This is a genomic window from Diaphorobacter sp. LR2014-1 (assembly GCF_002916785.1).
GTDB lineage: Bacteria > Pseudomonadota > Gammaproteobacteria > Burkholderiales > Burkholderiaceae_C > Diaphorobacter > Diaphorobacter nitroreducens.
The window spans coordinates 1-40,946 of record NZ_MTBE01000034.1; the positions used below are offsets into that span (position 1 = coordinate 1).

The 40,946-nt window shown below is 67.1% G+C and carries 42 protein-coding genes, 1 tRNA gene and 1 pseudogene; 22 read left to right on the forward strand and 22 right to left on the reverse strand.

Annotated elements, in window-relative coordinates; genetic code table 11:
• Nucleotides 1-59 precede the first annotated feature (59 nt).
• The 3 genes from BV908_RS18000 to purM all read right to left on the reverse strand — a co-directional run bounded on the left by BV908_RS18000 (nucleotide 60) and on the right by purM (nucleotide 2,823).
• Nucleotides 60-452 carry a universal stress protein gene (locus BV908_RS18000; RefSeq protein ID WP_011806137.1) on the reverse strand — a complete coding sequence of 131 codons (393 nt, stop codon included), beginning with the start codon at nucleotides 450-452 and terminating at the stop codon, nucleotides 60-62.
• 223 nt (nucleotides 453-675) lie between these two features.
• A complete protein-coding gene (locus tag BV908_RS18005) occupies nucleotides 676-1,755 on the reverse strand; it encodes an AI-2E family transporter (RefSeq protein WP_103738813.1) in 1,080 nt (359 codons plus the stop codon).
• 18 nt (nucleotides 1,756-1,773) lie between these two features.
• The gene (gene purM / locus BV908_RS18010; RefSeq protein WP_103738814.1) at nucleotides 1,774-2,823 is read right to left on the reverse strand and encodes a phosphoribosylformylglycinamidine cyclo-ligase; all 1,050 of its coding nucleotides are present in this window, start codon (nucleotides 2,821-2,823) and stop codon (nucleotides 1,774-1,776) included.
• A 336-nt stretch (nucleotides 2,824-3,159) separates the two neighbouring features.
• Between purM and hda the strand changes: the two genes are divergently transcribed.
• The 4 genes from hda to folK are packed head-to-tail and all read left to right on the forward strand — an operon-like array spanning nucleotide 3,160 to nucleotide 6,711.
• The gene (gene hda, locus BV908_RS18015; protein WP_011806134.1) at nucleotides 3,160-3,852 is read left to right on the forward strand and encodes a DnaA regulatory inactivator Hda; all 693 of its coding nucleotides are present in this window, start codon (nucleotides 3,160-3,162) and stop codon (nucleotides 3,850-3,852) included.
• Nucleotides 3,853-3,902: 50 nt separating this feature from the next.
• Complete coding sequence (locus tag BV908_RS18020; RefSeq protein WP_011806133.1) at nucleotides 3,903-4,604, forward strand: HAD family phosphatase; 702 nt, start codon at nucleotides 3,903-3,905, stop codon at nucleotides 4,602-4,604.
• Nucleotides 4,601-6,196 carry a polynucleotide adenylyltransferase PcnB gene (pcnB, locus tag BV908_RS18025; protein WP_103738815.1) on the forward strand — a complete coding sequence of 532 codons (1,596 nt, stop codon included), beginning with the start codon at nucleotides 4,601-4,603 and terminating at the stop codon, nucleotides 6,194-6,196. Before BV908_RS18020 ends, pcnB begins: the two co-directional genes overlap by 4 nt.
• Nucleotides 6,193-6,711: a 2-amino-4-hydroxy-6-hydroxymethyldihydropteridine diphosphokinase gene (gene folK, locus BV908_RS18030; RefSeq protein WP_103738816.1), complete on the forward strand. Its 519-nt coding sequence runs from the start codon at nucleotides 6,193-6,195 to the stop codon at nucleotides 6,709-6,711. The genes pcnB and folK overlap by 4 nt, the downstream gene beginning before the upstream one ends.
• Before the next feature lie 265 nt (nucleotides 6,712-6,976).
• Here the strand turns inward: folK and BV908_RS18035 are convergent, their stop codons facing one another.
• A complete protein-coding gene (locus BV908_RS18035) occupies nucleotides 6,977-7,948 on the reverse strand; it encodes a tripartite tricarboxylate transporter substrate binding protein (protein ID WP_103738817.1) in 972 nt (323 codons plus the stop codon).
• 132 nt (nucleotides 7,949-8,080) lie between these two features.
• On the opposite strand from BV908_RS18035, the gene BV908_RS18040 reads away from it, so the two are divergent.
• Entirely contained in the window at nucleotides 8,081-8,431 is a 351-nt protein-coding gene (locus BV908_RS18040; RefSeq protein WP_103738818.1) for a four-helix bundle copper-binding protein, read from the forward strand.
• A 187-nt stretch (nucleotides 8,432-8,618) separates the two neighbouring features.
• Here BV908_RS18040 and BV908_RS18045 read toward each other — a convergent pair whose 3' ends face one another.
• Entirely contained in the window at nucleotides 8,619-9,671 is a 1,053-nt protein-coding gene (locus tag BV908_RS18045) for a CDP-6-deoxy-delta-3,4-glucoseen reductase (protein ID WP_103738819.1), read from the reverse strand.
• Between the two features lie 45 nt (nucleotides 9,672-9,716).
• Here BV908_RS18045 and BV908_RS18050 point away from each other — a divergent pair, with 45 nt between their 5' ends.
• Nucleotides 9,717-10,673 (forward strand): SDR family oxidoreductase, encoded by a 957-nt coding sequence (locus tag BV908_RS18050; RefSeq protein ID WP_103738820.1) that lies wholly within the window; start codon nucleotides 9,717-9,719, stop codon nucleotides 10,671-10,673.
• On the opposite strand, the gene BV908_RS18055 is transcribed toward BV908_RS18050, so the two are convergent.
• From BV908_RS18055 to BV908_RS18080, 6 genes and pseudogenes are all read right to left on the reverse strand, one after another.
• The gene (locus tag BV908_RS18055; protein ID WP_011806126.1) at nucleotides 10,670-11,317 is read right to left on the reverse strand and encodes a DUF4124 domain-containing protein; all 648 of its coding nucleotides are present in this window, start codon (nucleotides 11,315-11,317) and stop codon (nucleotides 10,670-10,672) included. The genes BV908_RS18050 and BV908_RS18055 overlap by 4 nt on opposite strands.
• Before the next feature lie 9 nt (nucleotides 11,318-11,326).
• Nucleotides 11,327-11,926: a hypothetical protein gene (locus BV908_RS18060; protein ID WP_103738821.1), complete on the reverse strand. Its 600-nt coding sequence runs from the start codon at nucleotides 11,924-11,926 to the stop codon at nucleotides 11,327-11,329.
• 247 nt (nucleotides 11,927-12,173) lie between these two features.
• A pseudogene (locus tag BV908_RS22495) lies at nucleotides 12,174-12,938 on the reverse strand (methyl-accepting chemotaxis protein); the annotation flags it as partial.
• A gap of 152 nt (nucleotides 12,939-13,090) precedes the next feature.
• Entirely contained in the window at nucleotides 13,091-14,059 is a 969-nt protein-coding gene (locus BV908_RS18070; protein WP_015913802.1) for a tripartite tricarboxylate transporter substrate binding protein BugE, read from the reverse strand.
• Between the two features lie 90 nt (nucleotides 14,060-14,149).
• Nucleotides 14,150-15,406, reverse strand: coding sequence for a CaiB/BaiF CoA-transferase family protein (locus BV908_RS18075; protein ID WP_015913801.1), 1,257 nt, complete (start codon nucleotides 15,404-15,406; stop codon nucleotides 14,150-14,152).
• Nucleotides 15,407-15,558: 152 nt separating this feature from the next.
• The gene (locus BV908_RS18080; RefSeq protein ID WP_103738822.1) at nucleotides 15,559-16,755 is read right to left on the reverse strand and encodes an acyl-CoA dehydrogenase; all 1,197 of its coding nucleotides are present in this window, start codon (nucleotides 16,753-16,755) and stop codon (nucleotides 15,559-15,561) included.
• A gap of 164 nt (nucleotides 16,756-16,919) precedes the next feature.
• Between BV908_RS18080 and BV908_RS18085 the strand changes: the two genes are divergently transcribed.
• Nucleotides 16,920-17,873: a LysR substrate-binding domain-containing protein gene (locus tag BV908_RS18085; RefSeq protein ID WP_103738823.1), complete on the forward strand. Its 954-nt coding sequence runs from the start codon at nucleotides 16,920-16,922 to the stop codon at nucleotides 17,871-17,873.
• Nucleotides 17,874-17,894: 21 nt separating this feature from the next.
• Here BV908_RS18085 and BV908_RS18090 read toward each other — a convergent pair whose 3' ends face one another.
• Together BV908_RS18090 and BV908_RS18095 are read right to left on the reverse strand one after the other, a co-directional pair.
• A complete protein-coding gene (locus BV908_RS18090; RefSeq protein WP_047350722.1) occupies nucleotides 17,895-18,620 on the reverse strand; it encodes an LrgB family protein in 726 nt (241 codons plus the stop codon).
• Nucleotides 18,617-18,991, reverse strand: a complete 375-nt coding sequence (locus BV908_RS18095) for a CidA/LrgA family protein (RefSeq protein ID WP_103738824.1) — start codon at nucleotides 18,989-18,991, stop codon at nucleotides 18,617-18,619. Before BV908_RS18095 ends, BV908_RS18090 begins: the two co-directional genes overlap by 4 nt.
• A gap of 225 nt (nucleotides 18,992-19,216) precedes the next feature.
• On the opposite strand from BV908_RS18095, the gene BV908_RS18100 reads away from it, so the two are divergent.
• Nucleotides 19,217-19,444 (forward strand): hypothetical protein, encoded by a 228-nt coding sequence (locus tag BV908_RS18100; protein WP_047350721.1) that lies wholly within the window; start codon nucleotides 19,217-19,219, stop codon nucleotides 19,442-19,444.
• Nucleotides 19,445-20,057: 613 nt separating this feature from the next.
• Nucleotides 20,058-20,192: a hypothetical protein gene (locus tag BV908_RS22920; protein ID WP_255580449.1), complete on the forward strand. Its 135-nt coding sequence runs from the start codon at nucleotides 20,058-20,060 to the stop codon at nucleotides 20,190-20,192.
• A gap of 583 nt (nucleotides 20,193-20,775) precedes the next feature.
• Here BV908_RS22920 and BV908_RS18110 read toward each other — a convergent pair.
• Together BV908_RS18110 and BV908_RS18115 are read right to left on the reverse strand one after the other, a co-directional pair.
• Nucleotides 20,776-21,384, reverse strand: a complete 609-nt coding sequence (locus BV908_RS18110; RefSeq protein WP_103738826.1) for a lipocalin family protein — start codon at nucleotides 21,382-21,384, stop codon at nucleotides 20,776-20,778.
• Nucleotides 21,385-21,409: 25 nt separating this feature from the next.
• On the reverse strand, nucleotides 21,410-22,360 hold the full coding sequence (locus BV908_RS18115; protein WP_103738827.1) for a MerR family transcriptional regulator: 951 nt from the start codon (nucleotides 22,358-22,360) through the stop codon (nucleotides 21,410-21,412).
• Between the two features lie 169 nt (nucleotides 22,361-22,529).
• Between BV908_RS18115 and BV908_RS18120 the strand changes: the two genes are divergently transcribed.
• The 9 genes from BV908_RS18120 to BV908_RS18160 all read left to right on the forward strand — a co-directional run bounded on the left by BV908_RS18120 (nucleotide 22,530) and on the right by BV908_RS18160 (nucleotide 31,382).
• Entirely contained in the window at nucleotides 22,530-23,834 is a 1,305-nt protein-coding gene (locus BV908_RS18120; RefSeq protein ID WP_103738828.1) for an FAD-dependent oxidoreductase, read from the forward strand.
• Nucleotides 23,831-24,649: a DUF1365 domain-containing protein gene (locus BV908_RS18125; RefSeq protein WP_015913790.1), complete on the forward strand. Its 819-nt coding sequence runs from the start codon at nucleotides 23,831-23,833 to the stop codon at nucleotides 24,647-24,649. Before BV908_RS18120 ends, BV908_RS18125 begins: the two co-directional genes overlap by 4 nt.
• A 2-nt stretch (nucleotides 24,650-24,651) precedes the next feature.
• Entirely contained in the window at nucleotides 24,652-25,872 is a 1,221-nt protein-coding gene (locus BV908_RS18130) for a cyclopropane-fatty-acyl-phospholipid synthase family protein (protein ID WP_103738829.1), read from the forward strand.
• Nucleotides 25,873-25,946: 74 nt separating this feature from the next.
• Nucleotides 25,947-27,623 (forward strand): methyl-accepting chemotaxis protein, encoded by a 1,677-nt coding sequence (locus BV908_RS18135; protein ID WP_103738830.1) that lies wholly within the window; start codon nucleotides 25,947-25,949, stop codon nucleotides 27,621-27,623.
• Nucleotides 27,624-27,650: 27 nt separating this feature from the next.
• Nucleotides 27,651-28,247: a chalcone isomerase family protein gene (locus tag BV908_RS18140; RefSeq protein WP_103738831.1), complete on the forward strand. Its 597-nt coding sequence runs from the start codon at nucleotides 27,651-27,653 to the stop codon at nucleotides 28,245-28,247.
• A complete protein-coding gene (locus BV908_RS18145; RefSeq protein WP_103738832.1) occupies nucleotides 28,244-29,563 on the forward strand; it encodes an MFS transporter in 1,320 nt (439 codons plus the stop codon). Before BV908_RS18140 ends, BV908_RS18145 begins: the two co-directional genes overlap by 4 nt.
• A complete protein-coding gene (locus tag BV908_RS18150; RefSeq protein ID WP_011806108.1) occupies nucleotides 29,560-30,096 on the forward strand; it encodes a DUF3833 domain-containing protein in 537 nt (178 codons plus the stop codon). Before BV908_RS18145 ends, BV908_RS18150 begins: the two co-directional genes overlap by 4 nt.
• A gap of 11 nt (nucleotides 30,097-30,107) precedes the next feature.
• On the forward strand, nucleotides 30,108-30,890 hold the full coding sequence (locus tag BV908_RS18155) for an SDR family NAD(P)-dependent oxidoreductase (RefSeq protein WP_103738833.1): 783 nt from the start codon (nucleotides 30,108-30,110) through the stop codon (nucleotides 30,888-30,890).
• A gap of 3 nt (nucleotides 30,891-30,893) precedes the next feature.
• Nucleotides 30,894-31,382 carry a nuclear transport factor 2 family protein gene (locus BV908_RS18160; protein WP_103738834.1) on the forward strand — a complete coding sequence of 163 codons (489 nt, stop codon included), beginning with the start codon at nucleotides 30,894-30,896 and terminating at the stop codon, nucleotides 31,380-31,382.
• 246 nt (nucleotides 31,383-31,628) lie between these two features.
• Here the strand turns inward: BV908_RS18160 and BV908_RS18165 are convergent, their stop codons facing one another.
• The 4 genes from BV908_RS18165 to BV908_RS18180 form a co-directional block, all read right to left on the reverse strand.
• Nucleotides 31,629-31,937 carry an RNA-binding protein gene (locus tag BV908_RS18165; protein WP_011806105.1) on the reverse strand — a complete coding sequence of 103 codons (309 nt, stop codon included), beginning with the start codon at nucleotides 31,935-31,937 and terminating at the stop codon, nucleotides 31,629-31,631.
• 76 nt (nucleotides 31,938-32,013) lie between these two features.
• A complete protein-coding gene (gene infA / locus BV908_RS18170) occupies nucleotides 32,014-32,274 on the reverse strand; it encodes a translation initiation factor IF-1 (protein WP_011806104.1) in 261 nt (86 codons plus the stop codon).
• Nucleotides 32,275-32,297: 23 nt separating this feature from the next.
• A complete protein-coding gene (locus tag BV908_RS18175; protein WP_047350547.1) occupies nucleotides 32,298-32,513 on the reverse strand; it encodes a hypothetical protein in 216 nt (71 codons plus the stop codon).
• Between the two features lie 430 nt (nucleotides 32,514-32,943).
• Nucleotides 32,944-33,028: transfer RNA gene (locus BV908_RS18180), tRNA-Leu, on the reverse strand.
• Nucleotides 33,029-33,071: 43 nt separating this feature from the next.
• On the opposite strand from BV908_RS18180, the gene cysM reads away from it, so the two are divergent.
• The 3 genes from cysM (at nucleotide 33,072) to BV908_RS18195 (ending at nucleotide 34,889) form a co-directional block, all read left to right on the forward strand.
• A complete protein-coding gene (gene cysM, locus BV908_RS18185) occupies nucleotides 33,072-33,977 on the forward strand; it encodes a cysteine synthase CysM (RefSeq protein ID WP_011806052.1) in 906 nt (301 codons plus the stop codon).
• Nucleotides 33,978-34,092: 115 nt separating this feature from the next.
• Nucleotides 34,093-34,656, forward strand: a complete 564-nt coding sequence (locus tag BV908_RS18190) for an NUDIX hydrolase (protein WP_015913780.1) — start codon at nucleotides 34,093-34,095, stop codon at nucleotides 34,654-34,656.
• A gap of 5 nt (nucleotides 34,657-34,661) precedes the next feature.
• Nucleotides 34,662-34,889: a sulfurtransferase TusA family protein gene (locus BV908_RS18195; protein WP_011806050.1), complete on the forward strand. Its 228-nt coding sequence runs from the start codon at nucleotides 34,662-34,664 to the stop codon at nucleotides 34,887-34,889.
• A 103-nt stretch (nucleotides 34,890-34,992) separates the two neighbouring features.
• Here the strand turns inward: BV908_RS18195 and galU are convergent, their stop codons facing one another.
• The 3 genes from galU to BV908_RS18210 form a co-directional block, all read right to left on the reverse strand.
• Nucleotides 34,993-35,880 (reverse strand): UTP--glucose-1-phosphate uridylyltransferase GalU, encoded by an 888-nt coding sequence (galU, locus tag BV908_RS18200; protein ID WP_011806049.1) that lies wholly within the window; start codon nucleotides 35,878-35,880, stop codon nucleotides 34,993-34,995.
• Nucleotides 35,881-35,958: 78 nt separating this feature from the next.
• Entirely contained in the window at nucleotides 35,959-38,826 is a 2,868-nt protein-coding gene (locus BV908_RS18205; protein WP_103738835.1) for a valine--tRNA ligase, read from the reverse strand.
• A 134-nt stretch (nucleotides 38,827-38,960) separates the two neighbouring features.
• Nucleotides 38,961-39,581 carry a VOC family protein gene (locus BV908_RS18210; RefSeq protein ID WP_011806047.1) on the reverse strand — a complete coding sequence of 207 codons (621 nt, stop codon included), beginning with the start codon at nucleotides 39,579-39,581 and terminating at the stop codon, nucleotides 38,961-38,963.
• A 379-nt stretch (nucleotides 39,582-39,960) separates the two neighbouring features.
• Here BV908_RS18210 and BV908_RS18220 point away from each other — a divergent pair, with 379 nt between their 5' ends.
• Nucleotides 39,961-40,926 carry an IS110 family transposase gene (locus BV908_RS18220; protein WP_078465000.1) on the forward strand — a complete coding sequence of 322 codons (966 nt, stop codon included), beginning with the start codon at nucleotides 39,961-39,963 and terminating at the stop codon, nucleotides 40,924-40,926.
• The last annotated feature ends 20 nt before the right edge of the window (nucleotides 40,927-40,946 follow it).

Here is a 40,946-nt window from a genome sequence, read left to right on the forward strand (position 1 = left end):
GATGGCTTCAGATCGTAGCGGCCAACGCGGGCGTCGGCGGGGGATTTTTCAACGGCCTGTTAAGCGGCCTTGACGGCCAATACCGGGCAATCGACGTTGAGCAAAATCTCCTGAGCCATGCTGCCCAGCAGCAGCTTGCCGACGGGCGAGCGTTTGCGCAGGCCGATCACCAGCACGGATACCTGCAGCGCCGCGACCATTTCCTCGATCTCCTCGATGGTGCTCTTGCCGCGCACGAACTGCTTGAACTCGGCCTCGATCGGCAGCGTGGCCAGGCGCTCCTCCACACGTTCGGCCTCGTAGCCGTTGACGATGCTGGGGTCTTCCTGGCGCCCGCCGGGGCCGGCGTTGACGACGACCAGGCGTTCATTGCGGCGGGTGGCGATTTCGATGCCCTTGTCCAGCGCGGCCCGGCCTTCGGGGCGTGGAACGTAGGCGACGAGAATGGTCATGCAAAGTCTCCCTTATAGCTGTGATGACGATGTGTCTGGCGCACTGCGCGCCAGCCGCCAGAATAGCCCAACATCGCAGGCGTTGGCGAGTGTCATCCCGGGTGCGGGGCGCGCGATGAGGGCCAGGCGCCGCGGTGGACGCGGGAAGAGGTTTTGGGGATGAAAAAGCCCTGCAGCGCTTTCTGGACAAGCGCTAGCAGCTATGGTTTTTGCGAAACGACGGCTATACCAGCCGCGCGGCTTCCAGTTCTTTCTTCAGGTAGGCGTAGAACAGCGGTGCCGCCACCAGCCCCGCGGGGCCGAAGACGGCTTCGGCCACGAACATCACCGACAGCAGCTCCCACACGCCCATGTGGGTGCGCCGCCCCACGACCTTGGCGTTGATCACGTACTCGGCCTTATGGATCAGGATCAGGAAGGCCAGGCAGGCCACGGCCGCAACGGGCGATACCGACAGTCCCACCAGCGTGATGACCGCGTTGCACAGCAGGTTGCCCACGATGGGCACCAGGCCGGCCACGAAGGTCAGGGTGATCAGCGCGGGGGTGTAGGGCAGGTCCAAGTCCCACAGGGGCAGCACCAGCAACAGGAACAGTGCGGTGAGCAGCGTGTTGAAGGCGGCAATCCAGAACTGCGCCGCGACGATCTGGCGGAAGGCCTCTCCCATACGCGCGATGCGCAGCACCAGCTCTTGTGCCAAGGGGCCGCGTGAAGCGCCCACGCTGCGCACGGCGGCCAGTGCCCCGATCAGCAGGCCCACATAGGCATACAGCAGGCCCGTGAGCCAGGCGCGCCCCGCCATGGCCAGGGCGCCGGCCTTGGCGGCCAGATAGGCGGCGATGGTGCGCTGGATTTCGGCGGCGCCTTCGGGCAACTGGGCCGCGATGTCGGTGGGCAGCTTCAGCCGCAGTTCCAACACGGTGCGGGCGAGGAAGTCCAGCAGTTCGCGGTATTGCTGGGGGGCGTCGACGATATAGGTGCGCGAATGCGACAGCGCCAGCGCCAGCAGCACCAAGGGAGACAGCATGACCAGCGTGGCGGCTGCCGTCTGGCCGCGGGTTGCCATGCTGTTCGCCGTGCGCGACGGGAACCACGCCAGGCGTGGCGCCAGCCAACGCGTGAGCAGAAAACCCAGGCACACGCACAGCAGCCCGGGCAGCAGCCCGCGCAGCATCACCAGCAGCAGCGCGGCGCCCATCAGCACATAGCTGGCGATCACCACGCCCCGCGTGGCGGGCGCGAATGGCGGCCTCAGGGCGTCAGGCGTGGCGGCGGAGCCTTGCGGCGGCTGACCCGAAGGCATCGTGCCAATCGCGATGGATCAGCCCACGACGACGGCGGCGCCGTCGCCACGCTCGGCAATGGCGCCGATGGCGTACACCGCCTCGCCCAGCGCGCGCAGCGTGGCGGCCGTGGCATCGGCGGCCTCCGCCGGCACGACCACCACCATGCCGATGCCGTTGTTGAACGTGCGGTTCATCTCGATGTCGTCGATGCCGGCGGTCTTTTGCAGCCAGGCGAACAGCTCCGTCTGCGGCCAGCTGCCGGCCTTCAGGTGGGCGGCCGTGCCTTCGGGCAGTACCCGCGGAATGTTCTCCAGCAGGCCACCACCGGTGATGTGGGCCAGGGCCTTGATCGGATGCTGTGCCAGCGCGGCCAGCACGTTCTTCACATACAGGCGCGTGGGCTCCATGACGGCGGCCTTGAAGGGCTTGCCGTCCAGCGTGTCGGGCAGCGTGCCGGCGGCCGCGGCGCGCTCGATGCACTTGCGCACCAGCGAAAAACCGTTGGAATGCACGCCGCTGGAGGCCAGGCCCAGCACCACGTCGCCGGGTTTCACCGTCTGGCCGGTGAGGATCTTCGACTTCTCGACCGCGCCCACGGCAAAGCCGGCCAGGTCGTATTCACCGTCGGGGTACATGCCGGGCATCTCGGCCGTCTCGCCGCCGATCAGTGCGCAGCCGCTCAGCTCACAGCCACGGGCGATGCCCCCCACCACTGCGGCGGCGGTGTCCACGTCCAGCTTGCCGCAGGCGAAGTAGTCCAGGAAGAACAGAGGCTCGGCGCCCTGTACCAGCACGTCGTTGACGCTCATGGCCACCAGGTCGATGCCCACGGTGTCGTGCATGTTCCACTCGAACGCCAGCTTGAGCTTGGTGCCCACGCCGTCGGTGCCCGAGACCAGCACCGGCTCCTGGTAGCGCTTGGGCACCTCGAACAGCGCGCCAAAGCCGCCGATGCCCGCCATCACCCCCTCGCGCAGGGTCTTCTTGGCCAGCGGCTTGATGCGCTCGACCAGCGCGTCGCCCGCGTCGATGTCAACGCCGGCGTCTTTGTAGGAGATGGGAGTGGAGGGGGCAGAGGAACTCATGGGATGTGCGTCAGTGCTGAGGGCCGCGGTCGGCGGGCCGGAAAGCGGGGATTTTAAGGGTCCGCCCGGGCGGGCCGCGAATGCCCCCGCGCGGCGGGCTGCGCCGCACGCGGCCCGGGCTCGGGTCGTCTGGGCCATCGACGCACTAAAATCGCGGGTTGCACGCCCTGCGTGCCACCCGCTTCCCGGGTGCCTCCGTGGTTTCGCGGCGGTGAACCGCGGCGCGTCCCCTACCTTGCCTCCCATGCCATCCACTCCATCCCGTTACGGCCCGGCCACGCTCCGCATTGCGCGCGGAGGCCGGGGCGCGCCGCATTTGCGCGGGTGGCGCTCGCCATGAAGCAGCTGGCCCTGGACATTGGCCTGGTGACCGGCCCCACGCTCGACAACTTCCATGCCGGCCCCAACGCGCAGGCACTGCAGCACCTGCGGCTGGCGGTGGCCGGTGGCGCCGCGCCGCGCTCGCCCGTGCCCACCTACCTGTGGGGCGAAACGGGCACCGGCAAGTCGCACCTGCTGCGGGCCACGTACGAGGCGCTGCGCGGGCAGGGCGCCAGCGTGGGCTGGCTCGACGCCTCCGTCGCGCTGCCCTCGGCCTTCGACGAGCGCTGGAGCGCGGTGCTGCTCGACGAAGTGCACCTGTACACCACGGCGCAGCAGGCGGCGGCTTTCAACTGGTTCGTCAACGCCATCAACCCCACCGAAGGAGCGCCCCGTTGGGTACTGGCCGCGGGCGACCTGCCGCCGGCCGACCTGCCGCTGCGCGACGACCTGCGCACACGGCTGGGCTGGGGCCACGTGTTCCAGCTCCAGCTGCTGGACGAGCAGGAGCGTCGCGCCGTGCTGCGCCAGCAGGCCGATGCGCGCGGCATCTTCCTGGCCGATGAGGTCATGAACTACATGCTGGGCCGCTTTTCGCGCGACCTGGGCAGCCTCATGCAGCTGCTGGACCGGCTCGACAGCTTTGCGCTGCGCACGCAGCGCGCCGTCACCGTCCCGCTGCTCAAGACCATGCTGGAGACCGAGTAGCGCGCGGCCATCGGTGCAGGGCGCTTTCATCCACCCATTGCAATCAACGCATGACCTTTGACACGCAGGTACAACGCCGCCGACTGGCCCTGTTCGACCTGGACCACACCCTGCTGCCCCTGGATTCCGACTACGAGTGGGGCGAATTCACCATCCGCATCGGCTGGGCCGACCGCGAAGAGTTCGGCCGGCGCAACAAGGCGTTCTACGACGACTACGTCGCCGGGCGGCTGGACGTGCACGACTACGTGCGCTTCGCCACCGACGCCATTCGCCAGCGCGGCGCCGAGGCGGCGGCCCTGGCGCACGCGCAGTTCATGCGCGAGGTGATCCAGCCCGCGCTGCGCGAGGAAGCGCGCGCGCTGGTGCAGCGCCACCGCGACGCGGGCGACGAGGTGCTCATCATCACCGCCACCAACGAGTTCGTCACCCGCCCCATCGCTCTGGCGTTGGGCGTGGATCAGCTGGTCGCCGTGGAGCTGGAGCGCGGCGACGACGGCTGGATCACCGGTGGCATTCGCGGCGTGCCCTCCATGCGCGAGGGCAAGGTGCAGCGCATGGAGCAATGGCTGGCCGAGCGCGGCCTGCGCTGGACGGACGTGGACAGCACGTTCTACAGTGACTCCATGAACGACGTGCCGCTGCTGGAAAAGGTGGATCATCCCGTCGCCACCAACCCCGATCCACGCCTGCGCGCACTGGCTTCCCAGCGCGGCTGGCGCATTCTGGACCTGTTTCCCCCACACCCATGATCAAGACCTTCATCGACAAACTGCTGGGCAAGGGCGCCGCAGGCGCGGGCCGTGGCACACGCGGCCGCTTTGGCAAGCGTGCGGAAGTGCCCGCCGCGGTGCACGGCATCAACCCCGAACTGGTGGACCGCCGCGCCAGCGACGTGGTGCGCACACTCAAGCAGGCGGGCTACGAGGCCTACATCGTCGGCGGCGCGGTGCGCGACCTGCTGCTGGGCCTCAAGCCCAAGGACTTCGACGTGGCCACCAACGCCACGCCCGAGCAGGTCAAGGGCCTGTTCCGGCGCGCCTTCATCATCGGCAAGCGCTTTCGCATCGTGCACGTGGTGCACGGCCGCGGGCGCGAGCATGAGGTGATCGAGGTCTCCACTTTCCGCGCCTACATGGACAACGCGGCAGCCGAGCAGGTGGGGGGCAACGAAAAGACCAGCAAGGCCCAGCTGGCCGGCATGCACCATGCCGTGGACGCCAGCGGCCGCGTGCTGCGCGACAACGTCTGGGGACCGCAGGACGAGGACGCCACGCGGCGCGACTTCACCGTCAACGCCATGTACTACGACCCTGAGACCGAGGTCGTGGTGGACTTCCACAAGGGCATCGAGGACGCCAAGAAGCGCGTGCTGCGCATGATCGGCGACCCGGCCACGCGCTACCGCGAGGACCCCGTGCGCATCATCCGCGCCGTGCGCTTTGCGGCCAAGCTCAGCCCGCTGGGCTTTGCCCTGGAGCCCAAGACCGCCAAGCCCCTGGTGGAGTGCGAGCCGCTGCTGCGGGAGGTGCCGCAAAGCCGCCTGTTCGACGAGATGCTGAAGCTGCTGCAGACCGGCCACGCGCTGGCCTCGATCGCGCAGCTCAAGTCCCTGGGGCTGGCCACGGGCATCTACCCGCTGCTGGACGTGGTGGTGGACCGTTCCAGCCACCCGTTCGTGCAGGCCGCGCTGGCCGACACCGACCGCCGCGTGGGCGAGGGCAAACCCGTTGCGCCCAGCTTCCTGCTGGCCTGTGTGCTGTGGCAGGACGTGAAGGCCGGCTGGGAGCAGCGCCTGGGGCGCCAGCAGCCCTTTCCGGCGCTGCAGGATGCGATCGACGATGTGTTCGACAAGCGCATCGGCGATGTCTCCGGCCGCGGCAAGCTGGCGGCGGACATGCGCGAGATCTGGGTCATGCAGCCGCGCTTCGAGAAACGCTCGGGTAGCACGCCCTTCGGCATGGTGGCGCACCTGCGTTTTCGCGCGGGCTTCGACTTCCTGCGCCTGCGCGCGGACGTGGGCGAGGTGGAGGAGGCGCTGGCCGAGTGGTGGCAGGAGTTCTCGCTGGCCGACGATGCGCGCCGTGAGGACATGATCGAGCAGGCGCGCGAGGAGCAGCGCGCGCGCCAGCGCAAGGCCCAGCCCACGGTACGGCGCGTGCCCAAGGCCGCGCCAGTCGCCACGGACGACGCCGAGCCCCCGCGCAGGGCCAGCGATGCCGGTGATTCCCTGGCCGAGCCAGCGGCAGAGGACGCTGCTGCGCCCAAGAAGCGCCGCCGCCGTCGCCGCAAGCCCACGGGCAGCGGTGCATCCGAGGGTGGCGCGCCCGCGGGCGAGGCGTGACCCCGCCTTCCGTGGCGGCCAGCGCCTGGGTGGGCCTGGGCGCCAATCTGGGGGATGCGCGCGGCGCGCTGCGCGACGCGGTGCGGGCGATGGGCGCGTTGCCCGGCACCCAGGTGCGGCAGGTCTCGTCGCTGTACCGCAGCGCGCCGGTGGATGCCGGCGGGCCCGACTATCTCAATGCCGTGGCGCAGTTGCAGACCACCTTGGCGCCACTGGCGCTGCTGCATGCCCTGCAGGCCATCGAGCAGGCCGCGGGGCGCGAGCGCCCCTACCGCAACGCGCCACGCACGCTGGACCTGGATCTGCTGTTGTACGGGGAGGAGCGCCTGGACGGCGCCGAACTCACGCTGCCCCACCCGCGCATGGGCGAGAGGGCCTTCGTGCTCCGCCCCCTGGCGGAGCTGGCGCCCGGCCTGGCCCAGACGTGTGGCACAGCCGCCCAGCGCGCCCTGGCCAGCGGCCAGCGCATCGAGCGCCTGGCCGAAGCCACCGAATGGCTGGGCGCAAACTCCTGAATTAATAGCTGCTTGCGCTGGTCGTGCGGACGTTTGAAGGTGAAACCACCTGCAAACCGCCATATGGAAAGCGTGAGGCGCTCTTATTTTTGATGTAAGCGCGCCGCCGGTTGCGAGGCGTCCCCGCCGTGGCGGCGGGTGCGGCAGCGCAACAGGGGGCGCCGTTGGGGCGGCTTGGCCCCAGGCTGACGACGACACGCCCGGACAGTCGCGCCGTGTGCGCCGCCCGCGGCACTCCGGTGGCACCCGCAATGCCGCGTTCCGGTCAGTCCACCTTGGCGCCGGAGGCCTTCACCACCTGCTGGTACTTGGCGCGCTCGGCGGCCATGAAGGCGTCGAACTGCTCTGGCGTGGTGGCCACGGGCTCGGCCATCAGCGCGGAAAAGCGCGTCTTGGTTTCCGGTGCCTTGAGTGCCTCTGTGAAGGCCTTGTTGAGCTTGGCGATCACGGGCTTGGGCGTGCCGGCCGGTGCCACCAGACCCCACCAGGTGTCGATGGCAAAGCCCTTGAAGGTCTGCGATAGCGGGGGCACGCCGGGCAGCATGGGGCTGGCTTCCAGCGAGGTGACGGCCAGGGCCTTGAGCTTGCCCGACTTGATGTTGGGCGCGGCGGCGGCCAGGTTGTCGATGTTGAAGTCCACCTCGCCGGCCAGCAGGGCCAGCTGCGCGGGGCTGGCGCCGCGGTAAGGGATGTGCAGCGCGAAGATGCCGGCCTTCTGCTTGAACATCTCACCCGCCAGGTGGCCGGCGCTGCCGTTGCCGCCGCTGCCGTAGTTGAGCTTGGCGGGGTTGGCCTTGGCGTAGGCGATCAGGTCCTGCAGGGTGTTGATCTTGAGCTGCTCGGCTCGCGCGGCGTTGACCACCAGCACGTTGGGCACGCGCACCATCTGCGTGATGCCGGCGAAATCCTTGGCCGCGTCGTAGGGCATGCGGTTGTACAGCCAGGGGTTCACGGCGTGCGTGGCCGTGGCGGCGATGCCGATGGTGTGTCCGTCGGGCGCGGACTTGGCGATCAGATCGGCGCCGATGTTGCCGCCCGCACCCGCCTTGTTGTCGACGACCACCACGCCGAGCGTGTCGCGCACGCGCTCGGCCAGCGCACGCGCCGTCACGTCCAGCGGGCCGCCGGGCGCGTAGGGCACGACCAGGCGGATCGGCGCGTCCTGCGCGTGGCTCAGGGGGGCTGCGAGTGCCGCGCCAATGGCAGCGGCCGAAAGAAGAAGGTGTCTGCGGTTCATAGGCCTCCATTGTGCAAAAAATGGAAGGCGCTTCCGTGGCGCCGCAATGCTGCCCTGTCCTACGACAAGGCGCAGCGCATCTTTCTACGATGGGCCCGGGCCTTGCCTGCCCCCGCCCATGAAAGGACTGACATGCTGGACGCCCCCACCATCCTGGACGAATCACGCTACTCCCACTGCATCGCGGCCTGCAACGCATGCGCTGCCACCTGCGATTTCTGCGCCGCGGCGTGCCTGCGCGAGCCCGACCCGCGCCACATGGCCAAGTGCATCGCGCTGGACATGGACTGCGCCGACATCTGCCGCCTGGCTGCCGCCACCATGGCCCGCGAGAGCCCCCACGTGAACTATGTCTGCGAGCTGTGCGCGCGCATCTGCGAAAGCTGCGCACAGGAATGCATGAGCCACGCGGCGGACCATTGCCAGGACTGCGCGGAAGCCTGCAAGCGCTGCGCCAGCCTGTGCCGCGACATGATCGCTTGAGTGAATTACGCTCCCTGAGCGGCGGCGCTTACCGCGGCCTTGTTGCAGCACTTCGCGGTGCCGTGCGACGCGGATCGCGCACGGTGCCCGCGGTCTGGCAGATCCCGTCAGACGACACCTGCTGGCTGGGCACAACGTCCGTTGCGTGGCGCAGGGTCGTGCGCGGTGCGCCGCGGGGAAGCGCCCGTCAGCCGCCGTGCTTGTCGGCCTCGGACGTGAACGCGTCGGCGTAGAACTCGTCGGGCGGCAGGCCTCGCTCCGCGCTGTAGGCGGCGCGGGCCGAGTCCACCACGATGGGCGCGCCGCAGGCATAGACCTGGTAGCCCGAGAGGTCGGCAATGTCCTCCATGACCGCCTGGTGCACGAAGCCCGTGCGGCCAGCCCAGCCGTCCTCGGGCAGGGCGTCGGAGACCACGGGTACGTAGCGCAGGTTTGGCAGCGCGGCCAGGCGCTCGCGGATCCAGCCGTCCATGTACAGGTCCGCCGGGCGGCGCCCGCCCCAGTAGAGCGTGGCCGGGCGCGTGATGCCCTTGTGCTGCATGTGTTCGATCAGCGCCTTGATGGGCGCAAAGCCCGTGCCCGAAGCCAGAAACACCATGGGCTTGTCGGAATCCTCGCGCAGGAAGAAGCTGCCGAAAGGGCCCTCCACGCGCAGGATTTCCTTCTCCTTCATGGCGTTGAACACATGGTCGGTGAAGCGCCCGCCGGGCATGTGGCGGATGTGCAGCTCCACGCCTGGCGCGCCTTCCTGCGTGTGGGGTGCGTTGGCCATGGAGTACGCGCGGCGCGCGCCGTCACGCAGGATGAATTCGATGTACTGGCCCGCGTGGTAGCGGAAGGTGTCGGCCGCGGGCAGTTGCAGGCGCACCTGCATCACATCGTGCGATGCGCGCGTGAGCGCCGCCACGCGCACCGGCAGCTTCTTGATGGGATAGGCGCTCTCGTCGGTCACCTGGCGCGATTCCAGCACCACGTCGGTCAGCGGCTGGGCACAGCAGGTGAGCACGAAGCCGGCTTCTTCCTCATCGGTGCTCAGCGCCTTCTGTTGGTGCTCGCCGTGCACCACCGAGCCGCTGAGCTTCTTGCACTTGCACGAGCCGCAGGCACCGTCCTTGCAACCGTAGGGCATGCCCACGCCGCCGCGGATGGCCGCGGACAGGATGGTTTCGCCAGCCTGCGCCTCGAAGGCACGACCACTGGGCTGCACGGTGATCTGGAATGCGGTCTCTGCGCTGGTCATGACAGTGGGTATCCTTGGAGTTGTCTTCAAGCAAACCGACCGATTTTGCCCTCAATCCAAAACCCTCTCGGCGCCCTGCCGGCGCGCTTTCGCCGCCAGCGCGTGCTCATCATTGGCTGCGGCGACGTGGGGCTGCGCGTGGTGCGCAGCCTGAACGGACCCCAGGGCGGGAGTGGCCGCCCGCGCGTGCTTGCGCTCACGTCCTCGCCCACGCGCGTGCCGCAGCTGCGTGGGGCGGGCGTTACGCCGCTGCTGGGCAATCTGGACGATGCGGCCACGCTGGCGCGCCTGGCGGGCGTGGCCACGCGGGTGCTGCATCTGGCGCCGCCACCTGGCGAGCGCGAGGTTGGTCCGCGCTGGTGGCTGGACCCCCGCAGCACGGCGCTGGCGCGTGCGCTGCGCCGGCGCACGCTGCCGCAATCCCTGGTGTATGCCTCCACCAGTGGCGTGTATGGCGACTGCGCGGGGGACTGGGTGCCCGAGTCGCGGCCCGTGGCGCCCGCCACGCCGCGCGCGCAGCGCCGCGTGAATGCCGAGCGCGCCATGCGTCACCTGGGCCGTGCGGGCGTGCCCGTGAGCATTCTGCGCGTGCCCGGCATCTACGCCCCTGACCGTGAGGGCGGCACGCCCGAAGCGCGCCTGCGCCGCGGCACGCCCGTGCTGGCCGAGCCTGACGACGTCTATACCAACCACATCCATGCGGATGACCTGGCGCGGGCCTGCATGCTGGCGCTGTGGCGCGCTCGTGCGCAACGTATCTACAACGTGGCAGACGACAGCCAGCTCAAGATGGGAGACTACTTCGACTTCGCGGCCGACCTCTATGGCTTGCCGCGTCCGCCGCGCGTGCAGCGCAGTACCGCGCAGGAGCAGCTACCGCTGTCGCTGCTGAGTTTCATGGGCGAATCGCGGCGGTTGACCACTACGCGCATGGCGCGCGAACTGCGCCTGCGTTTGCGCTATCCGACCGTGCGCGAAGGGCTGCAGGCACCGCACCCTTAGCGGGGGTAGGTGTTGCCCTGCTTGTCGTAGCAGCGAAACACGTTGCAGTGCGTGATTTCGCGCCGCGGCGGCGGCGCGGGCCGTGGTGGCACCACCACCACCGGCGGGGCGTAGTAGGGCGAGGGATAGACGGTGCGGCTGGAGCGCGCGCTCTCCGCGCGTGCATAGTCCGCCGGACTCAGGCAGGCGAGGTCGGCCTGGCGCTGCGCCGCATCCAGCCGCGCCTGCTCGTCGTACATGCCGCGGCCCATGGTGGAGAGCACCTCCTGCAGGTTGCGCCTTGCGCGCTGGCAGTCTACGGATTGCGATGGATCGGCCGGGGTGGCGCGAGGGCGCGCTGCGCGCGTCGCGGGCTCGGCGTCGCGCTGTTGCTGGCGCTCCCATTGCTGTCGCTCCTGCTTGCGCTCCAGGGCTTCGGCGGCTTGCTCGCGCTCCTGCTGGATTTCCTGGGGGGTCTTGCGGGCTTCGACTTCGCGTGCGGACTGGCCGCGGCCGCAGTCGCCATCGGTGTAAGTCACCTTGCCCGTGGCCGGGTCGGTGCAGCGCACCACCTGGGCCATTGACGGCAGGGGCAGACAGGTAACCAGCGTCAGCGCCAGCGCGGCACTGACGGTGCCAAGGGAGCCAGGCAGGGCTCGGGTCATGGGCGGCCTTCAGCGCCAGTCGGGGCGCGGGTTGGGGCGGTCGCCGGGCTGGGGCTGGAATGCCTGGTTGCGTCGCTCCCGCTCGGCTTCGCGCTCCGCGCGGCGGTCACGTTCGAACTGCAGCTGCCGTTCGCGTGCCACGTCGGGGTTGGGGTGGCGCAGCAGTTGGTCTTCCTTACGGCGCTGGTCCCAGTCGCGGCGGCGTTCGGCCTCCCAGCGTTCGGCGTCGCGGCGGCGTTCCGCTTCGCGCCGGTCGGCTTCACGGCGGTCCGCATCGCGGCGGCGGTCGGCTTCGCGACGACGGTCCGCCTCACGGCGTTCGCGCTCCTGGGCCTCGCGCCATTGGCGCTCACGCGCTTCCCGCCACTGGCGCTCGCGCCACGCGTCTTCACGCCAGCCGGAAGGCGGCGGGGGGTAGTCGCGCCAGCCCAACGGCGGGGCGGTATAGATCACGCCGGGCTGCTCGTACACCGTCATGGACGATGGCGCGGGATAGTAGCCGCCCCCATCGTAGTAGGGGTCACCCGGCACAGCCGCGCAGCCGACAGCCAGCGAGGCGAACACGCCGGCGGTGAGGATGCGCACAGAAGTCCAACGCAAAAGAGGCATGGAGAGGTCTCCCGGGTAAGCACGCCGGGCGGTCCGGGCCGGCGCTGTGGTGGTAAAGGCGGTGGTCTCGCTGCCACCTCTTGTGTGTCAGACGCGCGTCGGGCCATTTTGGTTGACCCTACCGGACCGGCTTTGTCAGGCTTTGCCGCCTCTTCACCATTGTGACGGGGTGTTTCGCCGCCAGCGCAGGGCCTGGCGGCCGCGCGGCGCGCGCTGATTCCGCCTGGCGCAAGGGCGCCGACGCTGCCTACCCGTGCTGTTGCGCTGCGGGCACGGAGCCGTCGGCGCGCAGGCGGAACAGGGCCACGGACTGCACCAGTTGCTCGGCCTGCAGCTTCAGGCTGTCGGCGGCGGCTGCGCTTTCCTCCACCAGTGCGGCGTTCTGCTGCGTGGCCTGGTCCATCTGCGCCACGGCATCGCTCACCTGGTGCACCCCGGCGCTTTGCTCCTGGCTGGCGGTGCTGATCTCGGCCACGATGCCGCTCACCCGCTGGATGGCCGTCACCACCTCCGTCATGGTGGCGCCGGCTTGGCCGACCAGTGCGGACCCTTGCTCCGCCCGCTCCACGCTGGTGTGGATCAGTTGCTTGATCTCCTTGGCCGCGGCGGCCGAGCGCTGGGCCAGCGCGCGCACCTCGCCGGCCACCACGGCGAATCCGCGGCCCTGCTCGCCGGCGCGTGCGGCTTCCACCGCGGCGTTCAGCGCCAGGATGTTGGTCTGGAAGGCGATGCCGTCGATGACGCCGATGATGTCCGCGATGCGGTGGCTGCTTTCGTTGATGCCCTGCATGGTGGTGACGACCTGGGTCACCACTTCGCCGCCCTGGCTGGCGACCTGCGAGGCGTTGGCGGCCAGCTGGTTGGCCTGGCGCGCGTTGTCGGCGTTCTGGCGCACGGTGGAACTCAGCTCCTCCATGGAGGCGGACGTTTCCTCCAGCGCGCCGGCCTGCTGCTCGGTGCGGGCCGACAGGTCGTTGTTGCCCTGGGCGATCTCGGTGCTGGCCAGTGCCACCTGGCGCGCGTTGACTCTTTCTTGTATTTTGTTTCAATAGGTAATTGCCCTGTAATGCTTGGGCATGTCAGGAAGGCCTGCCGTTGCACTCATGGCGCAAACGAAAAAGCCCCGCGGGTGGCGGGGCTGGTGAGGGTGGAGGCGGTGCGCGCTCAGTCCATGGTGAGCTTCTGCTTGTCCACCACGTTTTTGTAAGCCGTGTATTCGGCCTTGATTTCCTGGGCGAACTTCGCCGGCGTGTCGGCCACGATCAGCGAGCCCGTGTCCTCGATGCGCTTGCGCACCGCAGGGTCCTTCAGCACCTTGTGCACGGCGGCGTTGACCTTGTCCACGATGTCCTTGGGCAGGCCCTTGGGTCCGATGATGCCGTAATAGGCCATACGGTTCACGTTGGGCAGGCCCACTTCGGCCAGTGTGGGCACGTCGGGCAGCACGGCCAGGCGCTGCGGGGCGGCCACCACCAGGGCGGTCAGGCGCTTGTCCTTGATGAAGGGCAGGGCCGACGGCAGGTTGTCGAAGATCAGCGGGATCTGGCCGGCGACGGCGTCGTTCAGTGCCGGGCCCGAGCCGCGGTAGGGCACGTGCACCAGCTGGGTGCCGGTCTCCAGCATGAACATTTCCATCATCAGGTGGCCGATGCTGCCGGTGCCGGGCGAGCCGAACGAGTACTTGCCTGGAGTCTTCTTGACTTCGGCCAGGAAGCTCTTGTATTCCTTGCCGACGAACTGCGGGTTGGCCGCAATCACGTTGGGCGTGGCGGCGATGTTCACGACCGGGGTGAAGTCGGTGAACACGTTGTAGGGGATCTTGGGGTTGATGGCCGGGTTGGTGGCCGTGGTGGACACGGTGGCCACGCCCAGGTTGTAGCCGTCCGGCGTGGCGCGCGCGGTTTCGGCCGCACCGATGGCGCCGCCGCCGCCGCCCTTGTTCTCCACCACCACGGGCTGGCCCAGCTCGCGGCCCAGGGGCTCGGCCACCACGCGGGCGATCAGGTCGGTGGTGCCGCCCGCGGCGAAGGGCACCAGCAGGCGGATGGGCTTGTTGGGGTAGCCGGACTGGGCCTGGGCGGCCGTGCCGAGCAGGGCCAGCAGGCCCAGGGTGAGTGCGCTGCGACGAATCATGCTCTTATCTCCTGTTATCGATGTGGTGAAGCAATGGCGTGCCAGTGATGGCGGGAAGGAAGCACCGGCGGGGCCGGTGCGGGAAAAGGGTCAGATGGCACCCCCCGCTTTGAGCGCTGCGATGGCCGAAGCATCCAGGCCCAGCTCGCGCAGCACCTCGTCGGTGTGCTGGCCGAGCGCGGGTGGCGCGCGATGGTAGCTGACGGGCGTGCCCGACAGCCGCATGGGGTTGGCTACCGTGGCCACGTGGGCGATGCCGTCGCCGGCGTCGCGGGGCAGCTCCCTGCGGATGCCGCGCGCGCGCACCTGTGGGTCGTCGAAGGCCTGGGCGATGGTGTTGATGGGGCCGCAGGGCACGGCCTTGTCCTCCAGCAGGGCGATCCACTCGGCGGTGCTGCGGGTCTGCAGGACGGGCTCCATCAGCGCCAGCAGCGCAGCGCGGTGCTGCACGCGTGCGGTATTGGTGGCAAAGCGTGCGTCCTGTGCCCATTCGGGGTGGCCGCACGCCTGGCAAAAGCGCGCGAACTGTCCGTCGTTGCCGATCGCCAGCAGCACGTTGCCGTCGCGGCTGCGAAAGTCCTGGTAGGGCGCCAGGCTGGGGTGGATGTTGCCGGCGCGTCCGGGCGCCTGCCCGGTGGCCAGGTAGCCCGCCGCCTGGTTGGCCAGCACGGCCATGCCCACGTCAAGCAAAGCCATGTCGATGTGCTGCCCTTCGCCGGTGCCGTTGCGGGCGTTGTCGCGCGCGTTCAGCGCGGCCAGGATGGCGTTGCTGGCGTACAGGCCGGTGAACACGTCCACCACGGCCACGCCGACCTTTAGAGGCCCGCCGCCGGGCTGCCCGTCGGCATGGCCGGTGATGCTCATCAGGCCGCACATGGCCTGCACCATCAGGTCATAGCCGGCGCGTTCGGCATACGGCCCGTCCTGGCCGAAGCCGGTGATGGAGCAGTAGACCAGGCGCGGGTTCAGCGCTTTCAGGCTGGCGTAGTCCAGCCCGTATTGCGCCAGACCGCCGACCTTGAAATTCTCGACCACCACGTCGGCCTCGGCGGCCATGCGGCGCAGCAGCGCCTGGCCCTCGGGGTGGGCCATGTCCACGGTGATGCTGCGCTTGTTGCGGTTGCAGGCGGTGAAGTAGCTGGCCTCGCGCGTGTCGCGGCCAGCGTCGTCCTTCAGGAAGGGCGGGCCCCAGTGGCGCGTGTCGTCACCGGCCTGGGGGCGCTCGACCTTGACCACGTCGGCGCCCAGATCGGCCAGCATCTGGGTGCACCAGGGACCGGCAAGCACGCGCGAAAGATCCAGTACCTTGATACCGTCCAAGGCGCCGCGGGGGGTGGAAGCACTCATGAAATCGCTATTGAAAACGTAGCTGCTCGCGCTTGTTGTGCCGCAAATTCAAGGATAAAAACCATTGAACTGATTGCAGGGTAAGCGCGAGAAGCTCCTATTTTGAGAGCGCGCGTGACGGGCCTTTGATGCGGCCCGCGCGCCGCGCCGGGTCAGTTGGCGAACGCGGCGATGCCCGTCTGCGCGCGGCCCAGGATGAGCGCGTGCACGTCGTGCGTGCCCTCGTAGGTGTTGACCACCTCCAGGTTCACCAGGTGGCGTGCCACGCCAAACTCGTCGCTGATGCCGTTGCCGCCCATCATGTCGCGCGCCAGGCGGGCGATGTCCAGCGCCTTGCCGCAGTTGTTGCGCTTGATCAGCGAGGTGATCTCGACCACGTTCTGGTGCTCGTCCTTCATGCGGCCCACGCGCAGCGCGGCCTGCAGGCCCAGGGTGATCTCGGTCTGCATGTCGGCCAGCTTTTTCTGCACGAGCTGGTTGGCGGCCAGCGGGCGGCCGAACTGCTTGCGGTCCAGCGTGTACTGGCGCGCGGTGTGCCAGCAGAACTCGGCCGCGCCCATGGCGCCCCAGGCGATGCCGAAGCGTGCGCTGTTCAGGCAGGTGAACGGGCCCTTCAACCCGCGCACTTCGGGGAAGGCGTTCTCCTCGGGCACGAACACGTCGTCCATGACGATCTCGCCGGTGATGGAGGCGCGCAGGCCCACCTTGCCGTGGATGGCGGGGGCGGACAGGCCCTTCATGCCCTTGTCCAGGATGAAGCCGCGGATCTGGCCCACGGTGCCGGATGCCTCCACTTCCTTGGCCCAGACCACGAACACGTCGGCCACAGGGCTGTTGGTGATCCACATCTTGTTGCCCTTGAGGCGGTAGCCGCCGTCCACCTTGTAGGCGCGCGTGGCCATGCTGCCGGGATCGGAGCCGTGGTCGGGCTCGGTCAGGCCGAAGCAGCCGATGAACTCGCCGGAAGCCAGCTTGGGCAGGTACTTCTGCTTCTGCGCCTCGGAGCCGAACTCGTTGATCGGCACCATCACCAGCGACGACTGCACCGACGCCATGGAGCGATAGCCCGAGTCCACGCGCTCGATCTCGCGCGCCACCAAGCCGTAGCTCACGTAGTTCAGGCCGGCGCCGCCGTATTCGGTGGGGATGGTGGGGCCCAGCAGGCCCAGCTCGCCCATCTCGCGGAAGATGGTCACGTCGGTCTTCTCGTGGCGGAACATGTCCAGCACGCGGGGCGCCAGCTTGTCCTGGCAGTAGGCGCGCGCGGCGTCACGGACGGCGCGCTCGTCCTCGGTGAGCTGCTGGTCGAGTTGGAAGGGGTCGTCCCATTGGAAGGCGGTGCGGGGCATGGTGTCTCCAGTGCTGGAATGCGGGGTGGGTGGTAGGACCCAAGCATGCACAAGGTGCATTGCTTGGTTAACGAAGGTGATCGTATGGCGTCTGAGTAAGTGACGGCAAGCGAGTTATTTGCATCCAGATATTTGATTTAAGAATATCTGGCTAAGATGCTGCGATGCGACGACACCTGCCATCCACCCAGGCGCTGGCCTGCTTCGAAGCCGCTGCGCGGCACGAGAGCTATACCCGCGCCGCGCAGGAGCTGGCGCTGACGCAAAGCGCGGTGTCGCGCCAAATCCTGGCGCTGGAGGAGCAACTGGGCGTGCAACTCTTTCGCCGCACGCGCCACGGGGTGGTGCTCACCCCCGCAGGGCGGCATTACGGGCAGCAGGTGGCGCGCTGGCTGCAGGGGCTGGAGCGCGACACGCTCGACGTCATGGCCCACCAGGGGCATGGCGGCGCCATTTCGCTCGCGGCCGTGGCCACCTTTGCCACGCGCTGGCTGATCCCGCGCCTGCCGCTGCTGGCCGCGCGCCACCCCGAGATCGTGGTGCACATCGAGACGCAGACCCGGCCCTTCCTGTTCACCGATACGGCCTTCGACGCGGCGCTGTACGCGGGCACGCCCGAGCAGGTCGCCAACTGGCCCGGCGTGCAGGCGCAGCTGCTGATGCAGGAGGACGTGGTGCCCGTGTCCAGCCCGCGCCTGCTGGAGACGGCGGCGCAGCAACTGGGCATGCCGCGCGGCACGGGCCGTGCACACCAGGGCCTGCCGCCACAGGCGCTGGCGCGGCTGCCGCTACTGCAGCAAAGCACCCGGCCCTATGGCTGGCGACAGTGGTTCGATGCCATGGGCGTGTTGGATGCGCCGCGCGCGCTGGAAGGGCCGCGCTATGAACTGTTCTCCATGACGGCCGCCGCGGCGGCCCACGGCCTGGGGATTGCGCTGATGCCGCCCATGCTGATCGAGGCCGAGATCGCCCGGGGCGAGCTGGTGGTGGCCTGCCCGCGTCCGTTGCGTGGCGAGCGGGGTTACTACCTCGTGAGCCCCGCGCAGCCCCAGCCGCCGGTGCTGGCCGCGTTCGCTGGCTGGCTGCAGGACATGGCGGTGGCCGGGCCGCTGGCGTAGCCGCTCTTCAGCATCTGTCGATCAGCGTCCACCCATCAACGCGACGCATACCGGCACCAGCACGGCAGTGGCCACACCGTTCAGGCCCATCGCCAGCGCGGCGAAGGCACCGGCCGTGGGATGCACCTGCAGTTCGCGCGCCGTGCCGATGGCATGGGCCGTGAGTCCGATGGCAAAGCCGCGCACGGCCGGGTCGTGCACGCGCAGCAGGCGCAGCAGCGGCCCCGCCAGCACCGCCCCCGCAATGCCCGTGATGGCCACGGCCACCGCTGCCAGCGATGGCGCGCCGCCGATACGCTCCGCCACGGGCAGCGCGATCGGCATGGTGGCGGATTTGGGTGCGAGCGCCATCAGCGTCTCATACGATGCGCCCAGCGCCCAGGCCAGCAGCAGGGCGGAGACGATCGCCACCGTGCAGCCCACGAGCAGCGCCACGCTGATCGGGCGCCAGAGCTGGCGAATGCGCTCGCGCTGCGCGAACAGCGGCACGGCCAACGCCACCGTGGCGGGGCCGATGAGAAAGCTCAGCAGTTGCGTGCCCTCGCGGTAGGTGGCGTAGGGCGTGCCCGTGAGCAGCAGCACCGCCACGACGAGCGCCGTCGCCGTCAGTGGTGGGATCAGCAGCGGGTGTGCGCCGCTGCGCCGATACAGCGTCAGCGTCAGCGTGTAGGCCGCCAGCGTCAGCGCCAGCCAGGGCAGGGGCGACGCCGTGAGCCATGCGGCCAGCCCGGGGAGAGACGCGCTCACGGGGCCTGCTCCTGCTCGCGCGGGCGGGCGTCGGCGCTGTCGCGCAGCAGCCAGCGCAGCGTCCAGGCCGTCACCCCCAGCGTGATGGCCGCCCCCACGATGCCGGCCACGAGGAACGGCAGCCATTCGCGCGCGATGCGGTCAAAGTGCAGCATGACCCCGGCGATCGCCGGTATGAACAGCAGCATCATGTTCTGCAGCAGGCTGCCCGCGGTGCTCTCCAGCGCCTGCGGGACGCGCCCGTATGCCAGCAGCGCCGCCAACAGCAGCAACATGCCTGCGAGAGCGCCAGGCAGGGGCAGGCCCAGGAGCTGGACCAGAAGTTCTCCCAGCAACTGGAGGATGAAGAGGGCGGTCAGGGCGTAGAGCATTGAAGGCGGGCAGGGCGGCGCGCAGGCGCAAAAACCATGATCATCCCTGATACCCACCGCCCCGCGCTGGCGCTCGGGTGATGCCGCCTCTTTGCGGGAGGTCGGGGGCTCCGCCGGTTGCGCGCAACGGCCATCCGCAATACCCTGGTGTGCAGCGGTCGTCCGGCGAAGCACTCTCCGGTGCAACGCAACGGTCGCCGCACCACTGCACCAGGAGGACTTGCCATGGCTACCGCCCAGCCCCTGTACCACGCGCCCGCGTTTGAACCTACCGTGGATGAGATCGCCACGCTGAAGCAGCTCGAAATGGGCCAGGCCATCAGCGTGCCCGACGCGCTCAAGCACCACCTGTCCGGGCGCTTGCTGGAATGGGCCTACATCGGCAAGACGGCCACGGGCGAGTTCCACATCACCGACCTGGGCCGCCAGCTCATCAAGCGCCAAAACAACTGAGCCGGGTCACCGCTGCGGGGCGGATTCGCCTCCGTCCTACACGGCGTCCCGTGCGTGCGAAGGTACCTTACGGCCACCGCGGCAAACACCCGACGGGTGCGCATCGCAGCTTCGCTGCCATGCCCAGGCGGCGCGGGCCGGGCTTCTCGGCTCCCATTGCGGGAGCCCTGGTGCCAGGTCTGGGCCGAACGCTGTGGCTGCATGCGTGGCAAGGGTGGCGTTCTCTTATCGCCGCCCGGCGGCATGTGGCTAACACCCGTAAGCTTTGCCCTTTGGCAGCGTCCCGTGCTGGCCAGTCCTCACGGGGCCCCGCGTACTCGATTGCCGAGGCGCGGGCGGCAGGCACATCGTCCTGCCGCTGCCTCTGGCGCGGTATGCCACCGACCCGGAGATGGCTGACATGATTCACCGCACCGCTCTCGCCCACCGCCAACCGGCCGATCCCCCCGTGGAGCCGGATGTGCCCGCACCACCCCCGGAGCCCGCTGACACGCCTCCGCGCATGGACTGAATGGCGGTACGTACGGGCGGCACGCGCACTTGCGCGGGTGGCTGTCTTACAAGGCAGGCCCCGCCAGGCGCTTATGGTGGACCGCAACTATCGGAGCGTGACATGCCACCTACCAAACCCGCCTCAGGCGAAGTACCCCATTCTTCAGGCCGCAACCGCGTGGCCACCTCCAGGACTGTGACACTGCTGCTCATCGCCGTGGCGGTGATGCTGCTGTTCCTGTGGGCGCCGTGGTAGCGCCGGGAGAGGCCGATGGTCTTTTTGCGCTGTTGAACGGGACGTTCGAACGGGGCATTCGTCTGACAGTGGCCTTGCCCCTGCGTTCCTAACGTGGTGCTTCATGTAACACAGGAGCTTCACCATGAACCGCACCCCCAACCGTCCGGGCGCTGCACCATCCCCGGCCACCACCCCACCGAGCCAGCGCGACGACAAGCGCGCCATTCGCATCGCTCTTGTCACCGCCCTTATCGCGCTGGTAGCCGTTGTCGTATTCAACTTGCGCGCTCCAAAGGATCGCCTGAGCGCGCCCGGCGAAGGGGCTCCCGCAGCCACCCAAAGTTCTCCCGGAATGGCCGGGCCGTCGGTGGATGCCCTCCAGCCCTCAGCGCCCCAGCGCGGCGACACGCCTACCACCCCGGGTCGCGAAGGCATGGGCGCACCTGCCGGGGGCGCGCCCGCGGCGCAGTAGACGATGCGGGCACGCGCATTGCCGCACGACTGACCGGCTACGACCGTGGGTCAAAGAAGGCCGCACGCCACTGAGCGCGTTTTCGATCCCACGTAGGCTTCTTTTCCCGCTGCTCGCTGGTACATGCAGTCAATGGGGCGGGTGCGCAGGATCCTGGCGCTTGTGCGTGACCCAGATCAGGGCGTGCGTATCCACCCCCAGCGCCTGGGCGCGAGCCACGATGGCATCGCGCTGCGCGGCGTCCAGTTGTTTGTCGCGCGCCAGAATCCAGCAGTAGCTGGTATCAGGCCCCAACACCAGCGCCCAGCGGTAGTCAGGGTCAAGCGCCGCGACGTGGTAGCCGCCGTAGAACGGGCCGAAGAAGGACACCTTGAGCGATCCGGTGGTGGGGGCACCCGTGAACAGCGCCTTGCCAACGGCTTCGCGCCATTGGCCCGATGCGGCGGCAAAGCCGCGGTTGACCACGCGCACGCTGCCGTCCGCCTGGGGGGTGTAGGTGGCGGACACATCCGTCATGCCGCGCTCGAATGAGTGGTCGAGCCGGGCCAGCTCATACCAGCGCCCTTGATAGCGCTGTAGATCGAATGGCGTGACCGCTTCTACGCCCGGCGGGGGGCTGGTGTTTGCACAGCCGGCCATTGCGGCGACGCCCGCCATCCACAGGGCCCACAGGCCTGCGCGGCAGGACGGGATGAGTGCGCGCCGCACAGAAAATAGAAAAGCCGAGAGCAGGTACATGTGATGTCCTTGACCAAGTGGTGGATCAGTGTGTGTGGCGCCATTGCGCCACCAAGGGTTGAAGCCCCGTCAGGTGCTGGACGGGAGTGATCCCTTCCAGAGGCTTTTGGTACAGAGCCGTGCACGAGCCGCCGACCCACAACGCGGTGGTGGGAGACAACTGGGCCCGCAACTCACGCAGGCTGGCGTGAACGACTGTCCCGTTATGCACATTGCTGAAGCTCAAAGCCACCACATCCGCCCGATGGGCCACGGCGGCTTGGGCCACGTCGCCCACGGGTGTTTGCGTACCCAACGAAACGCAGGTAGAGCCTTCCAGTGCCAGCAGTGCTTCAACCATGAGCAACCCCAAGCTGTGCAATTCCTGGGGCAGCGTGGTGAGCAGGACCTTGGGACCTTGCGGTATGGGCAGCGGTGCCAGGGAAGCAATGGCGTTGCGCAAAACCCCGGTGATGACCTCGGTGAAGAGGTGTTCCTCGAAGACCTCGAAGCGCCCTTGCACCCAGCCCTCGCCCACGGCCGTGGTCAGGGGAGCCACCAGGTCGGTGACGAACGGAGCGAGCCCCATGCGCAGCTGCGCGTGACTCAGGGCATGCCGCAGGGCTTGCGGATCGTGCGCTCCGATGGCGTCAAGAAGCGGAGTCAGGGTCGCAGGTGAGGAGAACGCCTGAAAGTTTGTCTTGGACAAGACTGAGCTGGGGGATGAAGGTCTCTGGTTCAGCAAGGACAGCAGTTCTGCACTGTCCAAGCCCACCACCTTGCCGGGCCTGGCCCCTGTGTCGAGCAGGCGGCGAATCAGTTTCAGCCGTTGCACCTGCTCGCTCGGATACAGGCGGTCCCCCGCCCCGTCGCGCAAGGGTTGCGGGAAGCCATAGCGTTTTTCCCATACGCGCAAGGTGTCCTTGGCTACGCCGGTTTCGCGCTCCACGGCGGCGATGGGCAAACCTGCGCTATCGGGATGGTCTGGCGTGCTCATGCGCCAACCTTTATGCGGCGTACAGGCCTCAGGAGGGTATCGAAAGTCATGGACAAACTGTGGGGATTGGTGAAATTGTCTAGGACAAAATTTGTTTTGTCCACTACATTACGCCCATTGTCTGCGCACAGCGCTACCTCTGGGTATTTCGCCGAGGGTTGGAGTGATCATGAAAATCGCCATCATTGGTTCGGGAATTTCAGGTTTGGCCGCAGCCCACCGCCTGCGGGCGCAGGCGCGTGTCACGGTGTTCGAGGCGGGGCATTACTTCGGCGGCCACACCCACACGGTGGACGTGTGCCTGCCGGACGCGGCGGGGGAATTGGTAACGCATGGCGTCGACACCGGCTTTCTGGTCTTCAACGAACGAACCTATCCCGGGCTGATTGCTTTATTTGACGAGCTGCGGGTACCCACCGCGCGCTCGGACATGTCGTTCTCGGTGCAGGTGCCTGGCGCCGGCGCACTGGGCACCGGGACGCTGGAGTGGAGCGGTGCCAACCTGGCAACCGTGTTTGCCCAGCGCCGCAACCTGCTGCGCCCGCGTTTCTGGGGCATGCTGCGCGAGCTGCTGCGTTTCAATCAGCTGTGCACCACCCTGGCGGAGTCGGGCGAAGAGGCCGCGCTGGCCCAGCCCCTGAGCGAGTTTCTGGCGCGGCATGGCTTTGGCACAGCGTTCCGCGACTGGTATTTCCTGCCCATGCTGGGCTGCATCTGGAGTTGCCCCACCGACCAGATGCTGCGCTTTCCCGTGGCCACCATGATCCGTTTCTGCCACAACCACGGGCTGATTCAGGTGAGCCACCGCCCGCAGTGGTTCACGGTGGCGGGTGGCGCACGCCAGTACGTGCACCAACTGCTGCGGGGGCTTGATGCGCGACTGGCCACGCCCGTGGACCGCATCGTGCGCGATGCCGCTGGCGTGCAGGTGCATGCAGCGGGGCAAAGCGAGCGCTTCGACGCCGTGGTGCTGGCGGTGCACAGCGACCAGGCCCTGCGCCTGCTGGCGCAGCCGACAGAGCAGGAAACCCAGGTGCTGGGTGCCATCCGCTACCAGCCCAATCGCGCGGTGCTGCATACCGACGCGCATGTGATGCCGCAGCGGCGCAGCGCCTGGGCCGCCTGGAATTACGAGCGCGCAGCCAGCAAGGAACGTGAATCGGCGCGCGTGTGCCTGCATTACTGGCTGAATCGCTTGCAGCCTTTGCCTTTTGCCGACCCCGTGCTGGTCTCTCTCAATCCGACGCGTTCGATTGCGGCGGAGAAGGTGTTGGCCGAATTCGACTACGACCACCCCGTATTCGATCTGGCCGCCATTGCCGCCCAGGACCAGGTTCCGCAATTGCAGGGCGTGCAGCGCACGTGGTACTGCGGTGCTTGGACGGGGTATGGCTTTCATGAAGACGGCCTGCAGTCGGGCTACCGCGCCGCCGATCTGCTGCTGGAGCAGTTGCGCCAGCGGGAGGCCGCATGAACCCTCCAGTCACCGCGGTCACCGGCAACCGGCCGCACATCGGCTTCGGTCATGTGTGGCACACCCGGCTGCGCCCGCGCCGTCACCGTTTCATCGTCCCGACCTTCTTCCTGCTGCTGCCCATGCGCACGCTGCGCGCGCAGCCACAGGCCGCGGGCGTGTTGGCGCTGAACCGGCCGGGTGCTCTGGCGTTTCGCGATGCCGACCACGGCGATGGCCGCAGCCCGCAAGCCGGGGGGGCATTGGCCTGGCTGGAAGAGCTGCTACGCGGCGAAGGCATTACCGATGCGCAGGGTGAGATCTGGCTGCACTGCTATCCGCGCATCCTGGGCTACAGCTTCAAGCCGGTGAGTTTCTGGTACTGCCACCGCCGTGACGGCAGCCTGCGCGCCATCGTGGCCGAAGTGAACAACACTTTCGGCGAGCGCCATGCCTACCTGCTCGACACACCAAGGTACGGCGAGGAATTACGCGCGCGCAAGGTTTTCCATGTGTCGCCGTTTTGCCCGGTGGAAGGCGGCTACCGCTTTGAATTCAAGCGCAGTGGCACACAGGGGCTTGAGTCCACGCGCGTGCGCATCGACTTTGACGATGCCCAGGGCCCGCTGGTGCTCACCGGCGTGGCAGGGCGCCTGCAACCCTTGGACGCCAGCAGCCGCCGCCGGGCGCTGTGGCACTACCCGTTTCTGACGTGGGGCGTCATTGCGCGCATCCACTGGCATGCACTGCTGCTGTGGATCAAGCGTGCGCCCTTGCATTCCAAACCCACGCCGCCTGCACGGCCCGTGACCCGATCTTCCTCGCCGAGCACCTGACCATGAACACCACCACTGTCTCGCCGTCCGCGCTCCCCTTGCCTGACATGCCTACCGCGGCACGCCATGGACTGCGCCTGTTGCAGCGCCTGCAGCGTGGCACGCTCCATCTGGAGCTGCCCGACGGCAACGTCGTGCAATTGGGTAGCGGCCAACACCCGCATGCCAGCATGCGCCTGCACAACTGGAAGGTGTTTGGAGCCGTCCTGCGCTCGGGTGATATTGGCCTGGCGGAGAGCTACATCACCCAGGATTGGAGTACGTCCCACCTGGCCGACTTGTTGCGGCTGCTGATGGACAACCGCGATGCGCTGGAGTCTCTGGTCTATGGCGGCTGGTGGGGGCGGCTTGCGTACCGTCTGCGTCACCTGCTCAATCGCAACACCCGTGCCGGGAGCCGGCGCAACATCCACGCGCACTACGACCTGGGCAACGCCTTCTACACGCTGTGGCTGGACCCGAGCATGAACTACTCCAGTGCATGGTTCGAGGGCAACCTGGGGGGAGACCTGACCCAGGCGCAGCACGCCAAAGTACGCCGCGCCCTGCACAGCGCGGGCGTGCAGCCCGGGCACCGGGTGCTGGAAATCGGTTGTGGCTGGGGTGCCCTGGCAGAGATGGCCGCTGGCGAGTTCCGGGCGCAGGTGACAGGGGTGACGCTGTCCACCGAGCAACTGGCCTGGGGCCAGGCACGCATGCAGGCCGCGGGCCTGGCCGCCCAGGTGGATTTACGGCTGCAGGACTACCGTGATATCCAGGAAGGCCCGTTCGATGCCATCTGTTCCATCGAAATGGTCGAGGCTGTGGGGCAGGCTTATTGGCCTAGTTACTTTGGTGCCATGGCGCGCCTGCTCAAGTCGGGCGGGCGCGCCTGCGTGCAGAGCATCGTGATCGACGACGCGCTGTTCGACCGCTATGTGCGGGGTACCGATTTCATCCAGCAGTACATCTTCCCAGGGGGGTGTCTTCCCAGTCCATCGCGTTTTCGCGCCGCCGCACAGGGCGCGGGGCTGCGGGTGGTGGAGGAGTTTGCCTTCGGCCGCGACTACGCGGAAACCCTGCGCCGCTGGCACCAACGCTTCGTCCAGCAGCGAGCCCAGGTACAGGCCCAGGGATTTGATGCGTCTTTCCAGCGCACCTGGGAGTTCTATCTGGCGTACTGCGAGGCCGCATTCGACGCACGCAGCATCGACGTCGTGCAGTACACGCTGGTGAAGGACTGAAGCGCCCCTCACGGGCAACGATCCCCGCTTTTCATGGCCCCGTACGGCCCCCTTTTTTCAACAAGAAAATCATCATGTTCTTATCTCGAATGACGGTCGCCGCCCGCTTGTACGCGGGGTTCGGATTGATCCTGGTCCTTTTGGTGGTGCTGACGGGTATCGCCCTGGTGAAGGTGAACCGCATTGACCAGGCGCTGCGAGCCAACAACGACATCCACGTGCAGGTGCAGCGCTACGCCATCAACTTCCGTGGTTCGGCCCATGACCGCTCCATCGCCGTGCGCGACGTGGTGCTGAGTCCGTCCCCCGCCGAGCGCGACCGGGAGATCGCCACCATCGCTGCGCTGGCGGACTTTTACGCCCAGTCGGCTGCGCCGCTGGAAAAGCTCATCACCCGCAAAGGCGCAGCCCCTGAACTGGGGCAGTTGTATGCCGATATTCGCAGCGCCGAATCCAAGGCCGTGGCCACCACACAGGCCATCATTGCCCAGGTGCAGGCGGGCGACACCGCTGCGGCACAGACCCTGTGGACGCAGGCCAAGCCGCAATACGTGCAGTGGCTGGCAACGATCAACAAGCTCATCGACTTCAAGGAAGCGCGCATCCAGTCGACCAACCAGGGCGCCATGGACGAGGCGGGTGGCTTCCTCGGCGTCATGTTCTCGGCGCTGCTGCTGGCGTTGGTGCTCAGCGTGGCGGTGGCCTGGAGCGTGGCGCGCAGCATCGTGCGCCAGCTCGGGGCCGAACCCGCAGCGCTGGCCGATGTGGCCAGCCTCGTGGCGCAGGGCAACCTGCAGCCGGTGACCGGCGCCGCCCAGGCGCAGCCGGGGAGTGTGCTGGCATCGCTGGGGGCGATGCAGGCCAGCCTGGCGCGCGTGGTAGGTCAGGTGCGCCAAGCGTCAAACGCGGTCACCGTCGGTTCCCAAGAGATTGCCGGCGGCAATGCCGGGCTGCTGCAGCGCACCGAAGAGCAGGCCGCGAACCTGCAGCAGGCCGCCGCGTCAATGGAGCAGATGACCGCCTCGGTGAGGAACAACGCCGACTCGGCCCGCCAGGCCACGCAGGTCGCAGCCTCGGCCAGTCAGGCGGCTCACAAGGGCGGCGCGGTAGTGGCCCAAGTGGTCAGCACCATGGAGGAGATCACGGCCAGCAGCCACAAGATGGCCGACATCATCGGCGTGATCGATTCGATTGCGTTCCAGACCAACATTCTGGCGCTCAACGCCGCTGTGGAGGCTGCGCGCGCCGGTGAGCAGGGCCGCGGCTTTGCCGTGGTGGCCGGCGAAGTGCGGGCGCTGGCGCAGCGCAGCGCCGACGCTGCCAAGGAGATCAAAGGACTGATCGACGGCAGTGTGGCCAAGGTGGAGGAGGGCGCGCGCCTGGTGGGCGATGCAGGAGCCACCATGACCGACATCGTGGAACAGGCCCAGCGCGTGGCGGGCCTGATTGCGGAAATCAGCACCGCCACCGCCGAGCAGACCGACGGTATCGCCCAGGTGGGCAACGCCGTGACCCATCTCGACCAGGCCACCCAGCAAAACGCGGCCATGGTGGAGCAAAGCGCCGCGGCTGCACAAACCCTGAAGCAGCAGGCTGCGCAACTGGCCGAGGCCGTCAGTGTGTTCCGCTTGGCGCAGGACGCAGGCGGTGGTGCACCGATGTCGGTGGTGCGCCGCACTTCCCCCATGGTGACTGCTGCACCCTCTGCCTTGCGGCTCCGGGGCGACGTCGCAGCTTCTGTTGCATATTAAAACGATAGCGGCTAGCGCTTGACCCATATGCCCTGGAGCCGAATTTCATCCTTGAAGCGCTGGGCTCTTGCAGGCGGTGCGGCCTTGGCGTTGGCGGTGGCTTCGGCCAATCCCACGACCGGACAGGACGGTGGCGCTGCCCCGGCCTGGGTGCGGCAATCCCTCATGGGGGCCACCCTGGCGGGGGAAGGGCAGATGCGGTTTTTGGGCTTGCGCATCTACGACGCACGGCTGTGGGTCACGCCTGGTTTTGACGCCAGCCGCTTTGGTGCGCACCCGCTGGCGCTGGAGTTGACCTACCACCGTGGCTTCACCGGTGCGGCCATTGCCCGGCGCTCGGTAGAGGAAATGCAGCGCCAGGCCAGCGTGCCTTCTGAACAGGCCGAGCGCTGGCAGCAGCGCCTGGCGGCCGTGATTCCCGACGTGCAGCCAGGCGAGCGGCTCACCGGCCTGTACCAGCCGGGCCAAGGCATGCGTCTGTGGCGTGGCAGCCAGGAGTTGGCCGCGATTGACGATGCGGAGCTGGCGCGCCTGTTCTTTGGCATCTGGTTGTCACCGCAGACCTCGGAGCCGGGTCTGCGCAGTGCCTTGCTGGCCCGCACCCCCGGCGGAGCGGCCCCATGACTCCGCTGGCTACCCCTGCGCGTGCGGTTCCGCTGCCCCGTTGGTGGTCCGGGCCGGCCTATGGCCTGCTCGGTCTGCCGCTGGCCTTTGTGGCCTTGCCGCTGTATGTGGTGTTACCGCATTACTACGCCACGGAATTGGCTTTGCCGTTGGCCAGTGTGGGTGCTTTGCTGATGCTGGTGCGTCTGCTGGATGCGGCCGCCGAGCCCCTGCTGGGGCGCTTGAGCGACCGCCTGTACCAAGGCCCGCTGCGTGCGGTCCTGTGGGTAGCGGGGGGCTCGGCCTTGGTGCAGGTCCTGGGGTTGTCGGGGCTGTTCTTTCCCGCGATGCAAGGACCGCAGGCGTTGGCGGCGTGGATGGTGGCGGGGTTGTTGGTGACCTGCCTGGCGCACAGCCAGTTGGTGATTGCGCACCAGGCATGGGGCGTGCGTCTGGGCGGCGACGCGCTGCAGCGCAGCCGTGTCGTGGCCTGGCGCGAAGGTCCGGGGCTGATCGGCGTGGTCACGGCCAGTGCGTTGTCGGTGGCCTGGGGTGCCGGGCCCATGCTGGTGGTGTTCGCGCTGAGCTTGCTGGCCGGGTGGCTGGCCCTGTGGTGGGCGCCCCGCCCTGCAGCGCCTGCGCAGCAGGACTTGCCTGCTGCCTTTGCCTGGGCCACGGTCTGGCAACCCTTGCGCCAGCCGGCCTTTCGTCGCCTGCTGGCGGTGTTTTTGTGCAACGGCATTGCCAGCGCAGTTCCAGCGGCGTTGATGCTGTTTTTTGCCCAGGACCGGCTGCAGGCCACACAGGCGCAGATTGCCTTGTTTCTGGTGCTGTACTTTGTCAGCGGGGCGCTGTCCATGCCAGGGTGGTTGCGCGCGGTGCGCCGCTGGGGGCTGGAGCGCGCCTGGCTGGGCGGCATGCTGCTGGCGGTGGCCTGTTTTGGCTGGACGACGCTCCTGGGCAGCGGGCAGATTGTGGCCTTTGCGTGGATCTGTGCGTTGTCCGGTATCGCCTTGGGGGCGGATCTGGCCTTGCCCGGGGCTTTGCTGGCGCGCTTGGTGGAACGCCAGGGGGCTCAGGGGCGCAGCGAAGGGGCGTACCTGGGATGGTGGAACCTGGCCACCAAACTGAATCTGGCCCTGGCCGCGGGGGCGGCGCTGCCGTTGCTGCAGTGGCTCGGTTACAGCCCCGGCATCCAGGATGCCCACGCGCTGCAGCGCCTCTCTTGGGCTTACGCGCTGCTGCCTTGCGCCCTCAAGCTTCTGGCGGCAGGTTTGCTGTACCACCTGCTGATTCGTCCATCCCCGCCGTTGCATGAACAAGGAGTTTCCCCATGAACACCCGCCGCCACGCCTTGCTGGCCTTTCTCGCGGGCACTGCCGTGTTGACCGGCTGTGCCAGCCCCCAGGTGACCGACTATGCCCAGGAGCGTCCACAGCTGGAGCTGGACCGCTACTTCAACGGCCGCATCCTGGCCCACGGTATTTTTCAGCAGCGAGGCGGCGAGGTGGTGCGCCGCTTCACCGTGGTGATGGATTGCCACTGGGAGGGCCATCAAGGCGTGCTGGACGAGGCTTTCACCTATTCGGACGGCAGCACCCAGCGCCGTATCTGGCGCCTGACCAAGCATGCCGATGGGCGCTACACCGGGACCGCTGACGATGTCGTGGGTGAGGCCCAGGGCCAGACCGCGGGCAATGCCTTCCGCTGGAACTACACGCTGCGCCTGCCGGTGGACGGCAAGGAATATGAAGTGCAGTTCGACGACTGGATGTTCCTGGTCGATGACCGGGTGATGCTCAATCGGGCCACGATGCGCAAGTTCGGCGTCACCCTGGGCGAGGTACTGCTGTCGTTCACCAAGACATAAGGAGCCGCACTGTGCCTTTGAACCCCGCGATCACCGACTGGCGCGGCAAGCGCGTGTGGCTGGTGGGCGCCTCCAGCGGTATTGGCCGGGCCGTCGCAGCGCAATTGCACGCCCAGGGCGCGCAGGTGATCGTGTCGGCACGCCAGCAGGCGCTGCTGGCGGCGTTTGCGCACGAACACCCTGGCAGCCAAGCAGTGGTGCTGGATGTGACCGACGCCCAGGCGGTCCTGGACGTTGCCGCGCGCCTGCAGGCCGAGTCACCACTGGACCTGGTGTGCTACTGCGCCGGCCACTACACCCCCATGCGAGCCGACGCGCTGGCGCTGCCCGAGCTGCTGCGCCACCAGCAGGTCAACCTGACGGGCGCGCTGCATGTGCTCGCCGCCGTGGTGCCAGGCCTGTTGGCTTCGGCCCAGGCCGGCCGTGCGCCCCACCTGAGCCTGGTCGCCAGCGTAGCCGGCTGGCGCGGTCTGCCGCAGAGCCTGGCCTACGGACCGACCAAGGCGGCCCTCATCAACCTGGCCGAGACGCTGTTCCTTGATCTGCGCCCGCAGGGCGTGGGCGTGAGCGTGGTGAACCCCGGCTTTGTCGATACGCCCCTGACGCGCCAGAACGACTTCACCATGCCCGCGCTGCTCACGCCGGAGCAGGCGGCCCAGGCCATGTTGCGTGGCTGGGGGAGGGGCGCGTTTGAACTGCATTTTCCACGCCGCTTCACGCTGTGGCTCAAGCTGCTGCGCGTGCTGCCGTACCGCTGGTACTTTCCGCTGGTCCACCGTATGACCGGGCTGTGACGTATGCACCCACCTATAGACACCCACGCTTGCGTCGCCCGGCTGGTCCAGCTCTACGAGCAGCTAACCCCCGCGCAGTTGCCCCTACTGGAGGGCTACTACGCGCTTGACGCACGGTTCAAGGACCCCTTCAATGATGTGCACGGCGTGCCCGCCATCCGTGCCATCTTTGCCCATATGTTCGAAAGCCTGGAGCAGCCGCGCTTTGTCGTCACCCAGCGGCTGGTGCAGGACGACCGGGCCTTTTTGCAATGGGAGTTCCACTTCCGCCTGAAGCGCTGGCGGGCACAGGTGCCTCAATGCATCCACGGCGCGACCCTGGTGCATTTTGATGCCCAAGGCCGCGTGACACTGCACCGCGATTACTGGGACCCGGCTGAAGAGCTGTATGAAAAATTGCCTGTTTTGGGGGCTCTGATGCGCTGGCTGCGCAAGGCTGGCGCGGCACCCCTGCCGCATCCTCATCGCTGTTCGCCCCCTAGCGACCGTTAAGGTGGAGAAGGGGAGAGGTTCATGCCGATGAACGTCCATGAAGCCACGATGCTCCTCACCACAAAGCGGAACACCCCGACGACTTTCGTCATCGAGGTGTTCGAGGCCAAGAAAGAGATGGGGCGACCATCTCGTCAATGGCATAAGACGCGGCGGAGGGCTCTGCGGGAGGTGGTCAGCGTCCAAAACACGCACTCACCCGGATGGTCCGGAGCACTCTGAGGCAATTGCTGCGGCAAGGCCCTATCAGTAGCGGCCACCGCGGTAGCCACCACGGTCTGCGCCGCCGCCAAAACTTGGGCGAGCTTCCATGGGACGCGCGACGTTGACCGTCAGTGCACGTCCATCGACAGAACGGCCGTTCAGACCGTTAATGGCATCCTGTGCCTCGGAATCGCTGCCCATTTCTACAAAGCCGAAGCCCTTGGATCGGCCTGTATCACGCTCCATCATCACCTTGGCGGAGGTGACGGAACCAAATTGGGAAAACTGCTGGTGCAGCGATTCATCACGCACGGAATAGGCCAAGTTGCCCACGTACAGTCGGTTGTTCATGTCAGTGTCTTTCTTTCGGGAAATGAAGGGACGGCTTGTAAGCGCATCCCAGAGGAAATGAGTGGGGGAACCAAAATCAATGGCGCCGGCGCGCTGGAGGGGTGGTGCGCGTGCGGTTCTCGATATGCCGAAATGTCACTCGCCCCTTGTTGAGGTCGTACGGAGACATCTCCAGGGTCACCAGGTCACCGGCCAGAATGCGGATGCGGAACTTACGCATCTTGCCTCCGGTATACGCGATGAGCTGATGCCCGTTGTCAAGCGTGACGCGGTAACGGGCGTCAGGCAGAACTTCATCGACCTTGCCCTGCATTTCAATCAACTCTTCTTTGGCCACGGGTACCTCCGTCAATAGCAGGATCAGCCCAGTTGGTTGTGTAGCACCATGCGACGTCCTTGCGCCATGGCGTACTGGACTGCTTGTGCATCGCAGGGGAAGCTTGGGAGAAAGCGGAAGATGCGGTCGTACATTCCCCGGCGTATGGAAACCGAAGCAGTAACACCGACATTGGTGGTTTTGGTCAGCGGCGTGACAACGTAGTTGCCCACGCGCTCGGCGTTTTGTTTTTCAAGCATTGCAAACAGACAGGATGTAATCGCGAAGGCGACCATCCAGGAGAGAAAAGAGGGGAAAAGACCTGCCGCGCGTCGGCGCAGGAAAGGCGGGGCAGACCCTGTAAGAGGTTGAAGGTCTGCGATGAGCTTGCTGCTTTGAAGAGTGACGGCCGACACTTTTTACAAGAAGTGCGGGCGGAAGGCGCATCAGCCAGGATGCTGTCAGGCAGGCGCTATCTAAGCAAGCAGTGGGTAGCGCGTTGGTGGATTATTACTCACCGAAATGAAAAAAGCAAACTTAATTCTTGTGGATGTGCCCGATACCGACCAGCAGGCGCCTTAGGGCCCCGGATTGCTGCACAGTCCCCCGCACCTTTGCGCACGACGCTATCGAGGGTTTCGGAGGAAAAAAGAAAGGCCGCACGTTCTGGGAACTGTGCGGCCTTGTATGTGGTGCCCGGGGCCGGAATCGAACCGGCACGCCTTGCGGCGGGGGATTTTGAGTCCCCTGCGTCTACCAATTTCACCACCCGGGCAGGCGCGAAAGCGAAGTCGCAAATTATGGCACAGTAACGCGGTATGAAGACCTACCCCACCATTGAAGACGCGATCGGACACACGCCGCTGGTCGCACTGCAGCGCATCGGTGCACAGGACAACGCGGCACGCGGCAATGTCATTCTGGGCAAGCTGGAAGGCAATAACCCGGCGGGTTCGGTGAAGGATAGGCCGGCACTGTCGATGATCCGCCGGGCCGAAGAGCGCGGCGAGATCAAAACCGGCGATACGCTGATCGAGGCGACGTCGGGCAACACCGGCATTGCCCTGGCGATGGCTGCGGCCATCAAGGGTTACCGCATGGTGTTGATCATGCCGGAGGATCTGTCCGTGGAGCGCGCGCAGACCATGAAGGCCTTCGGCGCGGAGCTGGTTCTCACGCCCAAGAGCGGGGGGATGGAATACGCGCGGGATCTGGCCGACCAGATGGTGGCGCAGGGTAAGGGCGTGGTGCTGGACCAGTTTGCCAACCCGGACAACCCCCGCATCCACTACGAGACCACCGGCCCCGAACTGTGGGAGCAGACCGAGGGGCGCATCACCCATTTCGTGAGCGCCATGGGCACCACGGGCACCATCACGGGCGTCGCGCGCTTCCTGCGCGAGAAGAACCCCGCGGTGCGCATCGTGGGTGCGCAGCCGCAGGAAGGCTCGCGTATCCCGGGCATTCGCAAGTGGCCCGAGGAATACCTGCCCAAGATCTACGAGCCCCAGTTGGTGGACGAATTGGTGCTGGTGAGCCAGGACGATGCCGAGGACATGGCACGGCGCCTGGCGCGCGAAGAGGGCATCTTTGCCGGCATCTCCGCAGCCGGCGCCTGCTGGGTGGCGCAGCAGATCGCGCAACGCGAGGAAAACGCCACCATCGTTTTCGTGGTGTGCGACCGGGGCGACCGCTACCTCTCCACCGGCGTCTTCCCGGCGTGAACGTGAAGATCACAGTGGGCATCAATAGGGCCGCTGGCGCCCGGTAGTCAAGCGCGAGCAGCTATTAATTACGGAGCGCTGTGACTGCCATGGCGCATGCTGGAGGAGCATCGCCATGTCGTACGAAACCCGCTATTGCACCCACTGCGCCACGGCGCTGGCACCCATTGTGGTCATTGAGGACAGCGGCGAGAAGGAACGCCTGCGCTGCCCCGCCTGCGGCTGGACGCACTGGAACAACCCGACGCCCGTGCTGGCGGCCATCGTGGAGGTGGACGGCCGCGTGCTGCTGGCGCGCAATGCGCTCTGGCCACCCAAGATGTTCGCGCTGATCACGGGTTTCATGGAGGCTGGCGAGACGCCCGAGGACGGCATTGCCCGCGAAGTCAAGGAAGAAACCAACCTGGACGCGCGCAGTGTGCAGCTGGTGGGCGTGTATGAGTTCATGCGCATGAACCAGGTCATCATCGCCTACCATGTACGGGCCGAAGGCGAGGTGCGCCTGTCGCCGGAGCTGCTGGAGCACCGCTTTTATGAGCTGGACCAGCTCAAGTGCTGGCCCGCGGGCACAGGCTATGCGCTGGCCGACTGGCTGCGCTCGCGCGGCCACGAGCCGGTGTTCTTCACCGCCGAGGAAAATGCAGAGCGCCGCCGCGGACTGGACGCGCCGAAGGACTGAGAAAAATGGACATCCACAAGGAAATCGACACCCGGGGCCTGAACTGCCCCCTGCCCATCCTCAAGGCCAAGAAGGCCTTGGCCGACATGGCCAGCGGCCAGCTGCTCAAGGTGGTGGCGACCGACAGCGGCTCGCTGCGCGACTTCCAGGCGTTTGCCCGGCAGACCGGCAACGAACTGGTTGAGCAACAGACCGTGGGCGAAGAATTCATCCACGTGCTGCGCCGTCGCTGAATGATTAAGGACTAAATAGCCGTCCAGCGCTTGTTGGGCAAGCGCTGGTAGCTATCAAAATAGGAATCCGGGCGGGAGGCAGGGGTACCGCTCCGGCGGTGCGTTACAGCGCCAGGGATTGGAGGTATTCGCGGAACTGTGGGCCCACCTGCGGGTGCTGCAGTGCCAGTTCGACCGTGGCTTCCAAAAAGCCTTCCTTGCTGCCGCAGTCGTACCGTTTGCCGGCGTACTGGTAGGCATACACCGTCTCGTGCTGCATCAGGCGCGCGATCGCATCGGTGAGCTGGATCTCGCCGCCCACGCCCTGCGGCTGGTTGCGGATCTCTTCGAAGATGCGCGGCGTGAGCACATAGCGGCCGGCCACGCCCATGCGCGACGGTGCCTTTTCGGGTGCGGGCTTCTCCACGATCTCGTCGACGCGGATCAGCGCGCCGCCGGCGCTCTCGCCCTTGACGATGCCGTAGCGCTTGGTGTGCTCCAGCGGGACTTCCTGCACGGCCAGCAGCGAGCGCCCCTGCTTGGCGAAAGCGGCCGTCATCTGCGCCATCACGCCGGGGCCGCCGGGCTCGCCGGTCATCAGGTCGTCGGCCAGGATGACGGCAAAGGGCTCGTTGCCCACCAGGGGCTCGGCACACAGCACGGCATGGCCCAGGCCCAGCGAGCGTGGCTGGCGCACAAACAGGCAGTTCATGTCGTCGGGCGCGATGCTGCGCACCAGCGCGAGCATCTCGCGCTTGCCGGCGTTCTCCAGCTCGTTCTCCAGCTCGTACGCGGTATCGAAATGGTCCTCGATCGCGCGCTTGCTGCGGCCGGTGACGAACACCATGTCGCGGATGCCGGCCTCGTAGGCCTCCTCGACGGCGTACTGGATCAGGGGCTTGTCCACCACCGGCAGCATCTCCTTGGGCGATGCCTTGGTGGCGGGCAGGAAGCGGGTGCCAAGCCCCGCGACGGGAAAGACGGCCTTGCGGACACGGGTGGGTGCGTTCAAGTCGGGTGCCTCACGAAAAAGGGTGCCGGGTAAAAACAAGGGCGCCTGCAGCGCCCTTGTCCGGTGATCGGGCTGATCTTAGCCCAGGCGCGCGAGCTGCTCCTGGATGCGCGCCAGCGTGGCGCTGAAGTCGGCCACGCGCTTCTTTTCCTGCTCGATCACGGCCGGCGGGGCCTTGGCCACGAAAGCCTCGTTGCCCAGTTTGCCGTTGGCCTTGGCGATCTCGCCGGACAGGCGCGCTGCCTCCTTGGACAGGCGGGCCTTTTCAGCAGCGACGTCGATCTCCACGAACAGCGCCAGGCGGGCGTCGCCCACCACGGCCACGGGCGCGCTTTGCGCGGCCTGGGCCCAGGCGGCCTCGTCGTCGAACACCTTCACCTCGCTGAGCTTGGCCAGGTTCTGCAGCACCGGGGCGATGTCGCGCATGAAGTCCGCGTCGCCCGCCACCAGCAGCGGCAGGCGCTGTGCGGGCGACACGCCCATCTCGCCGCGCAGCGTGCGGCAGGCGTCCACCACCTGCTTGATGCGCGCCACGTAGGCGATGGAGCCCTCGTCGATTTTCTCGGGCTGGGACTGCGGATAGGCGGCGATGGCAATGGAGTCGCCCTTCAGGCCCGCGAGCGGGGCCACTACCTGCCACAGCGCTTCGGTGACAAAGGGGATGACGGGGTGCGCCAGGCGCAGGATGGCCTCCAGCACGCGGATCAGCGTGCGGCGCGTGGCGCGCTGCTGCGCCTCGTTGCCAGTCTGGATCTGCACTTTGGCGATTTCCAGGTACCAGTCGCAGAACTCGTTCCAGACGAAGTCGTAGAGGGTGTTGGCCACGTTGTCCAAGCGGAACTCGGCGAAGCCCTTGGCCACTTCGGCCTCTACCTGTTGCAGCTGCGAGACGATCCAGCGGTCGGCCTGGCTGAAGCGCAGGTAGCTTTCAGTGCAGCCCTGCGCGGTGTCCATGCCGCAGTCGTAGCCCTCGCAGTTCATCAGCACGAAGCGGCTGGCGTTCCACAGCTTGTTGCAGAAGTTGCGGTAGCCCTCGCAGCGCTTGCTGTCGAAGTTGATGCTGCGGCCCAGCGACGCCAGCGCGGCGAAGGTGAAGCGCAGCGCGTCGGCGCCATAGGCGGGAATGCCCTCGGGGAATTCCTTTTGTGTGTTCTGGCGCACCTTGGGCGCGGTCTCAGGGCGGCGCAGGCCCTGGGTGCGTTTGTCCAGCAGCGGCTCCAGCGCAATGCCGTCGATCAGGTCCACCGGGTCGAGCACGTTGCCCTCGGACTTGCTCATCTTCTTGCCCTGTGCGTCCAGCACCAGGCCGTGGATGTAGACATGCTTGAACGGCACGCGACCGGTGAAGTGCGTGGTCATCATGATCATCCGGGCGACCCAGAAGAAGATGATGTCGTAGCCCGTGACCAGCACGCTGCTGGGCAGGTACAGGTTGTAGTCGTCGGTGGCAGCGTCGGTCTGGTTTGGCCAGCCCATGGTGCTGAAGGGCACCAGGGCGCTGGAGTACCAGGTGTCGAGCACGTCGGCATCGCGGGTCAGCGTCTTGCCGGGGGCCTGGGCCTGGGCCTCTTGCTCGTTGCGGGCCACGTACACATTGCCGTCCTCGTCGTACCAGGCAGGGATCTGGTGGCCCCACCACAGCTGGCGGCTGATGCACCAGTCCTGGATGTTGTTCATCCACTGGTTGTAGGTGTTGACCCAGTTCTCGGGCACGAACTGCACCTGGCCGCTGGCCACGGCGTCGATGGCCTTTTGCGCGATGCTCTTGCCGGTGGCGTCGCCCGTGCCTTCTTGGGCCACCTTGTTCATGGCCACGAACCACTGGTCGGTCAGCATGGGCTCGATCACCTGGCCGGTGCGGGTGCAAATGGGCACCATCAGCTTGTGCTTCTTGGTCTCGACCAGCAGGCCCTGGGCCTCCAGGTCGGCCACGATGGCCTTGCGCGCCACGAAGCGGTCCATGCCCTGGTACTTGGCGGGGGCGTTCTCGTTCACCGTGGCCTGCAGGGTGAGCACGCAAATCATGGGCAGCTTGTGGCGCTGGCCCACTTGGTAGTCGTTGTTGTCGTGCGCGGGCGTGACCTTGACCACGCCGGTGCCGAACTCCTTGTCCACGTAGGCGTCGGCAATCACCGGGATCTCGCGGTCGCACAGCGGCAGCTTGACCATCTTGCCGATCAGGTGCGCGTAGCGCTCATCCTCGGGGTGCACCATCACCGCCACGTCGCCCAGCATGGTCTCGGGCCGCGTGGTGGCCACCACCAGCTGGCCCGAGCCATCGGCCAGGGGGTAGGCGATGTGCCACAGCGAGCCGTCTTTTTCCTCGTTCTCCACTTCCAGGTCCGACACGGCGGACTGCAGTTTGGGGTCCCAGTTCACCAGGCGCTTGCCGCGGTAGATCAGGCCCTGCTGGTACAGCTTCACAAAGGTGTCGGTGACGACCTTGGAGAGCTTGTCGTCCATGGTGAAGTACTCGCGGCTCCAGTCCACACTGTCGCCCAGGCGGCGCATCTGGGTGGTGATGGTGTTGCCGCTCTTTTCCTTCCACTCCCACACCTTCTTCACGAAGTCGGGGCGGCCCAGGTCATGGCGGCTCACGCCTTGCTCTTGCAGCTGGCGCTCGACGACGATTTGTGTGGCAATGCCCGCGTGGTCGGTGCCCGGCACCCAGACGGTGTTGTGCCCCAACATGCGGTGGTAGCGCGTCAGGCTGTCCATGATGGTCTGGTTGAACGCATGGCCCATGTGCAGCGTGCCCGTCACGTTGGGCGGAGGCAGCTGGATGGCGAATGCCGGCTGCCCGGCCTGCGCCGCGCCCGTGCCGCGGTAGCCTGCCACGCCGTAGCCGCGCTTTTCCCATTCGGGGCCCCAGTGGGCCTCCAGGGCGGCGGGCTCAAAGGACTTGGAGAGGCTGTTCAGGCCGGGTTGTTCGATCGTGTCGCTCATGGCAATGAAAAACGGCATCCCGTGGGATGCCGCCTGGGCAGTGGTTCGGAGGATGGGGGCATTTTATTCGGTTACCGCCATGCTTCCATACTGATAGCTGCTTGCGCTTGCTGGATAAGCGCTGGAGGCGCTTTTTACTCAGACCCTGTGGTGGGCACGAATTCGGGGCGGTCGTTGGTCTGGGGTTTGAGCGGCGCGCTGGCATGGCCGCCGGCGCGTTCCTTGCGCCATTGCTCCTTGCGCGCCGTCCACTCGGCCAGCCGGGCGTGGGCGGTGGTGCTTTCGCGCTGCATCTGCGCGGTGTCGGCCAGTTGGGCCGACAGCTCCAGCCGGATGCCGTTGGGGTCGAAGAAGTAGATGCTCTTGAAGATGTGGTGGTCGGTCACCCCCAGCACTTGCACGCCGTGTGCCTGCAGACGGGTTTTGGTGTCCTCCAGCTCCTGCACGGTGTTCACGCGGAAGGCGATGTGGTTGACCCACGGGGGGGTGTTGGGCGAGGGCTCGGGCTTCACGTCGTCGCCCAGGTCGAAGAACGCGATGAACGAGCCGTCCTGCAGCCGGAAGAAGAAGTGGGTGTAGGGGCAGTACTCGCCCGTGCTGGGCACGTAGTCGCTCTGGATGATGTGGTACAGCGGCAGGCCCAGGATGTCCTCGTAGAAGTGGCGCGTCTCCTCCGCGTCGCGCGCCTTGTAGGCGTAGTGGTGCAGCTGCTGGATGGCGGCGGGGGGCGGGAGGGTGTCGTGGGGAGCAGTCATGGCGTTGTCTCCGGGATAGGGCGCCAGGGCGCATGCTGGTATGAAGAAGTGCCTGAAATTCTACTATTCGTAATTGATTTGCGTTAAGTGAATTTGAAAAACCGCTGTCCAGCAGGCATGGCGCAGCCGCCGCGGCAAAGGCGGCCGGTGGCCTCAAACGGGAAAGAGGGAGTGGTGCTTGTATCTTTAAACCAGACCAGCGCGGTAGAGTCTGAACGCCGTTGAGGCGGCCAGACCGGCCCGTGCAGTTTGGTAGGCGCTGGGGTGATAGAGCCCGTGACTGAGTACAGAACGCATGGCCGCCGCGCTGGTCTTCGTGAAGCCCGAACGGTTACGCGCGCCTTGATTGAGCGCGCATGCACAAGCAAGGGATCTGAAGATCATGTCTGTTACCTCAGTGACGGTGGGCATCGACGTGGCCAAGGCGCACGTGGATGTCTGTGTGCTGGGTGCCAAGAGCAGCGCCCAGCGGTTTGACAACGATGCCGAAGGCCACTCGGCGCTGGCGGCTGCCCTGCAGCCCCTGGACGTGGGTCTGGTGGTGATGGAGGCCACCGGCGGCTACGAGGCCGCGTTAGCGTGTGCCCTGCAGGCCACAGGCCTGCCCGTGGCGGTCATCAACCCGCGCCAGGCGCGCGACTTCGCCAAATCCATGGGACGCCTGGCCAAGACCGACGCGGTGGATGCGCGCACGCTGGCCGAGCTGGCAGCGGTGCTGCTGCGCCGCGACGATCTGCAGCGCTTCTTGCGCCCCCTGGCCGATGAGCGCCAGCAGTGGCTCGCGGCCCTGGTCACGCGCAGGCGCCAGTTGCTGACCATGCTCCATTCGGAGCGCCAACGGCTGCAGATCACGCCCAAGAAGCTGCACGCCAGCATCGAGGCCATCGAGGCGGCGATCAAGGCGCAGCTCGATGAGATCGAAGAGCAGATGGTCACGCATGTGCGCGAGCACTTTGGGGAGCTCGACACGCTGCTGCAGTCGGCTGCGGGAGTCGGCCCGGTGGCCAGTGCCACGATGATTGCCGAGCTGCCAGAGCTGGGCCGGCTGAACCGGCGCGAGATCGCTGCATTGGTGGGCGTGGCGCCCATGGCCAATGACTCCGGCGGCAGCAAGGGCAGGCGGCGCGTACAAGGCGGGCGCTTCGAGATCCGCCGCGTGCTGTACATGGCAACGCTCACGGCCACCCGCTACAACCCGGCCATCAAGGCCTTCTACGAGCGTCTGAAGGCCGCTGGCAAGTTGCCCAAGGTCGCCCTGGTCGCTTGCATGCGCAAGTTGCTCACCACGCTCAACGCCATGGTGCGCACTGGAAAACCTTGGGACAAGTCGCTTCATTGCGCTTGACTTCGAAGACGGTTACTCAG

Bases quoted from the DNA above. Each gene is read 5' to 3' on its own strand.
- BV908_RS18100 (WP_047350721.1), top strand. From the start codon at position 19,217: ATGGCTACCGCCCAGCCCCTGTACCACGCGCCCGCGTTTGAACCTACC.
- BV908_RS18085 (WP_103738823.1), top strand. From the start codon at position 16,920: ATGCGACGACACCTGCCATCCACCCAGGCGCTGGCCTGCTTCGAAGCC.
- BV908_RS18145 (WP_103738832.1), top strand. From the start codon at position 28,244: ATGACTCCGCTGGCTACCCCTGCGCGTGCGGTTCCGCTGCCCCGTTGG.
- BV908_RS18115 (WP_103738827.1), bottom strand. From the start codon at position 22,360: ATGAGCACGCCAGACCATCCCGATAGCGCAGGTTTGCCCATCGCCGCC.
- BV908_RS18210 (WP_011806047.1), bottom strand. From the start codon at position 39,581: ATGACTGCTCCCCACGACACCCTCCCGCCCCCCGCCGCCATCCAGCAG.
- hda (WP_011806134.1), top strand. From the start codon at position 3,160: ATGAAGCAGCTGGCCCTGGACATTGGCCTGGTGACCGGCCCCACGCTC.
- BV908_RS18000 (WP_011806137.1), bottom strand. From the start codon at position 452: ATGACCATTCTCGTCGCCTACGTTCCACGCCCCGAAGGCCGGGCCGCG.
- BV908_RS18070 (WP_015913802.1), bottom strand. From the start codon at position 14,059: ATGATTCGTCGCAGCGCACTCACCCTGGGCCTGCTGGCCCTGCTCGGC.
- BV908_RS18060 (WP_103738821.1), bottom strand. From the start codon at position 11,926: ATGCCTCTTTTGCGTTGGACTTCTGTGCGCATCCTCACCGCCGGCGTG.
- BV908_RS18110 (WP_103738826.1), bottom strand. From the start codon at position 21,384: ATGTACCTGCTCTCGGCTTTTCTATTTTCTGTGCGGCGCGCACTCATC.
- BV908_RS18045 (WP_103738819.1), bottom strand. From the start codon at position 9,671: ATGACCAGCGCAGAGACCGCATTCCAGATCACCGTGCAGCCCAGTGGT.
- BV908_RS18125 (WP_015913790.1), top strand. From the start codon at position 23,831: ATGAACCCTCCAGTCACCGCGGTCACCGGCAACCGGCCGCACATCGGC.
- BV908_RS18165 (WP_011806105.1), bottom strand. From the start codon at position 31,937: ATGAACAACCGACTGTACGTGGGCAACTTGGCCTATTCCGTGCGTGAT.
- BV908_RS18130 (WP_103738829.1), top strand. From the start codon at position 24,652: ATGAACACCACCACTGTCTCGCCGTCCGCGCTCCCCTTGCCTGACATG.
- cysM (WP_011806052.1), top strand. From the start codon at position 33,072: ATGAAGACCTACCCCACCATTGAAGACGCGATCGGACACACGCCGCTG.
- BV908_RS18035 (WP_103738817.1), bottom strand. From the start codon at position 7,948: ATGAACCGCAGACACCTTCTTCTTTCGGCCGCTGCCATTGGCGCGGCA.
- BV908_RS18055 (WP_011806126.1), bottom strand. From the start codon at position 11,317: ATGACCCGAGCCCTGCCTGGCTCCCTTGGCACCGTCAGTGCCGCGCTG.
- BV908_RS18135 (WP_103738830.1), top strand. From the start codon at position 25,947: ATGTTCTTATCTCGAATGACGGTCGCCGCCCGCTTGTACGCGGGGTTC.
- BV908_RS18150 (WP_011806108.1), top strand. From the start codon at position 29,560: ATGAACACCCGCCGCCACGCCTTGCTGGCCTTTCTCGCGGGCACTGCC.
- BV908_RS18120 (WP_103738828.1), top strand. From the start codon at position 22,530: ATGAAAATCGCCATCATTGGTTCGGGAATTTCAGGTTTGGCCGCAGCC.
- BV908_RS18040 (WP_103738818.1), top strand. From the start codon at position 8,081: ATGCTGGACGCCCCCACCATCCTGGACGAATCACGCTACTCCCACTGC.
- BV908_RS18075 (WP_015913801.1), bottom strand. From the start codon at position 15,406: ATGAGTGCTTCCACCCCCCGCGGCGCCTTGGACGGTATCAAGGTACTG.
- purM (WP_103738814.1), bottom strand. From the start codon at position 2,823: ATGAGTTCCTCTGCCCCCTCCACTCCCATCTCCTACAAAGACGCCGGC.
- BV908_RS18020 (WP_011806133.1), top strand. From the start codon at position 3,903: ATGACCTTTGACACGCAGGTACAACGCCGCCGACTGGCCCTGTTCGAC.
- BV908_RS18160 (WP_103738834.1), top strand. From the start codon at position 30,894: ATGCACCCACCTATAGACACCCACGCTTGCGTCGCCCGGCTGGTCCAG.
- BV908_RS18175 (WP_047350547.1), bottom strand. From the start codon at position 32,513: ATGCTTGAAAAACAAAACGCCGAGCGCGTGGGCAACTACGTTGTCACG.
- BV908_RS18205 (WP_103738835.1), bottom strand. From the start codon at position 38,826: ATGAGCGACACGATCGAACAACCCGGCCTGAACAGCCTCTCCAAGTCC.
- BV908_RS18005 (WP_103738813.1), bottom strand. From the start codon at position 1,755: ATGCCTTCGGGTCAGCCGCCGCAAGGCTCCGCCGCCACGCCTGACGCC.
- BV908_RS22920 (WP_255580449.1), top strand. From the start codon at position 20,058: ATGCCACCTACCAAACCCGCCTCAGGCGAAGTACCCCATTCTTCAGGC.
- BV908_RS18190 (WP_015913780.1), top strand. From the start codon at position 34,093: ATGTCGTACGAAACCCGCTATTGCACCCACTGCGCCACGGCGCTGGCA.
- BV908_RS18080 (WP_103738822.1), bottom strand. From the start codon at position 16,755: ATGCCCCGCACCGCCTTCCAATGGGACGACCCCTTCCAACTCGACCAG.
- BV908_RS18095 (WP_103738824.1), bottom strand. From the start codon at position 18,991: ATGCTCTACGCCCTGACCGCCCTCTTCATCCTCCAGTTGCTGGGAGAA.
- BV908_RS18140 (WP_103738831.1), top strand. From the start codon at position 27,651: ATGCCCTGGAGCCGAATTTCATCCTTGAAGCGCTGGGCTCTTGCAGGC.
- BV908_RS18195 (WP_011806050.1), top strand. From the start codon at position 34,662: ATGGACATCCACAAGGAAATCGACACCCGGGGCCTGAACTGCCCCCTG.
- pcnB (WP_103738815.1), top strand. From the start codon at position 4,601: ATGATCAAGACCTTCATCGACAAACTGCTGGGCAAGGGCGCCGCAGGC.